Source organism: Lacihabitans sp. CS3-21, from assembly GCF_024343675.1.
GTDB lineage: Bacteria > Bacteroidota > Bacteroidia > Cytophagales > Spirosomataceae > Leadbetterella.
This window is the reverse complement of sequence record NZ_RJUD01000013.1, coordinates 1-57,671: the sequence shown is the minus strand read 5'-3', so window position 1 is coordinate 57,671 and position 57,671 is coordinate 1. Positions and strand designations below refer to the sequence as shown.

Annotated in this window: 56 protein-coding genes (1 of these 56 running past the window's edge); 25 read left to right on the top strand and 31 right to left on the bottom strand. The window is 36.1% G+C overall.

Annotated features, from left to right (window positions below):
- Window positions 1-4, top strand: partial view of a hypothetical protein gene (locus EGI24_RS09850; protein WP_255048208.1) — the 3' end only. The gene continues 614 nt to the left of window position 1, outside the view; 4 of the gene's 618 nt are visible here — the last part of the coding sequence; the start codon falls outside the window, past its left edge; the stop codon is at window positions 2-4.
- Window positions 5-31: 27 nt separating this feature from the next.
- On the opposite strand, the gene EGI24_RS09845 is transcribed toward EGI24_RS09850, so the two are convergent.
- From EGI24_RS09845 to EGI24_RS09820, 6 genes are all read right to left on the bottom strand, one after another.
- The gene (locus EGI24_RS09845; protein ID WP_255048206.1) at window positions 32-1,042 is read right to left on the bottom strand and encodes an SAM-dependent methyltransferase; all 1,011 of its coding nucleotides are present in this window, start codon (window positions 1,040-1,042) and stop codon (window positions 32-34) included.
- A 426-nt stretch (window positions 1,043-1,468) separates the two neighbouring features.
- Complete coding sequence (locus EGI24_RS09840; protein ID WP_255048205.1) at window positions 1,469-3,070, bottom strand: M1 family metallopeptidase; 1,602 nt, start codon at window positions 3,068-3,070, stop codon at window positions 1,469-1,471.
- A gap of 69 nt (window positions 3,071-3,139) precedes the next feature.
- Window positions 3,140-4,360 carry a sugar MFS transporter gene (locus EGI24_RS09835; protein WP_255048204.1) on the bottom strand — a complete coding sequence of 407 codons (1,221 nt, stop codon included), beginning with the start codon at window positions 4,358-4,360 and terminating at the stop codon, window positions 3,140-3,142.
- Window positions 4,361-4,558: 198 nt separating this feature from the next.
- Window positions 4,559-4,975: an OsmC family peroxiredoxin gene (locus EGI24_RS09830; RefSeq protein ID WP_255048203.1), complete on the bottom strand. Its 417-nt coding sequence runs from the start codon at window positions 4,973-4,975 to the stop codon at window positions 4,559-4,561.
- Window positions 4,976-5,048: 73 nt separating this feature from the next.
- Window positions 5,049-5,636, bottom strand: coding sequence for a Crp/Fnr family transcriptional regulator (locus EGI24_RS09825; protein WP_255048202.1), 588 nt, complete (start codon window positions 5,634-5,636; stop codon window positions 5,049-5,051).
- A 171-nt stretch (window positions 5,637-5,807) separates the two neighbouring features.
- Window positions 5,808-6,647 carry a phytanoyl-CoA dioxygenase family protein gene (locus EGI24_RS09820; protein ID WP_255048201.1) on the bottom strand — a complete coding sequence of 280 codons (840 nt, stop codon included), beginning with the start codon at window positions 6,645-6,647 and terminating at the stop codon, window positions 5,808-5,810.
- A 252-nt stretch (window positions 6,648-6,899) separates the two neighbouring features.
- Here EGI24_RS09820 and EGI24_RS09815 point away from each other — a divergent pair, with 252 nt between their 5' ends.
- The 4 genes from EGI24_RS09815 to EGI24_RS09800 all read left to right on the top strand — a co-directional run bounded on the left by EGI24_RS09815 (window position 6,900) and on the right by EGI24_RS09800 (window position 12,778).
- Window positions 6,900-8,873: an FAD-dependent oxidoreductase gene (locus tag EGI24_RS09815; RefSeq protein WP_255048200.1), complete on the top strand. Its 1,974-nt coding sequence runs from the start codon at window positions 6,900-6,902 to the stop codon at window positions 8,871-8,873.
- 120 nt (window positions 8,874-8,993) lie between these two features.
- Window positions 8,994-10,166 (top strand): PQQ-dependent sugar dehydrogenase, encoded by a 1,173-nt coding sequence (locus tag EGI24_RS09810; protein WP_255048235.1) that lies wholly within the window; start codon window positions 8,994-8,996, stop codon window positions 10,164-10,166.
- A gap of 126 nt (window positions 10,167-10,292) precedes the next feature.
- The gene (locus EGI24_RS09805) at window positions 10,293-11,639 is read left to right on the top strand and encodes a sorbosone dehydrogenase family protein (RefSeq protein ID WP_255048199.1); all 1,347 of its coding nucleotides are present in this window, start codon (window positions 10,293-10,295) and stop codon (window positions 11,637-11,639) included.
- 269 nt (window positions 11,640-11,908) lie between these two features.
- Window positions 11,909-12,778, top strand: coding sequence for a sugar phosphate isomerase/epimerase (locus EGI24_RS09800; protein WP_255048198.1), 870 nt, complete (start codon window positions 11,909-11,911; stop codon window positions 12,776-12,778).
- Between the two features lie 1,069 nt (window positions 12,779-13,847).
- Here the strand turns inward: EGI24_RS09800 and EGI24_RS09795 are convergent.
- The 7 genes from EGI24_RS09795 to pyrR all read right to left on the bottom strand — a co-directional run bounded on the left by EGI24_RS09795 (window position 13,848) and on the right by pyrR (window position 24,877).
- The gene (locus EGI24_RS09795) at window positions 13,848-14,618 is read right to left on the bottom strand and encodes a CHRD domain-containing protein (RefSeq protein ID WP_255048197.1); all 771 of its coding nucleotides are present in this window, start codon (window positions 14,616-14,618) and stop codon (window positions 13,848-13,850) included.
- Between the two features lie 519 nt (window positions 14,619-15,137).
- Entirely contained in the window at window positions 15,138-16,970 is a 1,833-nt protein-coding gene (locus tag EGI24_RS09790; RefSeq protein WP_255048196.1) for a lipopolysaccharide assembly protein LapB, read from the bottom strand.
- A gap of 263 nt (window positions 16,971-17,233) precedes the next feature.
- Window positions 17,234-19,858, bottom strand: a complete 2,625-nt coding sequence (clpB, locus tag EGI24_RS09785; RefSeq protein ID WP_255048195.1) for an ATP-dependent chaperone ClpB — start codon at window positions 19,856-19,858, stop codon at window positions 17,234-17,236.
- A gap of 355 nt (window positions 19,859-20,213) precedes the next feature.
- Entirely contained in the window at window positions 20,214-21,317 is a 1,104-nt protein-coding gene (locus tag EGI24_RS09780; protein ID WP_255048194.1) for a DUF4249 domain-containing protein, read from the bottom strand.
- Window positions 21,317-23,728, bottom strand: a complete 2,412-nt coding sequence (locus EGI24_RS09775) for a TonB-dependent receptor (protein ID WP_255048193.1) — start codon at window positions 23,726-23,728, stop codon at window positions 21,317-21,319. Before EGI24_RS09775 ends, EGI24_RS09780 begins: the two co-directional genes overlap by 1 nt.
- Window positions 23,729-23,734: 6 nt before the next feature.
- A complete protein-coding gene (gene aat, locus EGI24_RS09770; RefSeq protein WP_255048192.1) occupies window positions 23,735-24,328 on the bottom strand; it encodes a leucyl/phenylalanyl-tRNA--protein transferase in 594 nt (197 codons plus the stop codon).
- 9 nt (window positions 24,329-24,337) lie between these two features.
- A complete protein-coding gene (gene pyrR / locus EGI24_RS09765) occupies window positions 24,338-24,877 on the bottom strand; it encodes a bifunctional pyr operon transcriptional regulator/uracil phosphoribosyltransferase PyrR (protein ID WP_255048191.1) in 540 nt (179 codons plus the stop codon).
- Between the two features lie 68 nt (window positions 24,878-24,945).
- On the opposite strand from pyrR, the gene pth reads away from it, so the two are divergent.
- Window positions 24,946-25,506 carry an aminoacyl-tRNA hydrolase gene (gene pth / locus EGI24_RS09760; RefSeq protein ID WP_255048190.1) on the top strand — a complete coding sequence of 187 codons (561 nt, stop codon included), beginning with the start codon at window positions 24,946-24,948 and terminating at the stop codon, window positions 25,504-25,506.
- 240 nt (window positions 25,507-25,746) lie between these two features.
- Window positions 25,747-26,202: a hypothetical protein gene (locus EGI24_RS09755; RefSeq protein WP_255048189.1), complete on the top strand. Its 456-nt coding sequence runs from the start codon at window positions 25,747-25,749 to the stop codon at window positions 26,200-26,202.
- A 284-nt stretch (window positions 26,203-26,486) separates the two neighbouring features.
- Here the strand turns inward: EGI24_RS09755 and EGI24_RS09750 are convergent, their stop codons facing one another.
- The 9 genes from EGI24_RS09750 to nusB form a co-directional block, all read right to left on the bottom strand.
- Window positions 26,487-27,569, bottom strand: coding sequence for a cytochrome-c peroxidase (locus EGI24_RS09750; protein ID WP_255048188.1), 1,083 nt, complete (start codon window positions 27,567-27,569; stop codon window positions 26,487-26,489).
- 213 nt (window positions 27,570-27,782) lie between these two features.
- On the bottom strand, window positions 27,783-29,258 hold the full coding sequence (locus EGI24_RS09745; RefSeq protein WP_255048187.1) for a glycine--tRNA ligase: 1,476 nt from the start codon (window positions 29,256-29,258) through the stop codon (window positions 27,783-27,785).
- Between the two features lie 239 nt (window positions 29,259-29,497).
- On the bottom strand, window positions 29,498-29,716 hold the full coding sequence (locus tag EGI24_RS09740; RefSeq protein ID WP_255048186.1) for a hypothetical protein: 219 nt from the start codon (window positions 29,714-29,716) through the stop codon (window positions 29,498-29,500).
- Window positions 29,716-30,615 (bottom strand): LD-carboxypeptidase, encoded by a 900-nt coding sequence (locus EGI24_RS09735; RefSeq protein WP_255048185.1) that lies wholly within the window; start codon window positions 30,613-30,615, stop codon window positions 29,716-29,718. The genes EGI24_RS09740 and EGI24_RS09735 overlap by 1 nt, the downstream gene beginning before the upstream one ends.
- A gap of 2 nt (window positions 30,616-30,617) precedes the next feature.
- Window positions 30,618-30,920 carry a DUF721 domain-containing protein gene (locus EGI24_RS09730; RefSeq protein ID WP_255048184.1) on the bottom strand — a complete coding sequence of 101 codons (303 nt, stop codon included), beginning with the start codon at window positions 30,918-30,920 and terminating at the stop codon, window positions 30,618-30,620.
- Window positions 30,920-31,192: a preprotein translocase subunit YajC gene (gene yajC, locus EGI24_RS09725; RefSeq protein WP_255038432.1), complete on the bottom strand. Its 273-nt coding sequence runs from the start codon at window positions 31,190-31,192 to the stop codon at window positions 30,920-30,922. The genes EGI24_RS09730 and yajC overlap by 1 nt, the downstream gene beginning before the upstream one ends.
- Complete coding sequence (locus tag EGI24_RS09720) at window positions 31,192-31,620, bottom strand: DUF1573 domain-containing protein (RefSeq protein WP_255048183.1); 429 nt, start codon at window positions 31,618-31,620, stop codon at window positions 31,192-31,194. Before EGI24_RS09720 ends, yajC begins: the two co-directional genes overlap by 1 nt.
- Window positions 31,620-31,940 carry a YtxH domain-containing protein gene (locus tag EGI24_RS09715; RefSeq protein WP_255038434.1) on the bottom strand — a complete coding sequence of 107 codons (321 nt, stop codon included), beginning with the start codon at window positions 31,938-31,940 and terminating at the stop codon, window positions 31,620-31,622. The genes EGI24_RS09720 and EGI24_RS09715 overlap by 1 nt, the downstream gene beginning before the upstream one ends.
- A gap of 58 nt (window positions 31,941-31,998) precedes the next feature.
- Window positions 31,999-33,087 (bottom strand): transcription antitermination factor NusB, encoded by a 1,089-nt coding sequence (gene nusB / locus EGI24_RS09710; RefSeq protein ID WP_255048182.1) that lies wholly within the window; start codon window positions 33,085-33,087, stop codon window positions 31,999-32,001.
- Window positions 33,088-33,267: 180 nt separating this feature from the next.
- Between nusB and EGI24_RS09705 the strand changes: the two genes are divergently transcribed.
- From EGI24_RS09705 to EGI24_RS09655, 11 genes are all read left to right on the top strand, one after another.
- A complete protein-coding gene (locus EGI24_RS09705) occupies window positions 33,268-34,743 on the top strand; it encodes a S41 family peptidase (protein ID WP_255048181.1) in 1,476 nt (491 codons plus the stop codon).
- A gap of 112 nt (window positions 34,744-34,855) precedes the next feature.
- A complete protein-coding gene (locus EGI24_RS09700; RefSeq protein ID WP_255048180.1) occupies window positions 34,856-35,518 on the top strand; it encodes a heme exporter protein CcmB in 663 nt (220 codons plus the stop codon).
- A 4-nt stretch (window positions 35,519-35,522) separates the two neighbouring features.
- Entirely contained in the window at window positions 35,523-36,188 is a 666-nt protein-coding gene (gene ccsA / locus EGI24_RS09695) for a cytochrome c biogenesis protein CcsA (RefSeq protein ID WP_255048179.1), read from the top strand.
- Entirely contained in the window at window positions 36,185-36,352 is a 168-nt protein-coding gene (locus EGI24_RS09690) for a CcmD family protein (protein ID WP_255048178.1), read from the top strand. Before ccsA ends, EGI24_RS09690 begins: the two co-directional genes overlap by 4 nt.
- A gap of 40 nt (window positions 36,353-36,392) precedes the next feature.
- A complete protein-coding gene (locus EGI24_RS09685) occupies window positions 36,393-36,818 on the top strand; it encodes a cytochrome c maturation protein CcmE (RefSeq protein ID WP_255048177.1) in 426 nt (141 codons plus the stop codon).
- Window positions 36,815-37,978, top strand: a complete 1,164-nt coding sequence (locus EGI24_RS09680) for a chorismate-binding protein (protein WP_255048176.1) — start codon at window positions 36,815-36,817, stop codon at window positions 37,976-37,978. Before EGI24_RS09685 ends, EGI24_RS09680 begins: the two co-directional genes overlap by 4 nt.
- Window positions 37,979-38,236: 258 nt before the next feature.
- The gene (gene rpoN, locus EGI24_RS09675) at window positions 38,237-39,727 is read left to right on the top strand and encodes an RNA polymerase factor sigma-54 (protein ID WP_255048175.1); all 1,491 of its coding nucleotides are present in this window, start codon (window positions 38,237-38,239) and stop codon (window positions 39,725-39,727) included.
- A gap of 154 nt (window positions 39,728-39,881) precedes the next feature.
- Window positions 39,882-40,508: a hypothetical protein gene (locus EGI24_RS09670; protein WP_255048174.1), complete on the top strand. Its 627-nt coding sequence runs from the start codon at window positions 39,882-39,884 to the stop codon at window positions 40,506-40,508.
- Between the two features lie 4 nt (window positions 40,509-40,512).
- On the top strand, window positions 40,513-41,427 hold the full coding sequence (gene hemC, locus EGI24_RS09665) for a hydroxymethylbilane synthase (protein WP_255048173.1): 915 nt from the start codon (window positions 40,513-40,515) through the stop codon (window positions 41,425-41,427).
- A 5-nt stretch (window positions 41,428-41,432) separates the two neighbouring features.
- A complete protein-coding gene (locus EGI24_RS09660; protein WP_255048172.1) occupies window positions 41,433-42,134 on the top strand; it encodes a peptidylprolyl isomerase in 702 nt (233 codons plus the stop codon).
- A 79-nt stretch (window positions 42,135-42,213) separates the two neighbouring features.
- The gene (locus tag EGI24_RS09655) at window positions 42,214-43,116 is read left to right on the top strand and encodes an SDR family oxidoreductase (protein WP_255048171.1); all 903 of its coding nucleotides are present in this window, start codon (window positions 42,214-42,216) and stop codon (window positions 43,114-43,116) included.
- Here the strand turns inward: EGI24_RS09655 and EGI24_RS09650 are convergent, their stop codons facing one another.
- The gene (locus tag EGI24_RS09650) at window positions 43,117-44,364 is read right to left on the bottom strand and encodes an MFS transporter (protein ID WP_255048170.1); all 1,248 of its coding nucleotides are present in this window, start codon (window positions 44,362-44,364) and stop codon (window positions 43,117-43,119) included.
- Between the two features lie 134 nt (window positions 44,365-44,498).
- On the opposite strand from EGI24_RS09650, the gene EGI24_RS09645 reads away from it, so the two are divergent.
- Window positions 44,499-45,215, top strand: a complete 717-nt coding sequence (locus EGI24_RS09645) for a head GIN domain-containing protein (protein WP_255048169.1) — start codon at window positions 44,499-44,501, stop codon at window positions 45,213-45,215.
- A 127-nt stretch (window positions 45,216-45,342) separates the two neighbouring features.
- Here EGI24_RS09645 and EGI24_RS09640 read toward each other — a convergent pair whose 3' ends face one another.
- A complete protein-coding gene (locus EGI24_RS09640; RefSeq protein ID WP_255048168.1) occupies window positions 45,343-45,732 on the bottom strand; it encodes a helix-turn-helix domain-containing protein in 390 nt (129 codons plus the stop codon).
- Between the two features lie 96 nt (window positions 45,733-45,828).
- Here EGI24_RS09640 and EGI24_RS09635 point away from each other — a divergent pair, with 96 nt between their 5' ends.
- Complete coding sequence (locus EGI24_RS09635) at window positions 45,829-46,095, top strand: hypothetical protein (RefSeq protein WP_255048167.1); 267 nt, start codon at window positions 45,829-45,831, stop codon at window positions 46,093-46,095.
- A gap of 34 nt (window positions 46,096-46,129) precedes the next feature.
- On the opposite strand, the gene EGI24_RS09630 is transcribed toward EGI24_RS09635, so the two are convergent.
- From EGI24_RS09630 to panD, 4 genes are all read right to left on the bottom strand, one after another.
- On the bottom strand, window positions 46,130-48,259 hold the full coding sequence (locus tag EGI24_RS09630; RefSeq protein ID WP_255048166.1) for a xanthine dehydrogenase family protein molybdopterin-binding subunit: 2,130 nt from the start codon (window positions 48,257-48,259) through the stop codon (window positions 46,130-46,132).
- A complete protein-coding gene (locus EGI24_RS09625; RefSeq protein ID WP_255048165.1) occupies window positions 48,256-48,720 on the bottom strand; it encodes a (2Fe-2S)-binding protein in 465 nt (154 codons plus the stop codon). The genes EGI24_RS09630 and EGI24_RS09625 overlap by 4 nt, the downstream gene beginning before the upstream one ends.
- Before the next feature lie 66 nt (window positions 48,721-48,786).
- Window positions 48,787-49,779 carry a lysylphosphatidylglycerol synthase transmembrane domain-containing protein gene (locus EGI24_RS09620; protein WP_255048164.1) on the bottom strand — a complete coding sequence of 331 codons (993 nt, stop codon included), beginning with the start codon at window positions 49,777-49,779 and terminating at the stop codon, window positions 48,787-48,789.
- Window positions 49,779-50,129 carry an aspartate 1-decarboxylase gene (panD, locus tag EGI24_RS09615; protein ID WP_255038454.1) on the bottom strand — a complete coding sequence of 117 codons (351 nt, stop codon included), beginning with the start codon at window positions 50,127-50,129 and terminating at the stop codon, window positions 49,779-49,781. The genes EGI24_RS09620 and panD overlap by 1 nt, the downstream gene beginning before the upstream one ends.
- Before the next feature lie 271 nt (window positions 50,130-50,400).
- Here panD and EGI24_RS09610 point away from each other — a divergent pair, with 271 nt between their 5' ends.
- From EGI24_RS09610 to EGI24_RS09600, 3 genes are all read left to right on the top strand, one after another.
- The gene (locus EGI24_RS09610; RefSeq protein WP_255048163.1) at window positions 50,401-51,483 is read left to right on the top strand and encodes an aminotransferase class V-fold PLP-dependent enzyme; all 1,083 of its coding nucleotides are present in this window, start codon (window positions 50,401-50,403) and stop codon (window positions 51,481-51,483) included.
- 77 nt (window positions 51,484-51,560) lie between these two features.
- A complete protein-coding gene (locus EGI24_RS09605; RefSeq protein ID WP_255038456.1) occupies window positions 51,561-51,806 on the top strand; it encodes a type B 50S ribosomal protein L31 in 246 nt (81 codons plus the stop codon).
- Window positions 51,807-51,880: 74 nt separating this feature from the next.
- Window positions 51,881-52,669 (top strand): glycoside hydrolase family 25 protein, encoded by a 789-nt coding sequence (locus tag EGI24_RS09600; protein ID WP_255048162.1) that lies wholly within the window; start codon window positions 51,881-51,883, stop codon window positions 52,667-52,669.
- Here the strand turns inward: EGI24_RS09600 and EGI24_RS09595 are convergent.
- The 3 genes from EGI24_RS09595 to rsgA form a co-directional block, all read right to left on the bottom strand.
- The gene (locus EGI24_RS09595) at window positions 52,662-53,528 is read right to left on the bottom strand and encodes a DMT family transporter (RefSeq protein WP_255048161.1); all 867 of its coding nucleotides are present in this window, start codon (window positions 53,526-53,528) and stop codon (window positions 52,662-52,664) included. The genes EGI24_RS09600 and EGI24_RS09595 overlap by 8 nt on opposite strands.
- Before the next feature lie 63 nt (window positions 53,529-53,591).
- Window positions 53,592-54,332, bottom strand: coding sequence for a GNAT family N-acetyltransferase (locus EGI24_RS09590; RefSeq protein ID WP_409035475.1), 741 nt, complete (start codon window positions 54,330-54,332; stop codon window positions 53,592-53,594).
- A gap of 283 nt (window positions 54,333-54,615) precedes the next feature.
- The gene (gene rsgA, locus EGI24_RS09585; RefSeq protein WP_255048159.1) at window positions 54,616-55,542 is read right to left on the bottom strand and encodes a ribosome small subunit-dependent GTPase A; all 927 of its coding nucleotides are present in this window, start codon (window positions 55,540-55,542) and stop codon (window positions 54,616-54,618) included.
- Between the two features lie 532 nt (window positions 55,543-56,074).
- Between rsgA and EGI24_RS09580 the strand changes: the two genes are divergently transcribed.
- Together EGI24_RS09580 and EGI24_RS09575 are read left to right on the top strand one after the other, a co-directional pair.
- Window positions 56,075-56,851 (top strand): enoyl-CoA hydratase/isomerase family protein, encoded by a 777-nt coding sequence (locus tag EGI24_RS09580; RefSeq protein ID WP_255048158.1) that lies wholly within the window; start codon window positions 56,075-56,077, stop codon window positions 56,849-56,851.
- Window positions 56,852-57,025: 174 nt separating this feature from the next.
- Window positions 57,026-57,671: glutamate--tRNA ligase family protein (locus EGI24_RS09575; protein ID WP_255048157.1), on the top strand; the 646-nt coding region annotated here is incomplete at its 3' end.

The window sequence follows — 57,671 nt, the reverse complement described above, 5'->3', positions numbered from 1 at the left end:
GTGATTATAAAAATAAGTAAATAGCAGAAGTTTAATCTCCTAAAAGCTTTTCTAAATAGTGAAAATTTATTCCAAATCTTGACTTTAAGGCTTTTACTTCGTTTAACTTTTCGATTCGCTTATGCTCATCTAGTCCTCTGAAAACCGCTGAAATCATCAGGTTTTTTGGTGTATGTTCTGAATTTATAAATTCAAAAACCTTGGTCTGATAACCATAAGCCTCTAAAATCAAAGCCCTTATAAGATCCGTTAAACTCTCGGCTAGGCGTTCTTCTAAAATTCCAAACTTCGTGAGCAGATTCAGTTCATCTTGCGGCTTAATTTGTTTCCGAATCTGTTTATGACAGCATGGAGCTACCATTATTATCTGAGCGTTCGCCTTTATGCCTTTAAAAATGGCCTCATCTGTGGCGGTATCACACGCGTGTAGAGCTATCAAAACATTACTGCTATTCATTTCAGCATTTTCGATAGTCCCCTGAACGAAACTAAGACCCTCAAAACCAGCAGTTTTTGATAAATTATTACACAAATCCACCATGTCTTGTCGATATTCTATGCCTTTCACTTTGGCCTTTTTTCCAAGAATCCTCGTCAGGTAATCGTACATAGCAAAAGTCAAATAACCTTTACCAGAACCCATGTCCACCACCTCAAAATTGTCAGAAATATTTGAGGATAAAATGCTTTGAGAAAAAAATTCTAGGTATTTATTGATTTGAACAAACTTGTCTTGCTTATCGGTCTTTAGTTTTCCTTCGGCTGTAAACACCCCAAGAAGTCTTAAAAACGGAGCATCCTCAACAATTCTTTTCTTAATTTTGTTGTGAACCTCTTCTACTTTCCTCTCGGATCCAAGTTCTTTTTTAATCAATTTCGACTTTCCTCTTTTATCAAAAACCAGATGATGTGAGGCATTTTGCAAGAACAAATCAGCTTGCAAAAACTGTACACCAATCAAGCTACCAATCAACTCTTTAGCTTCAAAAAAATCATAATTCTTGGTAATATCTTTGGTTGGATATCTGAAAACAAAAGACAATTTTCGTTCATTTTTAGAAACAAATTGCTTTATGTAAATAGCTTTTATTTCACCATCAATAATATTTTCAGAAATAATATTATTTTTAAAACTAATTGTTATTTTTGAAATTACATTATTTTCAAAACTTTCTGAAAATATAGATAAAAATTGAATTAAATTCTTCTCCAAAGGGAATTGCTTTATTTTACTGTAAAAATACAGGAAATATACAAGGTAAAAAAGTAGAAGGAATCATTCTAGTTTGTGTCTTCGACACTCCTCAGACAACTGAACGAAACTTCTCAGACTCGAAACCTGTCACTAAGAGAAGTGAAATAAGTTGGTCACTGAGCGAAATCGAAGTGAAATTCTTAATATGGTCTTAGACGCTACTCAGAAAACAGTATTTAACAATGAAAAGGAATATATTGGCTGAGCGAAGCCCTATTCCACATAAAAATTCCTATCAACTTTTAGGCTTTTTCCTTTCATCTTTTTCCAATCTGTAGTTGGTGAAATAAACTGTTCTGTTCCGTCTAAATTAACTTTAATGGGCATATCAAAACCAGGTACCACATTTTCCCATCTATATGAAATAAGACCTTTTGAAGATTTTTGAACAAACTTTGGCACTTTCGTATTTCGAAGATACTGATCAAAAACTTTAGAAAAATTAATTCCAGCCTTAGCAGATATATAACCTTCCACTTGTTCTGTACTTACGGTTTGATGATAGAAATCTTTGTTCAAACCCCTCAAAATCTGTCTAAATTTTTCATCATCGTTGATGACATGGCGGATAGTGTGGAGCATGTTGCCTCCTTTATAGTACATGTCGCCTGACCCACGCTGATTGATATTATATTTGCCAATAATCGGACTGTCGTTGGTAATATTGGCTCTTGTGCCTATTACATAATCTTGTCCGGCACTTATGCCATAATGATATTCAGTAAATAGTGTTTCAGAGTAATTTGTAAAGCTCTCGTGAATCCACATATCAGCTATATCTTTGTAAGTGATGTTATTGGCAAACCATTCATGACCACTTTCATGAATAATGATAAAGTCCCACTTACTTCCCCAACCAGTTCCTGACAAATCTCGTCCTAAATAGCCGTTTTTATATTTATTCCCATAAGTTATACTGCTTTGGTGTTCCATTCCCAAATATGGAACCTCCACGAGTTTATAGCCATCTTCATAGAAAGGATATGGCCCAAACCAATGTTCAAAAGCTTGAAGCATTCTTATAGCATCTTTAAATTGTACTTTGGCTTTTTCTAAATTGTATGGCAAAACGAAATAATCACAACTCAAATCACCTTTTTCACCCTTATAGGTTTCCCCAAAATGCACATAATTACCAATATTGAGATTTACTCCATAATTGTTAATTGGATTTTTAACTTCCCAAGTTGTAGTTCTGCTGCCTTTGTCATCTATACACATTTTTGACATTCTGCCATTAGAGACATCCTGCAAACTATCAGGAACCGTAACAGTCATTCTCAAACTATCTGGCTCATCATACATGTGGTCTTTGCAAGGCCAAAACACACTCGCCCCCAAACCTTGGCATGAAGTTGCTACGAAGTGGTTACCTTGTTCGTCTTTATCCCATGAAAAACCACCGTCCCAAGGAGCACGTTTGGCTACCAAAGGTTTACCTTCGAAAGAGATATTAATTGAATTAATATCTCCAACCTTCTGCTTATCAATAAGTTTTATAAAATAAGCATTCTCGCCTTTTTTGGTATAGCTAAGTCTATTTCCGTTTTGCTCGATATATGTAATCTTCATCGGAAACTGCAAATCAATTTGTAGGCTTTGATTTTCAGCAAGAACTTGATAACGAACAATATTAAGTCCTTTAATGAACCTTTGGTCGGGGTTTACATCAAATGTCAAATCATAATGTTTTAAATCCCACCATTTCCGTTCCGGCGTAATGCTACCCCTTAAAGAATCTTCAAAAGTGATACTTTTTTGTGCAAATCCCTGAAATCCAAACAACAATAGAACAATCCAGTATTTTTTTAACATAAAACTCAATTTAAAATCAATAGCTTTTTATAAAAATAGATAAAAAAGATTGATTTGCGGTGGCTTGTATTACCAATTTTTCTTTTTGTAGCCTAAAGTGGCATAATACAACAAAAATAAATAAAGAGGCACCAAAAGCCAATAAGCCAGTTGAGTACTGTACAAATCCGACATTTTGCCATAAACCAAAGGTAACAAAGCTCCTCCAGCTATCATCATGATCAACAAAGCAGAACCTAATTTGGTGAATTTACCTAAACCATCCAAAGCCAATGGCCAAATGGCCGGCCACATGATAGCATTGGCCAAACCCAGGAGTGCAATACAAAAAACAGTAGTGAAACCACTCGTAAACAAAGCAACCAGTGTAACAATAAGTCCGAAAATGGAAGAATATTTAAGCCAATTTTGTTGTGATACGAATTTCGGAATCAAAAATATTCCTGCCACATAACCCAACATCATAAACCAAAGCGTATATGTACCAAAATCCTTTGCTTCTGCCTCTGGAAAACCTAATGAAATGCCATAGGTAATGATGGTATCGCCCGTAATAACCTCCAAACCCACATAGGCAAACAAAGCCCCCAAACCCAAAATCAAATTTGGGAAAGCAAAAATACTGGTCTTATCTGAAGCTCCTTGGCTTACACCTTCTTGCTCTTCTGACACTTCAGGAAGGCCTTTTGAAAACAAAATAACCACAGCCAAAACTATTAAAACACCAGTAAGTATGATATATGGGAGCACTACTTTATCCAATTGTTCAGCGGTAGATACAGCACCTGAAACTGCAGAACTGCCAGCAAGCAACAAGCCACCGAAAACCTTTTGACTAATAATACCTGCTGTTTTGTTGGCGATTCCCATCAAACTGATTCGTTGAGCAGCACTTTCTCTAGGCCCCAAAATGGTCAAATACGGATTAGAGGCTGTTTGTAAAAGTGTTAAGCCGATACCAATCGTGAATAATCCTCCAAGAAATAAAGGATAAGATTCCATTTTGGCGGCTGGAACGAACAATATTGTACCAATAGCCATTATGAATAAACCTAGTGACATTCCTTTCTTAAAACCAACTATTTTAAGCACGGACGATGATGGGATGGCCATGACCGTGTAACTTATAAAAAACGCAAATGTTACCAGATATGAGCTAGAATTATCTAATCCGAAGGCGTTTTTAAAGAAAGCTATGAGTGTACCATTTACCCAGGTAACAAAACCAAACACAAAAAACAAAAGCCCGATAATAATCAATGGACCTATATAGGATTTATTTTCTTTCATAATGATTAGAGTTTTTAAAATTTTTTAAAAATAGCTACATTTTTTTGGAATATGAAAAAACAATCAGAAAAAATGGATTTAATTGTTGAAAACTCAAATATCTAGGATATCGTGACGACTTATCTACGTTTTAACTAAAAGTAAACAAAGAAAGTGCTGAAAAATCAGCACTTTCTTGAAAACTAGAATTAAAGGCATTTACACCAAAGCGGCAGTCAAAATAATTTCTGCATTTAATAATCTTGAAATAGGGCATTTTGCTTTAGCAGACAATGCAATTTCTTGGAATTTCTCCTCACCTAGGTTTGGAATAGAAGCTGTTAAGTTCAATTCAATACTGACGATGGTTCCGTCTAGAAAATTAACACTTGCAGCAGTATCTATGTTATCGGCTGTGAAACCAGCTTCGTTTAGTAAAAAACTCAATTGCATAGAAAAACAACCTGCATGAGCTGCACCGATTAATTCCTCAGGATTGGTACCCACACCGTCTGCAAAACGAGTTTTAAATGACAATTGTGCATTATCTAATGTTGTACTTTGGGTAGAAACCGTACCCACGCCTTCCATACCTGTACCTTTCCAATTTGCTGAGGCCTTTCTTGTAAATTTCATTTGTTTTATTTTTTATTTGATACAAAAGTCAACTTAAAAACATTAGGAAACTTTAACCTATGTTAAAATCGAACTATTTGCCCGCTATTTTTTTCCTAATTCTACTCAAAGACGGACCTTGAATTCCTAAGTAAGAGGAAATATGATACAAAGGAATCTCATTTATCAATTGCGGATGTTGTGTTTGGAAGTTAAGGTAACGTTGTTCAGCTGACTGAAATAACAAACTCTCCGTTCGATCAAAAGCGATGTTTGATGCTTGTTCGGCCAATATTCTGCCAAAATGCTCCCACTCATGTGAAGTTCTGTAGAGTTGGCTTAGTTGCTCATAATTGATATAAATGACCTTTGAATCTACCATGGCTTGGGTATAATAGTGACAAGGCATTTGATTGATAAAGCTTGCAAAAGAAACGACAATTTGATTGGCAGAATAAAAGAATAGATTTTTTTCTTCACCAGATTCATCATCAAAATGAAAAGTCCTAAAAACTCCTTCAAGAACAAAACCCAATTGTTTGCATACCTGATTAATGCTATTGTAAGACTCCCCTTTTTTATAATCTCTACTTTGCCAAAAAGACGCTGACAGCCTAAATGCATCTGTACTCATTGTCGAGAAATTCTTTAAAGCATTTTCAACTATGAGCAAATCAGACATAAATAAGAAAAGGATTAAACTATAAATTTATTAAACATTTTTAAAAGACTTAAGTACTCTTGATTCCCAGTGCCCTTACCTACTGCGAATTAATCTCTTATTTAGACAAACATCAAAAAAAAGCCTGCATTTTTTTGATAAAATGCAGGCTTCATTATTCAAAATACAAAATTAAGCCTTAAATAATCGAAATTCTAAGGCCACTCTCGTTAAGTCTTCTTCTTCGTTTATAGCCAAACCATGAATGAGGTGTGAAGAGAAAAACAATACTTGGCCATCTTTTACATCTGCTCGCTCAAGTGTGTGACTTCCGCCCCACTCTTTGATCATTCTTACTCTGTACTTATTGCCCTCTACTACACCACCATCAAATGTACGAACAATCTCAGACTCATTGATTAAATGACTCTCAGGCACCATCGGTAATGAGGAATTCTTCGTTACACCGGCTATTGGAATCCATAGGTTAACAAAAGGCGGTATGTAATTATTTTTATCAACCTCTTCGTAAATATCCTTGTGAGGCGGATTGTAATCGTTTGATTTTGGTCGATTGATTCTTACGATAATATGAAGCTTTTCGTTGAATTTAGGATCAACATCCGTAAGTGCAAAACCCAAAAGCTTTTCAAATTTCGGTAACATTTCCTCAATTGGAAAGTTAAAATCGGCAGAAAAAAGGTCACGAGTGCGGGAAACAACTTTGAAATGATCCTCATTGGTTTTGACAAAATGATGGTATTTTTCTAACACAAAACCCTCAGAATCAATACCCAAAACCTCCGTTAAAATATTCTTTACGCTGGCTGTGAGTCCAGCTTTTAGATTGTCGAATTCTTCTGAAGATAAAAAATCAAGTGATGCATAACCTTTAGCATACCAAGGCTGATTAAAAACGATATCTGTATTTACATTCGAAAGGATTACATCTTTACCTGTACCAAACTCTGGACAGCCGTCTATGGAAACGGCATAGGTGTTACCGTTTATTGCAAAATTAGTGGTGGGCATTGGGGTTCTCTTTTTTTTTGGCAAAAATAAAAAAAAAACTAAAATTACGAAAATGTCAATAAACTATTTTTAAACTTCTACCAGTAGCGATGAAAATAAAAATTGAGCGTCCCACTACAAAATTGAGATAGTTAAAATAGATTTCGGCTTGGATTTGAAAAAAACATTCCATCAGATATAACCACCCAAAATAGGTTGTAACTTTAAATCCCTAACATATGCTGTTTTTTCTATTAATCAACACCTTAAAATATGAACTTTAAAGTCGCTTTAATTTTAGTTTGGGGTATCCAAGTTGGGTTTAGCCAAAAAACCATAACCTATGATATATGCGTTTATGGAGCCACATCAGCCGGCATTATTGCAGCCTATACTGCCAAAATGCAAGGTAAATCTGTCATTCTACTAGAGCCCAGTAATCACATTGGAGGGCTTACAACTGGTGGCCTTGGTCAAACTGACATAGGCAACAAATATGCTATAACTGGCTTATCAAGAGACTTTTACCGGAAAATTGGACAACATTATGGCAAATTTGAGCAATGGACTTTTGAGCCGAGTGCAGCCTCTGATATATTTAATTCTTACCTCAAAAAAGCAGACATAAAGGTTTTTACGAAAAAGCAATTGATCAATGTCATTAAATCAAAAAGTAAGATCAGACAAATAGAGCTTTTAGACGAAAACAAGCAAAGGATGTTGGTCACTGCCAAGTATTTTTTAGACTGTACCTATGAAGGGGATCTTATGGCTATGGCTGGAGTAACCTTTACTGTTGGTAGAGAAGACAACAAACAATATGGGGAAACATGGAACGGGGTGCAAATGTTAGACAAACATCAGTTTCCAGATGGGATTGATCCCTTTAAGACTTTAGGAGATTCTACAAGCGGACTTTTATGGGGCATAAGCTCAGAAAAACTGGCACCCAAAGGCACCGGTGACCAAAAAGTACAGGCATACAACTTCAGAATGTGCCTTACAGACAGCGTTGAAAACATGGTGCCGATTGAGGCTCCTGACGATTTTGACCCAAGCCATTATGAATTATTATTGAGGTATATAGATAAGAAACAGCCAATTGAACTCAACTGGGCACTCATGCACCTACAGCCAATGCCCAATCGCAAGCTAGACATAAATAATTCAGGACCTTTTTCCTCTAATTTAATTGGTGGCAATTATAACTATCCAAACGCAAACTATGATGAGAGAAAAATAATCCAAAAAAAACATGAGGACCATATCAAAGGATTTTTCTACTTTCTCGGCAATGACCCTAGAGTTCCAGCACATTTGCGAGCTGAAATGAAAAAATGGGGATATCCAAAAGATGAATATTTGAACAACAATCATTTTTCTCCACAAATGTATGTGAGAGAGGCCCGCAGAATGATCAGTGAAGTCGTGATGACCGAGAAGCATTGTGTGGGAACCCAAACAGTAACTGATGGAATTGGTTTAGCAGCATACACGATGGATTCACACAATACGCAAAGAATAGTAGTAAAAGACGCTAGCGGAAAGTATCAAGTAAAAAACGAAGGTGATGTGCAGATGGGTTTAGGTGGGCTTGACCCTTACCCAATTTCTTTCAGAGCCCTCCTTCCTAGAAAATCGGAATGCACCAACCTACTCGTTCCGGTTTGTTTGTCGGCCTCACATATTGCATTTGGCTCTATTCGAATGGAACCCGTGTTCATGGTTTTGGCTCAGTCAGCCGCCACTGCGGCTGTTTTGGCGATTGATTCCAAGAAGGGCCTGCATGAAGTGGATGTCACCAAACTTCAAGAAATACTAAAAAGTAATCCCTTAGCTGATGGCTCGTTACCCGAAATATTGATTGACAACAGTTATGATGGTCAATTTTCGGTTTTGGGCGAACATATAATCATGAAAAAACAATACGGTAGATATGGAAAAGATTATGTGAAAATTAATTCAAATGGACAAGCGACGTTTTCTACTATTGTATCAAACGCTGGTAAATATAACCTTCAAGTTTACTTTCCGAAAAGTGAAAAGAATTCTAAAAACGTAAAAATTATTGTAAAAATCGGTAATCAAATCATCGAAAAACAGTTTGAAATTGACGCCAATGAAAACGATTGGTATAACTGCGGCGAAATTGAAATAGCAAGCGGCGAAAAAGTAAGTGTGACCTTGTCCAGTCTTTCCGATGCTGGATTTATAGCCGATGCAATTCTTTTTGTACCAATCAAATGAAGAATTTAAACTATTAAAATGATTCTGACGTTTTCTCTAAAACCAAAATAATCAACCATGAATCGTTTATTTATTTTCCCTTTACTGAGCTTGGGTTTATTTTCATTGAATTGCTCTGGAATGCCTAAAACAGAGCCAAATTTAGTTTCAAAAACAGACACTACTATTGCTCCAGTAGAAACCAGAGAGGCAAATTCTCCTCAATACAAGTCCGCGTTTGTTGGGCAAACCAGAACAAACGGTGTTAAAACCACTACCAAATACTCTTTTAAAGTATTGACAGAAAAACTAAATTCACCTTGGGGTTTAACTTCGCTTCCTGATGGTCGATTGCTCATCACTGAAAAAAGTGGTAACCTTAGAATAGTGAAGACCACTGGCGAAATGAGTGATAAAATCACAGGACTTCCAACAGTAGATACAGATGGCCAAGGCGGATTGCTAGGTATTACGCTGGATCCCGCTTTTGCACAAAACCGTATGGTTTATTGGGCATTTTCTGAACCTGTTAGTGGTGGAAACCACACTTCAGTGGCCAAAGGTAGATTAAGCGACGACGAACGCAAAATAGAAAATGCGGTGGTTATTTACAGAGCTACACCAGCCCACAAAGGAAATCTTCATTATGGTGGCAGAGTACTTTTTGACAAAAATGGGTATTTATTTGTAAGTACAGGCGAACGTTCTGATCGCAGCACACGACCACAAGCACAACAGCTCAACTCTGGACTGGGCAAAATAATCAGAATAACTACAGATGGAAAACCCGCACCAGGAAATGCTTTAGCCTCTACAGGAGGAGCAAGACCTGAATTGTATTCTTATGGCCACAGAAATGTACAAGGACTTACCATAAACCCGGTGGATGGTGAGTTGTGGTCGAATGAATTTGGGCCAAGAGGAGGAGATGAAATTAACCACGTAATCCCAGGAAAAAACTACGGCTGGCCAACTATTACGTATGGAATTGAGTATGGTGGCGGAAAAGTTGGTGATGGAATTCAGCAAAAAGAAGGATTAGAACAGCCAGTTTACTATTGGGACCCTTCGGTTTCACCTTCAGGTATGACATTTTATTCAGGTTCACAAATACCAGAATGGCAAAATAATCTATTTGTAGGCTGTCTAAGCGGTATGCATATTAATAGATTGGTAATTAAAGAGAATAAAGTAATAGGCGAAGAAAGGCTATTAACTGAAGAATATCAACGTTTTAGAGATGTTCATCAAGGAAAAGATGGCTCGTTGTATGCAATAACTGACCAAGGGCGTTTATATAAAATTGGAAAGTAACATTTCTTTTTTTTCAAAAGGGTTCAAAATGTAAATTTTGAACCCTTTTTTTTTACAAAATTCAGCCCCAACAAGCATAATTTACGTATTTATTTAAATTTTGTTTAATCAAAAATTTATAAGCCCATGAAAACTAGAATTTTACTAATTATTTTCATTCTTTTTGGGTTAAAAGTTTATGCTCAAGTAAATCTAAGGCTAAGTTTATTTGCAAAAAATTTTGGTAGCGTGATGGACATCAAACACGCAGGCGATAATAGGTTTTTTGTGGTTGAACAAAATGGAAAAATAAAGATATTACACAAAAATGGGACGACAAATCTTTTGCCATTTATAGATATTTCGAACAAGGTTAGAAATAGTGGTGAACAGGGTCTATTGGGAATGGCATTTCATCCATCCTATAAGCAAAATGGCTTTTTTTATGTAAATTATATTAACCTAGATCAAAATACGGTAGTAGCTCGATACCAAGTATCAGCAGCTGATTCTTCTCTCGCAAATCCTCTGTCTGAAACCATACTTTTAACTATAAATCAGCCTTTCTCCAATCACAACGGCGGAGATTTAAACTTTGGCCCGGATGGTTATTTATATATAAGTTCGGGGGATGGAGGCAGTGGAGGCGACCCACAAAATAATTCTCAAAACACGACCAATCTTTTAGGGAAAATCCTTCGAATAGATGTAAACAATACGAGTCCTGGACTAAATTATGCCATCCCAAGCGGAAATCCATTTGCTGACGGAGCAGGAGGCAATTCAGATGAAATTTGGTCTTATGGCCTTCGAAATCCATGGCGTTTTAGTTTTGACAAACAAACTGGCGACATGTGGATAGCTGATGTCGGACAAAATGCTTACGAAGAAATTGACTTTGAGCCAACCAATTCCTTAGGTGGCACAAACTACGGTTGGCGGTGCTATGAGGGAACGCATACCTACAACAGCAACAATTGTGATGGGGGAATATACACACCACCTGTTTATGAATATGCACACGACCAAGGTTGCTCAATAACAGGCGGTTATGTTTACAGAGGAAATAAATACCCTCCGCTGACGGGTAGATATCTTTATGTTGATTTTTGTTCGGGAAAGCTTTGGTCATTAAAAAAGACGGGGAATGATTGGATAAGTGAACTTCTTTATCAGAATTCTAATCGAAATTTTACAACATTTGGAGAAGATAAAGCTGGAGAATTGTATATGGGAACACTTAACGGTGAAATTTACAATATTTGCGAAACTTCTTGGGCTACCACCCAATCTAACTTAACGATAAGCGATCATCCAATTTTGGGTGGAAATTACCAAGCTGGTAACAGTTTACATGCGGTGGGAAAGGTAGTTTTACCCAATCGCGTAAATTTCTACGCCTTTGGTTTTATCCTATTAGAGCCAGGCTTTAAGGCAGAAATCGGATCTGTTTTTTCTGCCATTACGAGTGCTTGTCTTCATGACAATAACTGATTAATTGAAAAGACCTTTAATTTTTTCTTTCTGAAGAATAACTATCTCTGATTCTGTAGATTTATTTAAAAAATTGAATAAGTTTTAGAGCTCATTTAATTCAATTTTACAGAGGATTGGCCTTTGATTTTCAAAAAACCTACAATTCTACAGAGTCATCGAGTAAAACTGCTAATACGTCAAAAAAATCTATCTTTATTAATATTATTCTGTAATTTGCAATCAAAAATATAGTACATCTCTAAGGGATTAATCTTTAATTATTTATCATGAAAAGCAGTTTTCTTTCTAAGATTTTGGTGGTAGTATTGTTGCTTTCTGCCAGTTCAAGCTTGTTTGCTCAAAAAAAATGGGGCGGTATGACCCTTTACACCGTAAGAAACGAAATGGGCAAAGACCCTAAAGCAACCTTAAAAGCAGTAGCTGATTTAGGTTACAAATACATAGAAGCAGTAGAATATAAAGATGGCAAATTCTATGGAATGTTGCCTGATGAGTTTAAGTCATATACCAAAAGCCTTGGCTTAAAGCCAATAAGTATACATATGGGAGCCATGACTACAAGTAATGCTGATAAACTTATTTCCGATGTAAAAGCAGCTGGTTTTAAGTATTTTGTAGCTCCTGTACCTCCGATGGGCATGTTTAAATTTGACCCAAAAAGTAGGTCATTGACGATGACAGATGATGTGGAGAGACTTACCAGTGTTTTGGACACCATTTCTCGTAAAGCACATGCTGCTGGGCTGAAATTTTTATATCATAATCATGCTTTTGAGTTTGAGAAAAACAGCAAAGGAATTATTCCAATGGAATATATGCTAGAGCATTTGGACCCTAAATATGTAAATTTCCAAATGGACTTATATTGGGTTACCAAAGCTGGAGTTGATCCTGTTGAATTGTTCAAGAAATATCCAAAACGTTTCAAAATATGGCATGTTAAAGACATGGACGATCAGGGCCGATTTGCACCAGTGGGTAAAGGCAAGATAGATTTTGCTCGTATACTTAAAAATGCTAAACTTTCAGGAATGAAATATTACATAGTAGAACAAGACCAAGTTTTTGACGGAATGGATCCTATGGAAGCCATCAGATTGAGTAGAGAGGGGTTGATAAAATTTGGATTTAATTAATTCTGATATCAGTAAAAAGAAAAGCAGTGTTCTTTTAGGAACACTGCTTTTTTTATGATAACAATTTTTGTCTTAGGAAAAATCAAATTTTTAGGCCTATAATTTGTTCCTATTCTTTCTTTTAAACACTGAAAGATAAAAATATGTGGGATTTTAATTAATTTTATACCTCCTCTAAGTATCAACAATACTAACTACCCATTGAAAAAAGCATTTGCGTTTATTTACTTTCTTCTGATAGTATTAGATTTCGTGTTTTGTTCACTTGATTTAAAATGGTATTTTCTTATTGCCAAGAACGCCATTCCACTATTTTTGATATATTCACTGGTTTATTTTAGGAAATATTCACTGAACAAAAATGATTACCTTCTATTAATGGCCCTAATTTTATTATCTTTAGGCCTTAACTTTAGTTTTTTTTTTCACACACAAGAATTTTACTTGCCTGGCATAACCATCATTTATTTTTTTGAAATTCAAATACAATTGTACTTAGTACTAAAGAAACTCAAGCGAATTGAAACAAAAAAAACAAAGACATTTACCAAAATCTTTCTGATATTCACATTAGGCCTTTTCTTTATCATTGTGTTTTTTCCACTATTTTCTTTCCCATTACAAATACTATTTTTTGTAAGAGTTTTTCAATACGCCTATTTTATTTCTTTGGTTTTTGGAAACAAAAAAATACACCCTCAGATATCTTTAAGCCTTTGGTTCATCATCCTATCCAACGTTGCCTTATTGGCTGATTTGGTGATATTTAAGTATAATTTTGAATACATGATCATCATGTTCTTTTTTTACTTGTCAAAATACCTTTTTTTGAATGGTTATTTGAATATTAACAAAATGAACCGAAAAGAAACAAATATTGAGCAACAACAATATTCAACGTTTTGAACACTAAGAATTCACCTAGGATAGGCATAAATCCTTTCAATTCCGTATAACACTTGGTCATTACTTAACAAATTGAAATTTTTATTATTAATGAACTTCATGGTAAAAGTTCATTAATATAAACTGGGATGATTTTTAGTATTCTGCCTTACTTCAAATGAAATCAGTGTGCTATAAGTTGGCCTCTAATTTCGCCACCTGGAGCTCTAGCTGTATGAATATTTACATACATTTTTCCAGCTTTCAAATCCGTCTCTTGTTCAACAGTAAGGGCAGGAGATGTGTAAGAAAAGCCTGAGCTGAAAGATGTACCAAGGTCAAAAACAACTGGACCGCTTTCGTTTTCTCCACCTTTATGAATATGCCAAGCAGTTGGGGTTATATCTGAATAATTGACCTTTACCGTAATTATCTTTGTGTTAGGATTGTAAGAACCTTCTATTGAGCCTGTTGCCTTAGAGGCTGCAAAAGGTATTTGACCTCTAATTTCTCCAGCAGGTACTTTGGCACTATGAATATTCACGTAATAGAGGCCCGCCAACAAATCCGTTTCTTGAGCATCTGTAAGGGCAGCAGGGGATTTATAAACAAAAGGTGTTTTAAATTCAGCAGTTGAAAAGGCAAAAACAACACCACCAGAAACACCAACAGCTGCTTTATGGATGTGCCAATTTGAAGGTGTAATGTCTTTGTAAGTGACTGAAAGGTCAATTATTTTTGTCGTTTTATTATAAGTTCCAGCAGCAGTCCCGCTTGCAGTTGAGGAATTGGCTGGAGCTTCGTTGGCCCCACTTAGCGTTGTAGAAGTAAAAAGTAAGTTGGGATTGGCCACCAAAGTACCCATAACCATCATGTCGGCAGGTACCTCTTCCTCCTTTTGACAAGACATAGCCACAAAAAGCGTGAAAGCTGAAAGAATAAAGATTTTTTTCATTTTTAAAAAATTAAAGTTTAGGTAATTGCAGAAATACGAGATTGGATAGAAAAAGGTTGTATGTTTGAATGATGACGATTATTGTAGAAAGCCATCTTTTAAAACCGGTTGCTCAGTATTCTAAAACTTTATCCTATGTTACATATAAATGTAATAGCATAATTACAAACCCAAAACATAAAAGATAAAAAATGCCATTTCTGCCAAATTAAGTAAAATAGATTAATGTGCGAGTTGTTGCTTGAAGAGAAAAATTGTAGGAAAGGAATGATAGAGTCCAAATTACAGTTAAAAATTATTTCTTTGATGCCTAAATTAACAAATAGTAAATTAAAACTATTTGCAAGAAATTAAGTTGAAAATCTTTTTTTTAATTAAAATCCGAAATTCAGCAGAGTAAAGGAAAGTATTCTTATTACAGCAGGAGACTTTGAGGTTAAGTAAAATTAGAAATTAATCATGTTTTTAAAGCAATGTAATTTTGATAAAATACATTAATGACCCTTATCATCAAATTTCCTATTTAAAAGGTAAAGTTGAAATACTTATTTCTGCATTTGAGTTACCTTGATTATTTAATGAATAGTAGAATGTGGCCGCCCACTCCTCTGCCTTTTCCACTTTTGGACCAATGGTAATAGTTTTAATCAAAGGGGCCAAAGGGACTGATTCAATAAAAACTTTAATGGGATTCTTTGATGGTCGAATATTTTCACTATTAATTTCCAACATTATATCAAAGTTAATTGTACTGTTAACAACCAAACGAACCTCATTTTCATATTTATAAATCGTACTTTTGAATAAGAAATTAATTTGATTTAATAGTTCTTCTATTTCTAAATCTTCACTTTCCACAATTTCTTTGCTTAAAGATAGAGCCTCCATTTCATTCCTTAATTCAGACATAATTTGATTTAACTCTTTTTTTGATTCAGCAGTCGACTCTGCAAAGTCAAAATCATCTTCATCAACATAACAGACTGAATAAAACTCAATACCCTCATTAGCACCTATTTTCGAATTTGATTCAAAATCATTCGACTTAATTATATTTTTTTGCCTAATTAATTCATCAATACATCTCTTAAATTCGACAACATTTATTCTTATTGAACAACCCTTCGCTTCTTGAGCCTCTTCTTTCCCATACATTCTCCATAGTGGTAAATCATTATCATTCGTTTCATTAACAAAACTCCCAATAAATGGTTTTTTGCCAAATGTATCAGAATGCTTATTTCCCTTTTTTTGACTTTGAGTCTTTCGGTTCAAATAAGCAAACAAAACCTGCCCTTCGGAAGAATCATTTAAGAAACTTCCTTCTGATAATCTGAATGGCTTTTTATGCAAAACTAGAAATTGTAACACACTAAGGCTTGTGTAATGACTTACGCTCTTACCTCTAAAAACCAAAATATCCCTTATTTGAATTATTAAACTATTAATTCTCTCATATACCTCATTTGAAATTATTTTTTTTACTTCGGCTATTTTGGAATTGATTTGTTTTATGAGGGTTAAATCTTTAATTTCAACAATCTCTAGTGCATTTTCAAATTTCAACGATGCCTCTTTATACTCCTTCATGCCCATTAAAGCAATTCCTAAATTATAAAATGGAGCAGCAACCTTATTATTTACCTTCAAGGCATTATTAAAATACTCTTTTGCATTTTCATATTCCTTCTTTTCCAAGCAGATATTACCTAACCCAATAAAAGAATAGAAATTATTTTCGTCATATTTCAAAGCATTTATGTAATAATCCTTTGCATTTTCAAAGTCAAACAAATTAAAATAAACATTGCCAATTCCGCTTAAAACATTTGGATTATTAGGTTGAATATTTTTTGCCTTAAAAAAATACTCCTTCGCTTTTTCATATTTCCCTTGTACTCCATAAACATTCGCTAAAGCGTGAAGTGACAAAAAATTATCTTCATCTAAATCATTCGCTCTTAACCAGCAATCCTCTGCCTGAACATAATTATGTTGTTTCCAATAGAAAAGCCCCAATCCATTAAGTGAATGGATATCAGTAGGTTTTAGGTTTAATGCTCCTTCAAAGAAAAATTTCGATTTATCAAATTTCTCTTTCCTCAAATAAATGTCACCTAAATAACCAAAAAACAACGAATTTTCGGGATATTTTAGATTCGCATTTAAAGCTAATTTCTCTGCTTCATCAAATCTTTCTAGTTTAATAAGAGTTTCAATTTTCTTAGAATATAATTCGTCATCAGAAAATTTTTCTAAAATATCATCTGTCAAGAGTTTCACTATTCCATCTAAATCAGGCTTAAATTCTAACCGTTCTATCTCTGATATTAACCTAGATTTTTCTTCCATAACTTGTTCTCAATAATTTTATATATATCATACTTTTTTAATCGGTATCATTAATCTTTATTAAAAATTCAAAGTTAACATTTCATAATAGTATTCGATTCAAAACTATAGTTTATCTAAGATTAATTATAGATAAAAACAAAAACACCCCCAGCCCAATGAGCTAAGGGTGTCCAATCTAATTCACTAAACCCTATAAAAAACTATTAAAATCTTACCGAAATTACCCAAATCTCAACACGCACCACTCGGAACTATTTCGTTTAGGCAATATTAATCTCCGGCAAATTCTCGAATTTGTAATGATTTTCATCGTCCACATCGAGCACAATGATGGCTTCTTTATTGATAGTGCCTCCGAGAATCATTTTTGAAAGTTCATTCATGATGTTTCTCTGAATTACTCTTTTGAGTGGCCTTGCTCCAAAAACTGGATCATAACCTTCTTCTCCGAGCTTATCTAAAGCGGCCTCTGTGGCTTCTATCAAGATACCTTGCTCTTGCAAACGGGCTTTGATGGCATCAAACTGTATGGCCACAATCTTCCTGATTTCGTTTCTTCCCAATGGATCGAACAATACTATTTCGTCGATACGGTTCAAAAACTCAGGTCTAACGCTGGCTTTTAGCAATTCCATCACTTGGTCTTTGGCTTCGTCTTTGAAGTATTTCTCCCAAGCATCTGGAGCACCTTTTAATGCTTCCATGTATTTTTCTTGGATAAAATGACTACCAATGTTCGAAGTCATGATGATGATGGTATTCTTAAAATTGGCAACACGGCCTTTATTATCGGTCAAGCGTCCATCGTCTAAAACTTGCAAAAGCACATTCCATACATCTGGGTGAGCTTTTTCTATCTCATCCAGCAATATCACGCTGTAAGGTTTGCGTCTAACGGCCTCTGTAAGTTGTCCGCCTTCGTCATAACCCACGTACCCTGGAGGAGCTCCTACCAAACGGCTTACTGTATGTTTTTCTTGGTACTCACTCATGTCGATACGCACCATGGCGTTGTCGTCATTGAAGAGATAATTGGCCAGCGTTTTCGCTAACTCGGTTTTACCAACACCAGTACTTCCCAAAAATAAGAAACTGCCAATCGGTTTTTTAGGATCTTGCATGCCTGCACGTGAACGTCTAACCGCATCTGAAACCAACTCAATGGCTTCTTTTTGTCCGGCGACACGTTTTTCAAGCTCATCCTCGAGATGCAAGAGCTTTTCGCGGTCGCTTTGAAGCATTTTAGAAACCGGTATCCCTGTCCATTTGGCCACCACCATGGCAATATCTTCTGCCGTAACTTCCTCGTTGATAAGGTTGTCTTTATCTATATTTTTAGCCGAAAGTTCTACCAACCGAGTTTCTGCTTCAGGCAATTGCCCATAACGAATCTGAGCTACTTTTCCATAATCGCCTGAGCGTTCAGCTTGGTCTGCGTCGAATTTCAGTTGTTCTATTTTCTCTTTAAGCGTTCTTACTTCGTTTACTTTACCTTTTTCAGAATCCCACTTGGCTTTTAGGCTATTGAAAGTTTCGTTGAGTTCGGCTATTTCTTTGCTCAAGTTATTTTCTTTCTCTTTGTCATTTTCACGCCTAATGGCCTCACGCTCAATCTCCAACTGCATAATACGTCTGCGAAGTTCGTCCATATTTTCAGGCATCGAGTCCATTTCCAAACGCAATTTAGCTGCAGATTCGTCCATCAAATCGATGGCTTTATCTGGCAAAAATCTATCCGAAATATACCTACTCGAAAGCTCCACAGCTGCTATCACAGCATCGTCTTGAATTCTTACTCCATGGTGTACTTCATATTTTTCTTTGATTCCTCTCAGAATAGAAATAGCATCTGCAATATCAGGCTCATCTACCACAACAGCCTGAAAACGTCTTTCTAGAGCCTTGTCTTTTTCAATATATTTTTGGTATTCTTTCAGAGTAGTGGCTCCAATTGCGTGCAATTCTCCTCGAGCCAATGCTGGCTTGAGCAAGTTGGCAGCATCCATGGCTCCTTCTCCTCCACTACCTGCACCTATCAAAGTGTGAATCTCGTCTATAAAAAGAATAATTTCTCCTTCAGAATCAGTCACTTCTTTGATAACAGCTTTGAGACGTTCTTCAAACTCACCCTTATATTTGGCACCCGCCACGAGCAAGCCCATGTCGAGCGAAATCACGATTTTTGATTTCAAGTTTTCAGGCACATCGCCTTGTACAATACGTTGTGCGAGACCTTCCACAATGGCTGTTTTACCTACTCCAGGCTCGCCAATCAACATCGGATTGTTTTTGGTACGCCTAGACAAAATCTGTAAAACCCTCCTAATCTCCTCATCTCGCCCTATCACTGGGTCAATTTTGCCTTGCTCCGCCAAATCATTCAAATTTTTGCTGTATCGAGAAAGGGCTTGGTACTTGTTTTCTGCGTTTTGATCTTTCACTGGATTGTTTTTTCCTCTAAGTTCTATGATAGCTTTTTTTATGTCTGTTTCTTTAATGCCTTCAGATTTGAGCAAATTAGCCGTTTGGTCATTTCCACCCAAAATGCCTAAAAACAACAACTCCACACTTATAAATTCGTCACCGAATTCCTTTATATAAGTCTGGGCCTTGGTCATGGCTTTGTTTAAATCATTCCCCAAAAATGGCTGATTCCCTCCCGAAACTCTTGGATAAGCCTCCACGATGGGGTCTAGCTTTTTCAAAAAACCTTCTGGACTAATGCCGTATTTTTTTAGAAGAAACGAACTCGTATTGGGTTCTTCTTCCAGGATGGCTTTAAGCAGATGACCAGTTTCCACAGCTTGCTGAGAAAACCCTTGAGCTATTTGAGCAGCCTGCTGAATTAGCTCTTGCGATTTAATTGTGTATTGATTGAAATTCATTTTTTTAAGATTTTAGCAATTAGCTTTAAGCTTTAAAATAAAATGTAATATCATTCAATCGTCAAATTTGGTGCGAGATTATTTTTTCGGAAAAAATGACTTGAAAATTAGATTTTTGAGTGAACTAAAATGCCAGAATGGCTGATTTACAATAAATAAGGAGCAGAAGATGTGCTATTTTGTCTGAATTTGGATAGCATTTTTTAAACAGAGAGATTCACAGAGTTTTCTCACATTTCGCTCATGAGTTTCACGGAGTTTTTCGCTTAGCTCATTAGATTGTTCGCTTCATAAACCAAGTTTACACTTTGAGTTCTATGTGACTATGTGTTTTAATCTAGCCAAAAGAAATTTCTCAAAACATGAATCCAGCAGGTCTGACCTTTGTCCTATTAAAACTTTCTTGGCAAGGAAAACATTGTTCAGTTTTATTCCAGCCCAAGCTGTAGGGTTCTACAATTATTGGCTTAGGAGTTGAGCGATTTCTTTCGACATTTATCTGATGCTCATAAACATCTGATACATAAAATATCCCCAAGACCTCCTCTGAAGGATCACTTGCATTTTTCATGTTTCCTCTGATAGATTTCGGAGTGGCGTCAAAAAGTCCACCGCTATTTTTCGATTGTTCCTTTATGGCATTCCAAAACTTGTAGGCATCCTCGGTCAAAGAGTATTGATTGACAACCAAATAATAGGGCGTATTGTTGTCAAAAGGCACAGTGGCTACATGCTGACGAATGATACTGTTGCCGTTAATAAGTCTATCATTGGCCAACTGAAAGGCATCATCGTTCTTCACTTTTTCATAGCATGGCTCACAACATTTGTCCACAAAAGATTGTGTAACTGCACCACCTTGACCATAAATATACCATTCTCGGCAATAATTGATTTGTTTTACATGATAGGTATCCCACTTGTAAAAATCCTTCGAAGTAGGTGAATCTTTTGTATCGATAGAAACCAAAAACTCCCCTACTACCTTAGATGGACGTCCCAGTTCTCTAAATTCTATATTTACTTTGTCGATTTTTGTAACGGGTACAGGAGACTCAAGACTGGACTCATACTTTCTACCGTCTAAAACCTCCACTGTCAGTTTGTATTTTCGACCCAACTCCGCCTTAATTTTATTCACCGACCTATAATTGTACCCTTCTCTGGTTTTAATCTGGTTGTTGGGTTCTATTTCATCATAAAACTCAAAAACTTTGCCTTGGTCATCCGTGATTTTCACTTTTGCCCTAGTTACCAAATTCTTAAAATTATTGCCCTCAGAGTTATAAGGAGCATCATAAGTTAAGTAAACATACTGATAATCGAGCTTTGTAGTAAACTGTGCCTCCACTACTAACCTGAGTTTATCACTAGTGAGTTTAGGGTCATAAAGGTCAACGCAGGCAACCAAAAGAACCGACAAACACAAAAAACCGATATTTTTATTGAATATTTTCATTAAAATTTGAAGTTATAAGTCACTGATGGAATCATGGTTCCTAAAACCGAAAGCTTGTAAATATCTACTTTTGAATAAAACTGATTATAAGGATTTTTAGACCTGAAAAAGACCGAATAGGCATTTTTACGGGCCATCACATTATAAAGAGACACGTTCCACGAACCACGATAGCCCGTGGTGCGATAAGGATGCGACTCAATATTCATGGCCAAATCCAGTCTTAAATAATTGGGTATTTGCGATTGGTTACGACTGTTATAATAAGGTAAAACCGAGCCACTCGTATAAAATTTTGAAGCTGGATAAGTGATGGCCCTACCCGAACTAAAGTTCAAATTGCTAGAAAACGAAACCTTTCTGCTCACTTGGCAAGACCCAATGGCATTAAAACTATGCGGTCTATTAAAAATCGGAGGAAAATACTCTCCATTGTTAATCGTTTCTTCTTCAGTTGGGCCAGCTACTTTTATTCTGGTTTGAGAGTAAGTATAACTTAGCCACCCTGTGAAAGTCCCCAAATTCTTCTTTAAAAAAAACTCAGCACCATATGCATAGCCATCGCCTTGTAAAATGGCAGTTTCGGGGAATTTATTCAACAGAAGCGTTTCTCCGTCTTTATACTCTACGACATCATATAGTTTTTTATAAAATACCTCTACCGAAGCTTCTGAAGACTTTTCTTTGAAGTTTTTGAAATAGCCCATAGAAAACTGGTCAGCCATTTGGGGTTTTATGTAGGTATCACTGAGTTTCCATCTATCTGTGGGCAATGCGGCGGTGGTTCCAGACAATAATTGTATAAACTGCTTCATGCGATTCGCACTAAATTTAAGGCTTGAGGAGGCCGAAATATTGTAGTTTAGCGAAAGCCTTGGTTCAAAACTCCCATAGCTTTGCACCACTTTACCCTTGTCATAGGCCACCGAATCCACGAGATTTATCTGAGATATTGGTTTACCAGGTTCATAATTATAAACCGTTGCAGCACCCAAAGCTTGATAAGAAACATATCGGACACCAACGCCTAAATTTACTTTCTTCGAAATCTCTATCTTATCGTTTATAAAAATAGCAGTTTCAATACCACTTTCTGGATTAAGTTTTATTAAGTTTTTGTTAGAAGTTGGTAAGGTAGGCTCCATCAAACCTGGCTGTATATCGTATCTGTTAAACTGAAAACCAAAATCTATCTCGTTTTTGGGATTGAGATTATAGGTGGCTATGCCTTTTACGCTTTTGTAAACGATGTTATAATTCAAATTAAATGCCGTTAAAGAATCAGAATTGATTATGTCAGCATCATAATTAGAATAGACTCCCACCAAACGAGTAGAGAATTTTTGGCCAAAATAATGTGACCAAGAAGCTGTAGCATTGGTGGTTCTCCAGTCATAAAGTGCATCTCCATTTTCGTCAATGGCCGAAATGGAATCTTTGGCAAGCTTAAACTGGTCTTTTCCTTGAAATGCCGAAAGTGAAATTCTGTCTTTGGTGGTGGGTCTATATTCCAATTTCGCTGTTAGGTCATAGAAATTTGCCTTGCTACCTGCCAACCTTTTGATTTTTATCACCTGCATTAGTTGATCAATATAAGAAATCCTACCCGCCACATACATGCTCATTTTGTCTTTTATAATGGGCGTTTCTATCAATAATCTACTACTGATGGTTCCTACCCCACCATTGATAGACAACTTCGTGGCATTGGCATCTTTGAGGTTTACATTCAAAACCGAAGAAATTCTTCCTCCAAACTGTGCTGGAATACCTCCTCTATAAAAGTTAAAATCTCTGAAAGCATCTGGATTAAACACCGAAAAGAAGCCCATCAAATGACTCGAATTGAAAATCGGGGCTTCGTCTAAAAGTATGAGGTTTTGATCAATATTACCGCCTCTTACATTAAAACCTGAGGCTCCCTCACCTACACTCGTTACACCTGGAAGTGTGTAAAGGCTTTTAATAATGTCTATTTCTCCTAGCAATGAGGGCAGTTTTTTGAGTGTCCGGCTACTCAAAGTAGTCATTCCAGTACCCAATCTTTTCACATTTTGCTCTGAACTATTGGCACTAATTCTTACTTCCTCCAGCTCATTTACTTTTTCGTCCAACAGAAAATCCATCACAGCGTCTCTTCTGATATCTATTTTTTGATATTTCTTGAAATAAGATTGGTGAGAAATGTCCAAAAGATAACTTCCCACTGGAATGGTCATTTCGTAATAGCCGCTAGAATCGGTGGACGTTCCAATACCATTTTCGGTAATGATAAGGTTTACACCAAAAATGGGTTGCTTGCTTTCATTTTGTTTAATCGTTCCTTTGATTTTTACTTTTTTCTGAGAAAAACTCACAAAAGGATGTAGAATAAGAAAAATCAAACACAGGGTCTTTAGAGCTGAATTCATAAATTCTCAATCAATAAATTTATTCTTTGTTGATATACTGTCTGTTAAAATCTTCATAAACTGTGGTTTCGGAATCTCAATGGCTCCAAAACGCTTTACGTTGTCGTTTATAAATTGTGTGTCTAAAAGTTTGAATTTTCTTTGTTTAAGGTTTTCCAATAAATAATGAAAGGCTACTTTAGAGGCGTTGGGCACTTTATGAAACATAGACTCTCCAAAAAAAGCTGAACCCACCGATACACCATAAAGTCCACCTACCAAAATCTCCTCCTGATAAACCTCCACAGAATGAGCAAAACCCAATTTATGTAAATTACAGTAAGAATCAATGATATCTTGCGAAATCCAAGTTTCGTCGCCTTCAAATCTTGGTAAAGCACAATTTTTCATAACTTCTTTAAAATTCTTATTGAAAGCCACCTCAAAAATCTTTTGGTTGAGTGTGGGCCTCAAAGACTTAGAAGGCTTGTAACTGTCTATAGGTATTACCGCTCTTGGGTCTGGAGAATACCAATAAATTTCACCTTCTTGGCTGTCGGCCATTGGAAAAATACCATTGCAATAACCATATAGTAAGTCGTCCGTGGAAATTTTCGTCATACATGCTATTTAGTCAATAAGCCAAATACAATCATCTGAATGTCCTTGTTCTTTCCACTCCACCAATACCCGTTGGGAGTCTAGAGTATTGACTTTTTTTCCAGCAAAATTGGCTTGAATAGGCAGGTCTCTATTATATTTTCTATCGATGAGGCACAGCAGTTCCACCTTTTCTGGTCTTCCAAATGCCTGCATGGCATCTATGGCCGCTCTAACCATACGGCCAGTGGCAAGAACATCATCTATCAGAATAACCTTTTTATTCTCAATAATAAAATTTATTTGGGTCGAGTTAGGCTTAAGAATATTTCCTTTACGCTTGAAATCATCTCTATAAAAAGTTGCATCCAAATAGCCCAAAGGAATATTGATACCAAAATCATCTTTTAGAAATCGGGCAATTCTCTCAGCTAGGAAAATCCCACGCGGTTGTAGTCCAATCAATACCGTATCCTCCAATGGATCATGATTCTCGATGATTTCTTGACAAAGTCGTTTTAAGGTGATATCCAACAATGGCTGATTGAGTATGAGCCGCTTTTTTTGCATTCCAAAAATTAATTATCAACAAAAATATTAGTTATTTTGTAAAAAACACATTTTTCAAAAATAATATAATGAAGTATTTGATAGTGGGATTGGGCAATATCGGACCAGAATATGCATTTACAAGACACAACGCCGGCTTTATGGTTTTAGATAGATTGGCTGCCAAAGAAAATCTCGACTTCAAGATTGACCGTTTAGCCAGTGTTGCAGAATATAAATATAAAAGTAGAACCATCACACTCATAAAACCTACTACTTATATGAACTTAAGCGGCAAGGCTCTGCAATATTGGATGAATCAGCTGAAGGTTCCAATCAAAAACGTAATGGTGTTGGTAGACGACTTGGCATTGCCACTAGGAAAACTACGAATAAAACCCAAAGGCTCAAGTGCAGGACACAATGGACTGAAAAACATAGAGTTAGTTTTGGGAAATGATAATTACCCCCGATTAAAAATAGGAATTGGCTCTGATTTCCCCAAAGGAAGGCAGGTAGATTACGTTTTAGGAAAGTTTTCTGACAACGATATGATCAATTTATTGCCAAAATTAGACAAAGCAATCGAGATGATTTTGAGCTTTTGTACTGTCGGAATTGCCCCTACTATGAACTTTCTGAACGAATAGTTGTACTTTTTCAAGAACTTTCAATTTTACTAGAAATAAAAATATTTCCTATGTTAATTTAATTTAAACAAAATATTATTTCTTCCATAACTCAAGAATACGACATGAAAGTTTAATTAAAATTGTTTTATTCATTTTTTCAATACATTATTTGGTTTAAGATACCATACAAAATTTGGCGGTTAAATTAAAACCCTTCAATTTTGCAGAGTAATTCACGAAAGAAAAATAGACAAAAACATGAAGAAGCAATTTAAAGCGGTTATTTTAGCACTAGTATTTGGAACAGTTTCAGGCAGTGCACAAGTTGGATATGCCAACAACATTTCAGGAGACAGATTAGCGGTAAACAGTGCAGCGGAGTTCTCAACATTTGTTAAATCAAAGGCGAGAAAAGTATCTAGAAAGAACGATGAGGATTTGAAAAAATATTTGGAAGTAGTTAATCTATACCACACTTCGTCCGTAGCGTTCTACAACTTAAACGAAGCTCAAAAGGCTGAGTTTATGGAAGCTTCAGCAACCATAAGTCAAAAACTTAATGGATTAAGCAGAAAAGAAGCGAAAGCTTGGGCTCAGAAAGTACAATTGAACAAATCAGTGTTCGAATTTATCTGGTCTAGCAAAAAATCAATCAATACAGATGCTGAAATGGTAGAACTACCTTCTTCAGTAGTAGCGATTACAAGTTTATAATATTAGATTTTTTTCATAGTTTAATAGGTTAGGGTTGAATATATACTTAGCCCGGTTTCTTTGAAACCGGGCTTAAGTTTTTTTAAAGGCGTTCGATTGACAATTGATTCGATTCTTGGGCTGAGCGTAGTCGAAGCCACTAATTTCTTCGATTTTAGTTTTAACTGTTACAAAGTAATTCTAATTGCATTAAACTGAAAACCAATCTACCAATACCTAATTTACCAATAACTAATTTACCAATAACTAATCTACCAATAACTAATCTACCAATCCACCATCTCTCAAATATTCCCTCCGACTTTTAATCCACTTGGGACTTTCTTGGGAATGGTTTTGTCATATGATTCGTCATTCAGTGTCCCTAAGAACTCTACAATAGCTGATATGTCTTTGAAGTCGACTTTGAGTTTCGCAATTTTTGGATCAATCTGTGAAGCATTTACTTTAGGATTGGCAATGAGATTTCCTGCTAAATCTTCATAAAACTCAAGGACATGTTTCAATGTTTTGAGTTTACCTGAATGCATGTATGGAGCTGTTAGTCGCAAATTCCTTAAACTTGGCGTTCTGAAAGCATATTTATTGTCTTTTCCCATGTCAGAAAAACCTAACTTTTCGTTGTCTGGCACCCCCAAAACATGTAATTGAAAATCAGAAAACATGGGACCGTTGTGGCAAGCGATACATCCTGATTTCCCGAAGGCTTTCATTCCTTCTATTTCGTTGAAAGAAAGAGCAGTTTCATCACCTCTCAAATATTTATCAAACCTAGAATTGTTTGCAACTATCGTTCTTTGATAAGTTGCCAGAGCCTTACCGAGATTTTCAATACTTACACTGTTTTGAGACTCAAAGGCTTTTTCAAATAAAGTATTGTAAGTTTTATTGCCTTTTAATCGTTCAACTATTTTGTCCAAAATAATGTCCTCTGAAATTTCTTTTCCACGCATTTCCTCCATCGTCTTTATGGGTTCCAATGCTTGTTTTTCCAAACTTTCAGCTCTTAGATCCCAAAACATAGGGGCTTTTGAAGGCTCAATTTTTCCGTCTTGCAACAATCCATTAAAGGCAACATTCACTACGGTTTGTGAGTTTCTTTTAACAAACGGAATACTATTTGGAGTTTTGAAAGCTCTTTTACTCCCAAAACCATGGCCATTGACACCAATACTTAACTCTAAATTCTCAGCAAAACCAAACTCTGGATGATGACACGTAGCACATGCAACATCCTTATTTCCAGAAAGAATTGGGTCAAAAAACAGTAATTTTCCCAATTCTGATTTCTCTTTTGTAATGGGATTGTCTTTAGGAAAAGGAATTTCCAAAGGTAAAGCAGCTATTATATCATTACTTTCTTCCACGATTTGTTCTTTCTCATTAGATTTTTTACATCCAAAAGAGAAAAGAAATACCAGACAAATTGAAAGTAAGCTTTTATCCATTCAAAAAAATAGAGAAGTAAAAATAGAAAAAGTTAGTGGATAGTTTTATGTTGGTAATCAGGTTTTGTACATTCAAATCAAAAAAAGCCGACCGAAGTCAGCTTTTTTATTGTATTAAATATCAAACAACTATCAAATCACCTCCAAAATCCTCTCCATAGCTACTTCATAGCCAATTTTTTCTTTCAAGTCTGAAATGGCGATTCTTTCTTGTTCCATGCTGTCACGGTGGCGAATGGTTACGGTGTTATCTTCCATGGTTTGGTAATCTACCGCTATACAATAGGGTGTACCAATCAAATCTTGACGGGTGTAACGCTTACCAATAGCACCACCATCATCATAAATGGTTCTGAAACTTGATTTTAGTGAGTTAGCTATTTCTTGGGCTTTTTCGGCTAGGCCGTCTTTTTTAACCAATGGCAACACAGCAGCCTTAATTGGAGCCAATGCTGGATGAAGCTTCAGATAAGTTCTTTCTTTTTCGCCCGTTTCTTGCGTAAAAGCATTGCAAAAAGTAGCCAAAAATAATCTATCGGCCCCAACCGATGTCTCTACCACGTAAGGAATATAATTTCCAATGGCTTTACCATCTTCACCCAATTCTGGGTCAAAATATTGCTGTTTTTTCTTCGAAAGTTCTTGGTGGTTTTTCAAATCAAAATCAGTTCTAGAGTGAATTCCCTCTATTTCTCTGAAACCGAACGGAAACTGATATTCGATATCTACAGCCGCATTGGCATAATGAGCCAATTTATCATGGTCATGATATTTCAATTTTTCAGCAGGCAAACCTATCGCTTTGTGGAATTTCAAACGTGTTTCTTTCCATGTATTGTACCATTCCATTTCGGTACCAGGTTTGATAAAAAATTGCATTTCCATTTGTTCAAATTCACGCATACGGAAAATAAACTGACGAGCAACTATCTCATTTCTAAAAGCTTTACCGATTTGGGCAATACCAAATGGTACTTTCATTCTACCCGATTTTTGCACATTCAAGAAGTTCACAAAAATACCTTGAGCAGTTTCTGGTCTTAAATAAATGTTACTTGAATCTTCGGCCACCGAACCCACTTGCGTAGAAAACATCAAGTTAAACTGACGAACTTCCGTCCAATTCAAAGTTTTAGAAATTGGGCAAACGATTTTTTCTTCGATAATCAATTCTCTTACTTCATCCAATTTCTCAGCACCAAGCAAAGCTCCCATTTTAGCCAAAAGTGCAGCAGCTTTTTCAGGCTCACCAGCGGCTTCGTATTCCTCTGCTTTGCCTTCCAACAACTGATCGGCACGGTATCTTTTTTTGGAATCTTTGTTATCAATCATCGGGTCGTTAAAACCATCCACATGACCAGAAGCTTTCCAAGTAAGCGGATGCATAAAAATGGCCGCATCAATCCCCACAATATTGTCATGCAGCTGTGTCATGGCTTTCCACCAAACTTGCTTTAAATTATTTTTTAACTCAACACCATTCTGACCGTAGTCGTAAACGGCCTGAAGTCCATCGTATATTTCAGAGGACGGAAACACAAATCCGTACTCTTTGGCGTGGCTGATAATATCTTGTAAAGTAGTAGCTGGGGCAGACGCTTGGCTCATAAAAACTTTTAATAATTATAAATAAAGTACAAATTTAAAAAATTATGCTTTAATGCTTGCATAAAAACTGCAATCAAAACAGTATGAATATGAAAAATTGTAAGTGAGAAGAGGAAATTATGGATAGGTAAGTAATATGGATACGAATCATTTCAAAAAAAGATAACAAACCAATTTACAAATAACAAATCTGCAAATTACCAATCCACCAGTTGCCAATCTACATAAACCTATCCCCACTAATTCTCCGTTTGCCCAATAGCTCCGTCATAAACCGATTTGATATTGGACATTTCTTTAATTAAAAAAGACTGCAATTCTTCGTTGAAAATAACCTTATCAGACTCTTCCAAATCATTATAATAATCTTTCAACTCTTTGTTTATCGCTAGCTTTTCAGCCTCCGAACTGGCGTTCATGGCTCTTACATGATATTTTTTAAAATCAAACTTCCCCATCATTCAAACGATTTAATAATACTTCCAGAAGATTTAACGTCTAAATATAACTCCTCTCCCATTCTTATTGCCAAATTCTTATTTTCATGGCCAAATCCAAAACCAAACGCAACTGGATAGTAGGAATCTGAGGTATGTTCCAGAATAATTTCCTCTATATTCTTACCAAAAGGCTCATCATTATCCTTACAATCAGAGAAATCCCCTACAACCAAACCCGCCAAATATTGAAGTTTACCTGCTCTTTTTAATTGAACAAGCATTCTGTCTAGGTTATAATAATATTCCGAAACATCCTCCAAAAAAAGAATCTTGCCGTCATAATTTATATCCGACTTTGAGCCAATGGAATGTACCATTAGAGCTAAATTGCCTCCAATCGCTTCTCCCTGACCTTCTCCAAGTTTATTTGAAGGCGATGGGTCAAAAGCATACAAATACATTTCTCCAAATAGGGCTGCCCTTAGCGATTCATTGGATGCTTGGTGATAAGTCATAGTTTTAGCCATTACACCATGTAAAGACTGAAAACCCAAGCTATTGACATGCAACAACATAGCAGTCAAATCAGAAAAGCCACAGATCCATTTAGGTGAGACTTTAAACTTATCAAAATTCAAATCATCTATGATTTTAGAGCTACCATAACCTCCACGGGCAGACAAAATAAGTTTTATGGTTGAATCGTCCAGAAAACTTTGAAACTCAGAAGTTCGATTTTCTAAAGTATCCGAAAAATCATGGAATTTACTTCCAACGGTATGACCAATAATGACTTCTAGTCCCCAACTTTGAAGGATTTGTATACCAATTTCTATCGATTCTCGAGCTAGTTTGCTGGCGGGAGCAGTAATTGCAATTTTATCACCTTTTTTGAGATATGGAGGTGCCGTAAGCATATTTAAATAAATACTACGTCATTGATGACTTGTTCACCAATTTCTGTGTTGAGTAGTTGAATAAGCTTGGTTTTAGCCAAAAGGAGCTCTTGGCTTAAAGGAGCGGAGTTCAGTCTTATAAACAAAACTCCGCTTTTGATATATATCTTTTCGGTGCGTTTTGCAATGCTCGCACCCATTATTCTCTCCCAATACGCTACCAAATACGTCTCATTAAACTTCGATTTGAGGTTATAGACTTTCAAGAAAGACTCAAAAGCGTCTTTCATGGGTATTGATTTCGTATTTCGGGCTGAATATGACATTATTTCTTTTTGGCAATAGCCGATTTTTCAAAAGTCAATTTTGCTCCACCACCAGCTGAAATCGTAACCGTAGTTTCGTCTGTTGACATTACTTTGCCATGTAAACCACCCGCTGTAACAACATCGTCACCAGCCTTGAGGGCATCTACCATTTTTTGTTGTTCTTTTTGCTTTTTTTGTTGTGGTCGGATCATGAAAAAATACATCACCACAAACATACCCACCATCATGAGCAAAAATCCCATATTTCCGCCTGCTTGTAAAATCGTCATTATTGTTCGTTTTTATTTACTATTACATCAAAACTAACTACTTCGGATCCATTGACTGCATTAGAAGTAACCGTTACATATTTTTTATTTATTCCTACTTTTCCGGCACTGTTGAATTCAACTTTAATCTCGCCAGTTTTACCAGCACCAATTGGTCTTTCTGGTTTTTCAGCTACCGTGCAGCCACATGTAACATCCACACTAGCAATATTCAATGGCATAGAACCCACGTTCTTAAATTTAAAAACAGTACTTACTATTTCTCCTTCTTTGATTTCGCCAAAATCATGATTGGGATTTTCGAATTCTATCTTAGCAGAATCACTTTGAGATTCTCCACTGGCTGAATCGGTATTAAATGTAAAATTGCATTGCCAAAAGCTCAATGCAATAAATAGAATTAAAATAGTAGCTAAGCCTTTTTTCATTATGCCTTAGATTTTATTTGGTTCATTAAATTTTCTACATCTTCAAGAAGTCTCTCAGCTTTTTGACGTGCCTCGTTAACAACTTTTTGCCCTTCAGCTTTGGCCTCACTACTACCTCCCGACATTTCGGTGGCTACTTCGTCGCCTCTTTCTATCAAATCGGCTATAAATGCCTCTAACTGACCACGGTATTGTGATAATTTAGACGCCAGTTTGTCACGGGTAACTTCGCCTTTGTCTGGTGCATACAATATACCTATCGCTGTACCAGCGGCCAATCCCGCCAAAAATGCTATGAATGATTTAGATGAACTGCTCATGATTGAAAATTTTCTTAAAATTATTCTAAATTTAAAAACTAGACAAACACTTTCAATTTTATTTGTTGTCAAGCATTCCTCTGCCAGTTTTCTTTATTAATCCCCGTGAAGTTAGGTCTTTATTTACCGAATCCAAAATACCATTTATAAATTGTCCACTCTTAGCAGAGCTATAGTTTTTCGAAATCTCAATGATTTCATTGATGGTAACTTTAACCGGTATACTTGGATAGTGCATAAGCTCACAAACAGCCATTTTTAGCAAAACTCTATCTGTTTCAATGATTCTTTCGATTTCCCAGTTTTTGAGAAATGGCACCAAAATACCTAGAATTTCTTTTTCTTCAGTTACCGTTTGCTTGAAAAATGACTTCAAAAAATCTTTGCTTTCTTCCCAAACTTCGTCCAATTTTTCAACCACCACACCTTCGGTTTCAACAAAATCATTGATGGTGTGGAACAACATTGTGCGGAGAATCTCCTTGTCCTCTACCCAAAAAATGCTCATTTTCTCGAAAAACTCTGAACAAACTTCGTGTTTCAGTAATATATTTTTAATGATATATTTCACAATGGCCACGTCATCCTCCGAAGTTCGATTGATAATCCCCTCGTATTCCTGAATGTGTGCATTGCCTTTAAGAGCCTCGTTATAAACTCTATTGATAAAAATACGCTCATTTTCCCAGTTGATAGATCTTTTTAAGGAAATATGTTCTAAATCTTTTGAGTTTCTGAGGGCCAGAATGACTTTATTGGTAGAAAGTTTACCAATTCCATCATATTTGTGACCGATTTCGGAGAGAAGATTTAACAAATAAAGATAGATATCATACACTTTTTCAGCGTCTAATACACTTTGAAGGGCATAAAAATCGTAATCTTTCTTGTTCTTGAGTTTTAGATATTCGCGGGCTTTCCCCAATACGCTCTTAACTTCAGCTGGCAGGGTATCGTCTGAAGGAAAAATACCAGCGTTTACTTCGTCTGAAAAAAGTGACTGTGTAAGTTTCAACAAACCTGTAAGTTTGTTCCTGTCTTGTTTTTCCATTGAATTCAAGTCAGGAGCAAAAGATTCTGCAATGACATCTTGAGCTAGTTGGAAATTTGCACCTTTTGATTTTTCAAAAGCATACAAAGTTTGCATTACCCTGATTCGAATTAGTCGACGATTAAGCATATTGTTTCAAAGAACTTTTCATTTCGGGTACAAAGATAAAAAAAAGATAGCTATTTTTAAGTCTTAATGAGATTTGAAGTTTAAAATCTCAAAAATAAAGCTCAAAACCATTTCATAAACTACTATTTACAAGAGAATTGCGACTTTATGACCTCAAAAAAAAATAAAAATTCTAAATGGGTACTTCCAAAATTATTGGTCTTTTGTGTACTATTATTATTTTCTTCTCTAATTGCATTTGGGCAAAAAACCATAACCAAAGAAGAATTCAAAAAGGATTTAGCCTCAGCAAAAAAGAATATTGAAAAATATCATTTGGGCATATATTATTATGAATCCAAAGAAGAATTTGAGAATAGGTATCTGACCATTATTGAAAATCTTCCCGAAAAACTCAATATTTTGGAAGCCTACAGGCTCACCAATGCGTTTACAGGTGGCATGAAAGATTTACACACCTCTACCCTATTGCCAAAAAACTTCATAGAAAAAAAAGACAGAAAATCCATTCCACTTACCATTCGTAAAGTTGGAGAAAAGTTTTATATACATTTTAATATGTCCTCAGATAGCACGCTGATTAGAGGCTCTGAAGTTATTTCAATAGACGGCGTGTCTGTAAATAAAAACTTTGAAAGCTTTCAAAAACTATGGGGAACAGACAATGGCAATGAAACCAGCAAAAAGTATTATGCCGAACGGCTTTTTGCCAGAAACTACAATTATGTTTACGGAATAAAAGACAGTGTAGACGTAGCCTACAAAAAACCGAACAATGATTCTGTTTTTGTAAAAAAAATAGCTTTTGAAACGCCGAAAGAGGCAACCAAAATACTTAACAAGCGATACAAAAACGTAAGTAGGAAGAATCTCAACTTCAAAATTCTGGATAGTCTAAATCATATTGCTTATTTAGATGTGCTGAGTTTTAAAGAAAAGGGCAATAAATTTGATTTTCCCCAACACCGATTCAAGAAATTGTTAAAAAAACACTTTAAAGCCATCGAAAATAACGAAATCGAGCATCTAATAGTAGACTTTAGATTTAACGGTGGTGGGCTAATCAATAACGTTTCCAGAATCACGAAATATATTGCACCTGAGCCTTTTGAGATCATTGACACGACGTATATAAAAAAGGCTTCTTTTCTGAAAATTTTCCCACCATACTTCATTTTGCCCTATATAGCTGGGAGATTTGTATTCAACAAATTCAATGATGATACCTTTATAAGAGTTGGATCAAAAAGAAAAAAAACCAAACTAGCCAATAAATACCATTACGACAAGAAAATTTATGTTTTGATGGATGGAGGCTCCTATTCTGCTACTACCTTTACCATTGGTTTATGGAAAGACATGAATCGGGCAACTTTCATCGGCATGCAGCCTGGCGGAGCAAACTGGGGTAGTTTTGCGGGGCAGTGGAAAGACATAAAACTCCCAAATTCTAAATTGAAATTGCACATACCCTTAATGAAGATAATTCATGCCCAGCCAAACAAAACCAACAAGACATTTTTTGTGGAACCCGATTATTATGTGGAACAATCTTTTGATGATTTTATTAAACGAAAAGACGCCCAATTGAACTTCACTTTAGATTTGATTAAAAATAAATGAGCAATCTCATGTACTTCGACTTATCATTTGATTAATTTTGTCCTGCTTTAGGTTTCGAAGAAAACAATGAAGAGAAACCCTGCTCGATGCAATCATAATTCAAAACCATAAAATGCAGGAAATCAAAAACCTCATCATCAAAGACATCATACTCGAATGGCGGCAAAAGTACGCTTTCAACGGTATGGTTTTGTATGTGGTTTCTACAGTTTTTATGTGTTACATTAGTTTTAAACTAAAAACCAACAGCATCGAACCTATCACTTGGAATACCCTTTTTTGGATAATTATTCTGTTTTCAGCAGTCAACTCTATCACAAAAAGTTTTATTCAAGAAAAAGCTGGAAGACAACTATATTATTATCAGATTGCCAAACCCAGCTCTATAATTATGGCCAAAATCATTTACAATTTTCTATTAATGGTTTTCTTGGGCTTTTTAGGCTTTTTGATTTACTCCATTTTTATGGGAAACAAAGCCGAAAATCTAGGTTTATATCTATTATCATTGACTTTGGGTGCATTGGGATTTAGTGCTAGTTTGACGCTCATTGCGGGTATTGCCTCAAAATCAGATAATACCTCGGGACTTATGGCTGTGCTAAGTTTCCCAATTTTACTACCTATGCTGAGTATGCTTATAAAACTCTCCAAAAATGCCATGGATGGGTTGGCATTAAGTGCTAGCTATGATGAAATATTGGTCATTTCAGGAATTGATTTAATAGTTATTGCGTTAAGTTATATGTTGTTTCCGTTTCTTTGGAAAAGTTAAAAATATGAGAAAAATCTGGTGGAAATTTTTGGCAGCGGGCCTCTTACTTTATACCGCAATCTTTGGACTAATTGGTGAAGTGCCAAGGCAACCTATATTAAATGAGACCATAAGAAATGTCTATTTTCATGTACCGATGTGGTTCGGTATGATGGCCTTGATGATTTCCTCTTTGGTTTATTCTATCAAATATTTGAGAAACGGACAAGTCCAAGACGATGTGTACGCCGTAGAATTTGCCAACGTGGCCATTGTTTTTGGAGTTTTGGGTTTTATAACTGGCTCTATTTGGGGAAATTACACTTGGGGAGACCCACTACCAAAAGACCCCAAAATCATAGCCGTTGAGGTTGGCTTACTTATTTACTCGGCTTACTTTGTACTACGAGGCTCATTTGAAGACGAACAAAAGAAAGCTAGACTTTCGGCAGTTTACAACATATTTGCCTTTGCATCATTTATGCCTTTGGTGTGGATATTGCCTCGCCTTACAGACTCTTTACATCCTGGCAATGGTGGAAATCCAGCATTTGGAAAATACGATATGGACAGTAATATGCGTATGGTATTTTACCCAGCTATTCTCGCTTGGATTTTGGTGGGTGTTTGGATATCGTCGCTTAGAATTAGAATAAAATTATTGAATAACCATTTACAAGACAACCTATGAGTTTATTGAATTTGCAAGATGTAGAAATGGCGGATGCCTTCAGAGCAGACGGTAAAATATATGTGGTAGTAGCTGTTGTATCCATAGTAGTTCTAGGTTTAATAGCCTACCTATTCAGTATCGACAGGAAAGTTAGTAAACTAGAAAAAGAAATTAAGAAATAGTTTTGGAGACGAAAAACTTCATAAACTAAATATAACAAAAATGAAAAAAACACATATCATTGCATTGGTGGTCATAGCTATTGCAATCACAATGATAATTTCAACCATAGGTGATGCCAGTACCTATGCCTCTTTCAAAGAAGCCAAAGAAATGGCCGAAAATGGTGATAAGGGATCTATCCACGTGGTGGGTGAATTGATAAAAGGAGCTGATGGCAAACCATTGGGAATGAAATATGAACCATCGGTAGACCCCAATCATTTTGAATTTATGATGCGTGACTCTTTAAACAATGAAGAGTTGGTAGTGTTTAAACAACCAAAGCCGCAGGATATGGATAAGTCTGAAAAAGTGGTAGTGGTAGGTCACATGGACTTGAATACCAAACAATTTGAGGCTGAACAAATTCTATTAAAGTGTCCATCGAAATACAACAACGGCGAATTGAAAGTCGAAAGTGAATGATTGCCACCAAATCAAGTATAAATATTGATCTTTTTCTAGAGAACTGTATAGAGCAAAAATTTCCTTTTGCCCTATACAAAATGCCCAATACTTCGCAAGTCAAGCTGATAGTTAGTTTTGATAAATCTGAAAACAGAAAAAGGATTGACTTTGACGAATGTGGCTCGGGGTTTGTCATGGCTCCATACGACAAAGAAAACGAACTCCCTTACTTTTACAAAAACGACTTCGAAGTAGATATTAAAGACTTTTCAGATATTGAAGTGCCAGAATATTTGAAGGATAAATTTGAATTATCAAAATATATTCTTAGTGAAAACTTCTCATTGAAAGGCAAAAATGATTCATGTGATAGGCAATCGCACAAAAAGAAAGTGGAGGCTGTAATAGTTTGCATACAGAATGGAGAAGCCAAAAAAGTAGTTCTTTCTAGAAAGAAACATTTGGGAGAAATTGCTGAAAATAACCTTTTAAAAGGTTTCCAAAACCTTTCAAAATCCAATCCTAGCGGATTTGTATCTTTGGTAAATGTACCTTGGAAAAATCAAATATGGCTCGGGGCATCTCCTGAAATATTGGTTTCTCAAGACGAAAATGGCATGTTTAAAACGGTGTCTTTAGCTGGTACGCAATCCGCCATCGACAAAAATGGTAACGAAATCAGGCCATTAGATGCTCTTTGGTCGCACAAGGAAATAGAAGAACAAGCCTTCGTAGGACGTTATATAATAAATTGTCTTAAGAAAATCAGAGTTAGAGAATTTTTAGAAGAAGGCCCCAAAACTGTAAAAGCAGGCAACTTACTCCACTTAAACACCAGCTACAGCATAGATACCAAAGAAATAAATTTCAGCAATTTAAGTTCTGTGATGTTAGATCTTCTCCATCCTACGCCTGCCGTTTGTGGAATGCCCAAAGAGGCTGCTGAGAGCATCATTGAGAAAATAGAGGAATACGACAGAGAATTTTATAGCGGCTATCTGGGTCCAGTAAACATTGATAACAACAGTCATTTGTTTGTAAATATCCGCACCCTGAAAATCGAAAACCAGCAAGTTTATGCCTTCGCTGGAGGTGGAATTACCGAAGATTCTGATCCAGAAAAGGAATGGAATGAAACAGAAATTAAACTACAGACTATTTTAAGATCCTTCTCTTAAAGAATAAAGTTTCTCATCTTTTGGATTTTTTTTATTGATTTTTATTCAAATTAATTATGGTTTCTCCAAAAATAAAGAATAAAACTAAGCACCTACAAATCAATCATTTAAAATAATATTATTATATATTATCCAAATAAATTTGATAATATAATAGAAATACGATAGTTTTATAAAAGAGAAAATATTTTTTTGGCATGATTAATGTAATACCCTAAAAAATATTCCTAATAGATCATTTGAGAAAACTCTAATAAAATGCAGAAACTAGCTCTAAGTCAATCACTCCAACAGAGGCTTTCCCCTCAACAAATACAATTCATCAAATTGCTTCAGATTCCAACGGCTGAATTAAACCAAAGGATTGAAGAAGAGTTAGAAATCAATCCTGCTCTCGAGGAAGGAATGGAAATTCAAGAAAGAAACCAAGATGACGATATCTATGGTGATAATTCAGGTTCCTCTGATGATGAATTTAACAACGACTATAATGAATATGACAGTTTAGATACCTATAATTTAAACGAACTCAATGTAAAAGAGTATATCAATCAAGATGAATACTCAGGTTATAAAATGGCCAGTGATGGTTGGGGAGAGGAAGAAAAAGATACAATGCCAGTTGTGGCCATCGATTCGCTATCAGAATCTCTTTTGCAGCAATTGGGCTTTTTAAGACTCAATGAGCGTGAAACTCAAATTGGGCAGCAGCTTATAGGATCTATCGAAGACGATGGATATTTGAGAAGACCCATTAGATCGATATGCAATGATTTAGCTTTTGGTCAGAATATTTATTGTTCGGAAGATGAAGTAATCACAATTCTGAAAAAAATACAAAAATTCGAACCAGCTGGAATCGGAGCCAGAGATTTACAAGAATGTCTGATTCTTCAATTAGAAAAAAACAGAAACTCACTAGAAAACAATATTGCCCTTACTATTCTAGAGGATCATTTTGAAGAATTTACAAAAAAACATTTTGACAAAATTCAGAGAAAATTAAGCATTGAAGACGAGACTTTAAAGAAATCGCTAGGTCTGATTACACGATTGAACCCGAAACCAGGCAATATGGGCTCTTCGGAAAACAACGTGGCTTATTTGATGGCCGACTTTATAGTTTCTTCAGTTAACGGAAAACTAGAAATTGTCTTGAATTCGAAAAATGCTCCTCAGTTGAGAGTGAGCAGGTCGTTTTCAGAAATGCTCGATACCTACGACAAAAGCGACAAACAAAATCGCCACATCAAAGAAACGGTGAGCTTTGTAAAACAAAAACTCGATGCAGCAAAATGGTTTATAGATGCCATCAAACAAAGACAACAAACCCTTTTGAAAACCATGGAAGCCATTGTGGTTTATCAACAAGAGTTTTTCAATGAAGGCGACGAAAATAAACTTAAACCAATGATTCTAAAGGACATAGCTGAAAGAATCGACATGGATATTTCAACAGTATCTAGGGTTGCCAACAGCAAATCTGTGCAAACCGACTTTGGTATTTACCCATTGAAATATTTCTTCTCAGAAGGTATTGCTACCGATAACGGAGAGGAAGCATCGAGCAGAGAAGTGAAAAATATTTTGAAAGAACTGATAGAAAGCGAACCAAAACATTCGCCACTTTCTGACGACAAACTGGAAAAACTTCTTAAAAAACGTGGTTATAACATTGCTCGTAGAACTGTTGCCAAATACAGAGAGCAATTGGCCATCCCAGTGGCTAGATTAAGAAAAGAAATGTAAGAAATTTATTAATATTTCATATAAAAAAGAAGAATCCTATTCAGAACGAGTAGGATTTTTTGTTATTCGCAAACAGAATTTTACCGTAGCTTAGCATTTAAAACCTTATATTTGTGATGTTTTTCTATATATAAAACCAATTGCTGAAAACAAAGTGCAGTTAAAAGTATCAAAATTCCTTTCCTATGTTTTGCACCCAGTATTTATGCCTACTTACTTGGTTTTGATACTCAAAGTGTTTGCACCTCTATCTCTATTTTATAGCTTTTTTACCTTAAAAAGCTTCGCAGTATTTATTTCAATCATTTTTCTTTATACAGCCGTATTTCCCATTTTATTGGTTTTTTGGCTAAATAATACCAAATCTGTTTCGGACATAGAAATGTCGAATACCAAAGAAAGACCCAAGGTTTACCTCATCACGTCGGGTTTCTTCATTTCGCTTTCATATTTTTTTTACTCTAAAGGCGGTTTGTTGGAACCCACCGCTTTCCTGATTGCTATTATGGTAGTCAATATTTTGGGTTTGGCACTTTTTTCCATAAAAGAAAAAATCAGTGCCCATGCCTCAGCCCTGGCATGCATCTTAGCAGTGAATTTTACCGTATATATCAAATTCGTCGAACAAAACCTTTATCTACCTATTCTAGGATTAGTACTGTTACTAGGAATTCTTTCTTCATCTAGGTTAATTTTGGGAGCACATACCCTCAAACAAATAGCTCTAGGTATAGTTTGGGGCCTTTTTACAGGTGTTTTAGGGACGATTTATCTTTTATAAATTTATGAAAATCAAAATTGGAACAAGAGGAAGCCTCTTGGCACTTTGGCAGGCCGATTACATTCAATCTAAGTTAGAATCAGCAAGTATAGACACAGAAATTGTAATTATAGAAACCAAAGGTGACAAAATATTAGACAGGGCTTTGTCAAAAATTGGAAGTAAAGGTGTTTTTACGGAAGAATTGGAGGAGCAACTTCATAGCGGTGCCATAGACATTGCCGTTCACAGTGCCAAAGACTTACAGTCTGAGTTAGATGAATCTCTTTCAATTATTGCTTTTACGGAAAGAGAAAAAATAAATGACGTTTTGGTGAGCCACAAAGAAATTAACATTACCAAAGAGTTAGTAGTAGGCACTTCCTCCACCAGAAGAGTTGCCATGTTGAAAGCCTATTTTCCGCATTTTAAGATTGTGGATATGAGAGGAAATCTCCAAACTCGTATCAAAAAAATGGAAGACGGTGCTTGTGATGCCATTTTATTGGCCTTTGCAGGGGTAAACCGCATGAAATACAATGACATGATACGCCATGAGTTTGACAATGAACAATTTGTCCCGCCAGTAGGTCAAGGAACGGTTGCGGTAGAAATCTCGAACAAATTAGATGGGAATAAGGCATCAAGAATAAGAGAAATCTGTAACGATCCTGAAACTGAGCAATGTCTTTTGGCAGAGCGAGCGTATTTAAGAGAACTCAAAGGTGGCTGCTCCATTCCAGTATTTGGGAACGGTATTTTAGTCGAAAATAAAGTACATTTTACGGCTGGAATTATCTCTTTGGATGGTCAAAAAATAATAAAAGTTAAAGAAATACAAAAAAACGAGACTCCTGAAGAGCTTGGCACAAAATTGGCAATTAGAATACTATCCGAAGGTGGAAAAGAAATTTTAGAATCAATTAAAGCCCAATTGTAAGTATAATGAAGAAATGTTTTTTAATTCTCGTTGTTTTTATGGCTTTCCTACAAGCCAATGCCCAAAGGAAGGACTATCTTTTGACACTAACAACCTCAAAAGGAGTAGCCCACATGGTGCTCTATGATGAAACGCCATTGCACAAAGCCAATTTTTTAAAGCTAGTAAAAGAGCATTATTATGATAGTCTTCTTTTCCATAGAGTTATAGAAAAGTTCATGATTCAAGGTGGCGACCCCAACTCAAAAAATGCCAAAGCTGGAGCAAGACTGGGTTCTGGTGGTGGTAATTTGGAGAAAATCCCATTTGAATTTACTCCACTAAGAGTTCATAAAAAAGGAGCTTTGGCGGCCGCTAGCAACGGAAATCCAGAAAAAATGTCAAACCCCGTTCAATTTTATATCGTACAAGGAAGAAAGTTATCGGATGAAGAAGTATCTAAAGTAGAAAAAACGAACGACATAAAATACACCAATAAGCAACGTGCTGATTATCTAAGTGTGGGAGGCTACCCTTCTTTAGATAATAAATACACGGTTTTTGGTGAAGTTGTTGATAACTTCAAGCTGATTGATGAGATAGCAGCGGTTCAAAAAGACGAATTTAACCGACCTGTAGAAGACGTGAAGATGGTCATCACTGCTAAAAAAACACGTAAGAAAAAAATCACCAGAGTTTACGGTTACAAATACGAAAAAAAGAAGTAATTTTTTAGGTAAAAAATAAAATTTTAAGCCCTATTTTGCATTAAAAATGGGGCTTTCTTTTGTCAAGCTAATTAAATAAATGAAAAAAATTCTTGTTACTGGCTCGAATGGGCTTTTGGGTCAAAAATTAATTGAAAAATTATCAAAAACCGAAAATATTGAGGTAATTGCTACTGCAAGAGGTGAAAACCGTTTACCATTTAGCGAGAACTATCGATTTATTAGCCTTGACATTACAAAAAAAGAAGAGGTCGATTCGGTTTTTGATACTGAAAAACCAGACGTAGTTATTCATACTGCGGCTATGACCAACGTAGACCAATGCGAAACAGAAAAAGATGCTTGCTGGGATTTGAATGTAAAGGCAGTTGAATATCTTTTAGCGTCCTCCAAAAAACACAATTCGTTTTTTGTTCACCTTTCTACCGACTTTATTTTTGATGGCAAAGAAGGCCCTTATGACGAACAAGCTGAAGCAAACCCACTAAGCTTTTATGGCTGGAGCAAATACGCAGCTGAAAAATTGGTCATAAATTCTGACGTAAAATGGGCCATTGCCCGCACAGTTTTGGTTTATGGAATCGCCCACGATATGAGCCGTACCAATATCATTCTTTGGGTAAAAAATTCGCTAGAACAAGGCAAAAGCATAAATGTAGTTAACGACCAATGGAGAACACCCACGCTGGCAGAAGACTTAGCTGATGGATGTATACTCATTGCTCAAAAAGAAGCTGAAGGCATATTTAACATATCAGGAAAAGACCTCTTGAACCCTTTCCAAATGGCGATTATGACGGCCGATTATTTTAATTTAGACAAGTCCCTCATCACTGAAGTTGACGGAACTAAATTCACTCAACCAGCCAAACGCCCAGCCAAAACGGGTTTTATTTTGGATAAACCTATCGAAGTTCTAGGGTTCAATCCAAAGACTTTCCAAGAAGGAATTGCTTTTGTGGCTGAACAGATAGGGAAATAATTACTTCCCTTCCTTTATCAATTTTACCCCAAACAATTCTTTGGATTGGGTGTAAATGTAGGTCACAATAACCAAAGTCATAGCTCCGCCGAAAATAACAGACGGTACGGTTCCTAAAAGTTTTGCGGCAAGGCCAGACTCAAAGGCTCCTAGTTCGTTAGACGTACTTACAAAAACACCATTGACTGCACTTACACGTCCACGCATGTGATCAGGTGGAAGAATTTGTAAAATGGTGGATCGCACTACCACACTTATGCTGTCAAAAGCACCTGTAAAAAACAAAGCAAAACAAGAGAGATAAAAATTAGTGGAAACCGCAAAAACCAAGGTGGCTATTCCGAAACCTGCAACCGCTAATAACATGTTTCTCCAGGCTTTATTGGTTGGTGGGAAGTAAGCAGTTCCTAACATCACCAAAACCGCCCCGACTGCCGGTGCTGCCCTCAAAAAACCTAATCCTTCTGCTCCCACATGCAAAATATCTTTAGCAAAAACTGGTAACATGGCTATTACACCTCCAAAAAGCACCGAAAACATGTCTAAAACTATGCTGTACCACATAATTTTGTTTTTTCTTACAAATCCGTAACCTTCTCTTAGGCTGTCCATCAAATTGGCCTTGGTTTGGTTTTTTATTTCTTTTTTTGAAATTTGAGCGGCAAGTAAAACCGTTAAAATTAAAAATGCCAAAACTACCCAAAGTGAACTTATAAATCCTACGAAGGCATACAAAAAACCGCCCAAAACTGGCCCAGCAATGCGACCGATTTGCCAAAACTGTGCACTCCAAGAGGCAGAATTTGAATAATGTTCTTCCTTTACCAAAAAAGGCTTAAGCGAAGACCATGAAGGGCTATAAAAACCTCTGGCAACCCCAAATATGAAAACCGAAACATAAATAACCCAAGGCTGATGCTCTTTGTCCAAACTCAAAAGTGAGTTTTCAGAAAGTCCAAAAATTAAAAGGATGGTGACCAAACAAACTACAAAAAAACTCCATAAATAGATTTTCTTTCTATCAAATTTATCTGCCACATACCCCCCAAATAAGGCCAAGGAAATAAACGGAACTGCCTCCGCCAATCCTACCAATCCGAGCGAAAATGGGTCGTGTGTTAACTCATAAAGATAATAAGAGAGAACTATTTCTTGCATCAAAATGGCCAATGTGAAGAACAACTGTGCGGAAACAAAATAGCGAAAATCGGAATATCGAAGGGCAGCGTAAGGGTCTGTTTTTGACATAAATTAAATTTAATCTTTCAAGCAACTTCATGTAGATAAAACTCATCTTTAACATGTCGTTAATAAATAAACTTGATAACAGACAAAATAATTCTATCAGCAACAAAGTTTAATAGACTTAAAATCTAATAAAAATGAAATATCTACTCTTTTCCCTTACCCTTTTAGTATTTACAAGTTGCGACAAAATTCTTTATGAAAACGGCGTGCCTCCTCGTGGCTATGACACCAAAGACTTTGCTTTGAGTTCCTTTGACAGAATCGAACTCAACAATGCTTTTTTTGTAACTATCGTAAAATCAACAGAATCAAAAGTATCTGCCAAAGGTTCAGGTGATGACATTGACGACTTGGAAGTTACGGTTACCAACGGCAAATTGGACATCAGATATGATAAAAGAATTAGAATAAAACAACTCAAAAGATACAAAATGGAGTTGGTGGTTTATACACCCAACATAACTGAAATAGATGCAAAATCTGCCTCAGATACAGAAATTTCTGGCTTTAGCACTATCAACAGCTTTATTGCAAGCGTTTCGGGTGCTTCTACACTTCGACTGAATAATACTGTAAAATCTCTGACAGCTGACATCAGCGGAGCATCTAAAATAATCTTGCCTTTAAAAGTTGAAAATATAGATGCTGAAATTTCTGGAGCATCTACGCTGGATGGTTTTGATGCCAATAGCACCGAAGTATTTCTCGAATTATCTGGAGCCAGCAAAGCAGAAGTTAGTGCTTCTAAAACCCTTAGCGTAAAAGCCAGTGGTGCCAGCAAAGTTTTCTACAAAGGTGAACCAAAAATCACCGAAGATTTATCGGGTGGTAGTAAGGTGAGTAAGGAGTAAGGAATCTCATTTAATTGGTAAAAAAAAGGGCTTTTGCCCTTTTTTTGTTTAACACAATCTTACCAAAAACATTATCTATGTAGAAATTAACAAATTATTAAATGGATAAATAGCCTTGTTACATTACCTACAAGATCCTATTCAGTCCTCCATCCACATCACAATAACTTTTTTTGTCAGAATCCATATGTTGCTTTCCCCATTGGTACATGCTATCAATAATTGGTAATATACTAGAGCCATAGGGCGTAATTTTGTATTCAACTCTTGGAGGAATTTCGGCATATATTATTCTTTCAATTATTCCATCAGACTCTAATTCTCTTAGTTGATTCGTCAATGTTTGCTTACTTATTTCAGTGATATTTTTCAATAACAAACTGTACCTATTTCGGTCTGTTCGAATCATGTGAATAATACTTGGTTTCCATTTTCCACCAATAATATTCATGCAATATACCACGGGGCAATTTCCTGGTGTAAAGTCTTTGGTCTTCCTAATAGTAGAATTTTCCATTGGTCTAAAATTTTAGCCTATACACAATAATATTATCAATACAGATATAATAGACAAAGGTAATACTTTTGCAGAATTAAAATTAAATTGAAAAAAATGAAAAGAATTACCGTTTTAATAACAATGCATTTTGACAATTCGAAAGGAAATTTTGAAGAATTAAGACAAAAAGAAATGGCTCATATGAAAAGTTGGAAAGAAGAAGATATTTTGGAGAATTTCTACATTAAAGCAGAAAAAGATGGAGCAAAACTTATCTTCAAAAATATAGAGTTGGAGCAAGTAGTAAAGAATATTGAAAGCCTTCCATTATTTCCTTACATGGAAAAAGTGGAATATCTAAATTTTGATAAAATATTCTAAATCAATAATAAAAAAAGGGCTTTCGCCCTTTTTTTTATAATATCTCCGCCACTTTCTCGTCTTCCTGTGCAAAGGGCTGTTTGTATAATCGCTTGCCTGTTGCTTTGAAGATTGCATTGGCCAAAGCCCCGCCCGTAGGTGGCAATGCTGGCTCGCCAAGACCTGTTGGGTCTATACCATTATCCACAAAATAGGCATCAATTTCTGGCACTTCGTTGAATCTTATCAATCTGTATTGGTCAAAATTCGTTTGTTTTGGTGCACCATTTTCGAAGTTTAGATTTCCGTACATCGCATGTCCAAGTCCATCTACAATGGCCCCATATATTTGATTTCTAGCCCCACTTTGGTTGATTACAATTCCGCAGTCAGTTACCGCAAAAACTTTCTTGAGCGTTGGTTTACCTTTTTTCATTTCTACCTCGGCTATCTGTGCCACATAGGAATTGTGAGAGAAATAAACACTAAAACCTTGGTGCAATCCTTTCTTGGCACTCCCCCACTTCGCTCTTTCTGCTACGGTGGTGATTACTTTTTCAAATCTCAAAGGCTCATAAGTTATTTTTCCTACAGGTTTTTCAATCGCTTTTTTTAGCAATTCCAAACGCAATTTTACTGGGTCTTTTCCTGCAGCAAAAGCTATCTCATCAATAAAAGCTTGCTCGGCATAAGCCAAGAAGTTGGTTATTGGAGCTCTCCAAGGACCTGTAGTGATATCCGACTTATAATCAGCTGATTCTACCAACACATTGTCTATCGCACCAACAGGAAAATTGTCTTGTCTGGTGGAATTTCCGGCATTCAATCCAACGCCTTTCAATGCAAATCCGGTCACATTACCGGCCTTGTCTATCGATGCTTTGAATTTATATCTCACGGCCGGACGATAAATTCCACCGCTCATGTCGTCTTCACGTGTCCACATGAGTTTTACTGGTGCTTTTATCAAAGATGAAACCTCTGCAGCTTCAAGAGCATAGTCGTTGTTCAGTCTTCTACCAAATCCGCCACCCATTTTGGTAAGCTCCACTGTGATATTTTCAACAGGAATATTTAACAGTTTAGCCACTTGATTTTGAGCAGATTGTGGCGTTTGTGTTGGCCCTACCAATTTTACGGAATCCTTTTTCACATCGGCAAAAAAGTTCATTGGTTCCATAGGACTATGAGACAAAAACGGACATTGATACTCTGCTTCGATGATTTTATGGGCCTCAGCAAAAGCCTTTTCTACATCCCCATCTTTTCTTCTCAGCTCAAAAGGCCCGTTTTTCATCATGTCTGTAAAGATTTGGTTGTGCTTTGTATCGCTTTCCAATTCTTTCGTGTTGGTCCAATTGATGGTCAGCACTTTTCGTGCTTTCATAATCGGCCAATTCGACTTTCCAATAATGGCCACTTTATCTTTAAACGAAATCACATCTATCACTCCATCAATTTTCTTTGCTTCGGTAGCATCAAAACTCTTTAATGTTTGACCAAATCCTTGGGGTCTAACTATTTGAGCATAAAGCATTCCAGCTTGTTTGTAGTCCATACCATACTTCGCCTTTCCTGTAAGTACAGTTTTATTATCAACACTTTTTATGGTTTGTCCTATGAGCTTAAATTCCTTGTTGGACTTAAGTGGAATTTCTTTTGGTATTTCCACCGAAACGGCATCATTTACCAAATCGCCATAACTGAGTTTATCACCCTTGGCGTTGATTACAAAGCCTTTATCTGTTTTCAGTGTAGTTGCAGACACATTCCATTTTTTTGCTGCCGCAGCTATAAGTGCATATCTACCAGTAGCTCCCGCTTTTCTTAACCTTTCCCAAGAATGTTTTATGGCCCCGCTACCACCGGTGAGCTGTCTTTCAAAACGCTTGATATCTAAATCGGCTTGTTTTACTACGACTTTCTCCCAATCCACGTCCAATTCTTCAGCTACGATCATAGCAAAAGCGGTTTTTATGCCCTGGCCAATTTCTGGGTTAGGAGAAAAAATCGTGATAACATTGCTGCTGTCGATTGTTAAAAAAGCATTGCTCAACAATTCGTCTTTCAAGTTATCCAAACTGATAATTTCAGCAGTAGAATTGCCTAAACTGTTAAACCCAATCACCAAACCTCCTGAAGTCAGAAGCATGTTTTTCAAAAAGTCTCTTCTGTTATTTTTCATCTTTTTTGAAGTTTAGCAGCAAGTTTAACGGCCTCATTGATACGGTGATACGTGCCACATCTACAAATATGAGCAGACATAGCCATAGAGATTTCTTCCTCATCGGGATTAGGATTCTCCTTCAAAAGAGCAGCAGCGGTCATCATCTGACCCGATTGACAAAAGCCACATTGTGGTACATCTAAAGTGTCCCAAGCTTGTTGAACAGGATGGTCTCCATTTTCTGACAAGCCTTCAATGGTCGTTATTTCTTTTCCGATTGCCAAAGTGACTGGCGTAACGCAAGAGCGAGTAGGCATGCCATCTATATGGACGGTGCAAGCCCCACATTGAGCCATTCCACAGCCATATTTAGTACCAGTAAGATCGAGCGTGTCTCGAAGCACCCAAAGTAGCGGTGTATCTTCCGACACATCTACTTTTAGTTTTTTTCCGTTTATGCTAAGTGAATATTCTGACATTTAATGGTTGATTTTGTACGTCTAAATTACAAAATATTAACCAGAAAAGTCAAATAAGGTTTTAAATTAAGAAATATTGGCCTTTTTAGTAGACAAAAAGCTCATTATGAAGGCTATAAGACCGAAAATTAGAATGAAAAGTATGCCGGTCATGGTGTGCAAAAATGTAGCAAGACTAATTCCGTCTTGATTTGAAAGCCCATAAAGAGCCACAATTTTACCCACCAAAAGGTGATAACTTCCAATTCCACCAATAGTTGGTATGGCCATACCTATTGACCCCATTACCAAAATCGTCAAGACTGCAAGAAAACTCAATGAATCTCCAAGCGAAACGGCTTTGCATAGCAAGTAGGTGGAAACATAGTACATCGACCAAATAAAAAAAGTATGCATAAAAAACTGAGCGGATTTTTCGATTTTAAGAACGCTCAGCAAGCCGCTACGAAGCCCTGCCGTAAAGTCAAAGACTTTTTTTATAAGCCCTATCTTTAAAAACTTATCTTTGTTTTGTTGAAAAATAACCAATCCCAAAACCCCCAAAAGTACCACACCTCCTATAAACAACAATAAATTGGATGGATTTTGATTGCCAAATAAATCGACAAAAAGCGACTTAATTCTACCAAATTCTAGTAATAGATTAATCAAAACCAAAACACCCAAAATCAAAACATCTATAATTCTTTCGGCTATTACTGCTCCAAAAGACTTGTCAAAAGGCACGTTTTCACTTTTTTGCAAACTTGCTGACCGAGCCAACTCTCCGGCTCTTGGAAATACCAAATTGGTCAGGTAACCTATCAAAACAGCTATGGAAGTATTTTTTAAAGATGGTTTATAACCCATTGGCTCAAGCATGATATTCCATCTTGCGGCACGGCTTATGTGAGCCAACAAAGCCAAAATGGCAGCAAAAAGCACCAAAACATAGTTGGCGTCCTTAAAACTTTGTAGGGTTACCAGAATATCAATATCCTTAAAAACCCAGTTGAGCAGTGCTAAGCCTAGGCCAATTGGTAAAACGTATTTTAGTGCTTTCTTCAAACCGTTTATCATTAAGATACTACGCGATTGTTTTCGTCAGGAAAAACGACAGTTGGTTTATGTGCAGCTGCCTCTTCTTGGGTCATCCATGCATAGGAAATGATGATGATGATATCACCAGGTTGTGCTTTTCTGGCTGCAGCACCGTTCAAACAAATAATACCTGTATTTCTTTTACCTTTAATGGCATAGGTTTCAATTCGTTCGCCATTGTTGTTGTTGACAATCTGAACTTTTTCATTCTCCATAATGCCGGCCGCTTCCAAAAGTGCCTCGTCTATGGTTATGCTTCCTACGTAATTGAGTTCCGCTTGCGTAACTTTTACCCTGTGAATTTTTGATTTGAATATGTTAACTAACATCCAACCTATTTTTTTTGCAAAAATACAACCATAATAATGAAATAACAATAAGTCAAAAAACGAGAATGGTACTTAAACGCAAAAAACTCAAAGAAAATCGATTCCAATTAAATTTTGCTCCATCGGATGACCATTCCAACTATTTCCAACCCTCCTCAAACCTATTCTGATAGTTTTTTTGATGCTTGACCTACCTATTTTACAAAATTTATTTTCGTCAGAATGTCTAATGATATTTTTGGTCTAAATTTGCAGTTCAATAAAAATACGTATGTCTAGACCTCAAGTTTACTTTACAGCTGGCCCAGCTGAATTATATCCAAAGTTTGAAGCATATTTGCAGGAGTTTGTGGATTTGCAAATCGGTTCGATTTCGCACAGAAGTGGTCAATTCAAAAAAATCTATCAACATACCGATGAACAACTTAGGATATTAATGAATATTCCTACCGAAAATGCCATCATGTTTACAGGCTCAGCTTCTGAAATTTGGGAAAAATTAGTACTCAGCACAGTAGAACACGAGTCTTTTCATTTGGTAAATGGCTCATTTTCAGCAAAGTTCCACCAATATGCTCAAATGCTTCAAAAACACGCCACGTGTTTTGAAAAACCTTTGGGTCAAGGTTTTTCTTATGGAGAAATTGTGGTTCCTGAGTTTGCAGAGTTGATTTGTACTACCCAAAACGAGACTTCCACAGGCGTGCAAATGCGTGAGGCAGACATTCATAAACTCAAACGAAGCAATAACGACAAATTGATTGCAGTGGACATGGTTTCGTCTGCACCGATTCCAAATCTGGATTTTTCGGTTGTAGATACTGCGTTTTTTTCGGTTCAAAAAAGTTTCGGAATGCCCGCCGGATTGGGCGTTTGGATAGCCAATGAAAGATGCCTTGAAAAAGCTAAACAACTCAAGACCAAAGGAATAAACATAGGAGCTCACCATGACTTACCCACCCTTTGGAAATTTGCCAAAGAATACCAAAACCCAGCAACACCGAACGTAATGGGGATTTTTATTCTTGGTAAAATAGCTGAGGACATGAATAAAATAGGTATAGAAAAAATCAGAAAAGAAACGGACGAAAAAGCCAAAAAGCTTTATAAATATTTTGAAAACAAAGCTGGATACAGTTTATCTGTGAGTGAAAGCGAGCAAAGATCGAGAACTGTGGCGGTTATAAACACCGAAAAGCCTTCTTCTGAAATCATTAATTATTTGAAAGGAAAGAATATGATAATTGGCTCAGGCTATGGACCGGGCAAGGATTCTCAAATTAGAATCTCAAATTTCATTGCTAATAGTGCCGAACAAATAGATAATTTATTAAAAGAAGTTGAAAAGTTTTAGAAAATATTGGTTTTCAAAATAAAAACTCCTAATTTTGCAGCCCAATCGAGGAATAATTAGATTTAATCAATAGAGAAATGAAAAAAGATATTCATCCAAATTATAGAGAAGTAGTATTCTGGGACTTGACTTCAGACGAAAAATTCTTGAGCCGTTCATGTGTAGACACTAAGGAAACAATCGTTTTCGAAGATGGCAAAGAGTATCCAGTTTGTAAAGTCGAGGTTAGCTCGAAGTCTCACCCTTTCTATACAGGTAAAAACGTATTGTTAGATACTACAGGACGTGTTGATAAATTCAACAAACGTTACGGCAAAAAATAATTCGTTCAAAAACCTTCTAAAAAGCCTTTTCGAAAATTCGAAAAGGCTTTTTTATTGAGAAAACTCCTATTCCATTGGCAAAAAGATACAATAAAGCCAAATATAAACTTAAGCCTCAAACAAAGAAATGGCTAAAATTGCTGCTCATTGTATTGAGCCCAATTTTGCTTTATGTTTGTTACTACGCTTACAAGGAATTCAAGGCAGGTTTGATAAAATACAAAGCATTCGGCATTTATATTCCTGATCATTATGAAGTGCATGGTATCGATGTATCCCGATATCAACAGATTATCAACTGGAAGTCGGTTAAAGACATGAATATTGAAGGTGTGAGCATAGACTTTGCTTTTCTAAAAGCCACACAAGGTACTCAAACCATTGATTTACAATATTTTCAGAACAGAATCAGGGCAAGAAAAGCAGATGTTCCTGTTGGAGCTTACCACTTTTTTGTAGCCAGTAAGGACCCCGTTCAGCAAGCCGACATTTTTAGTAAAGTGGTTCAAATCAAAAGAGGTGATCTGCCACCGGTGGTGGATATCGAGAAGGAATATCATCAATCTAGTGTCAAAATCAGAAAAAACCTAAAAACTTGGTTGAGGTTAATAGAAAGAAGATATAAGGTAAAACCAATTATTTACACCAACGTAGATTTTTACAAAAATCATTTGGAAGGTTATTTTGAAAGTTACCCCGTTTGGATAGCTCATTACACCAAACTTCGTGAACCAAATATTAACAAAGCTTGGACTTTTTGGCAGCTAAGTGAAGAAGCGACCGTAAATGGCATAAAAGGAAAGGTAGATTTCAATGTATTTAATGGCTCAAAAGAAGAATTTGAAGAACTCAAAATCAAATAGTTACACTTGAATTTCTTTTCAAAAATAAAGGTTGAATAAAAACAGAAAGTAACACTAAAATACCTCCCAAATAAAACTGTGTTGACATCCGCTCACTTTCTCCAAAAATAAAAAAAGCCAACACAACTCCATAAACAGGTTCTAAATTCAGACTTAGGTTAACTGTAAAAACTGATATCTTCTTCATAATTTTTATCATTTGTGCGTGTGGGATAACCGTACAAACCAAGGCCAAGACCAACAACCAAACCCAGTCTTGCTGTGTCATTGCCAAATCTTTCTTTTCGAAAAAGGCCAAATAAACCACCAAACAAACCAAAAATGCCGAACCCAGCTCATAAAAACTAATGAGTTGACTATCAAACCTGTGCGTGAGCTTTGAATTAAAAATCGTGAAAGCCGCACATAAAAATGCTCCTAGAAGTCCAATTAGAATTCCAGAAAGATAATGAGTCTCGAAACTAAACATGATGGCCACGCCAACCACCGCCAACAAACCCAGTAGTATTTCTTTAAAATCTATCTGCTTTTTACCCAAAACTGGCTCTAATAAACTCGTAAAGAATGAGGTGGTAGAAAAAGTAACCAAACTGATGGCTACCGTAGAAACCTTAGCAGAGCCAAAAAAACATAACCAATGTAAACCCAAAAGCAAGCCTACAAAAAGCAACAGTCCGAATTCTCTTAGACTAACCTTTAGATTAACTTTTCTCAAAAACAAAATCAGAAACAAGGCTACTGCGGCCACTAATGTTCTATAAAAAACCACCGCAATTGTACTGGCTTCTATGAGTTTGCCAAGAATCCCAGTAAAACTCAATAGCAAAACCAAAACATGTAATTTTAGATAATCCCTCATAATTCCTAAAAAAGAAAAACCCACCAACTGGCGGGTTTTATTCTATACGTCCTTTAATATTTTTTACTGCTCTATGAGTTCCGCTGATTTCACTCGACTGGGCTGAGCTTTTTTTTTACTTTTTTCCTCTCTTCTAAGCAAAATTCTTTGTTTTAAACTCATCCACTTTTCATAAAGGCTTGATTCCGTAATAAAATCCCAAAACTCAGGTTTTTTCCCTTCTGTTATTACTGTTCTTACTTCATCTGCATCGTATTTCATACCTGTACACAAACAATGTGCTCTATTGGTACGATTTAAAATATCAAAATTCACGCAGCTTGAACAGCCCTTCCAAAATTCATCGTCTTTAGGCAACTCAGAAAAAGGAACAGGCAAATAACCCAACTCCGAATTGATTTTCATTACAGCCAAACTGGTTGTAAGTCCAATGATTTTCGCATCTGGATATTTTGTTCTCGAAAGATTAAATGCTTTTGCCTTGATGGAAGTTGCAATTCCACTTTTCCTGTGATTTGGATGAACAATCAGACCCGAATTGGCCACAAATTTACCGTGTTCCCAAGTTTCTACATAACAAAAACCTACCCACTCACCATCTAAAGTGGTGGCTATTACGGCTTTGTCCTCCATCATTTTTAGACGGATATACTCGGGCGAACGCTTAGCTATACCTGTTCCACGGGCTTTTGCACTAAGTTCCATTTCAGAACATATCTGTTCTGCGTAGTTGAGGTGATTTTGGTCGGCTACCTGAACTATATAATTGCCAATAATACTTTTTTCTATTGTACTCATCGTCATTTGACAGGGTTAAACCCTTAATAGGAGACGGTGTATCCGCGATTGTTAAAGATGAAAAATAAGATAAAGAATAAGGGCGATTCGCTTATAAGCAAAATGCCTCATGCTTGGGTCCTTGCGGACCGCATTCGTCGGAAGGGTGATATGGGAAGGTTAATCTTTACCATTCTTTGTTTTAGTCGATACAAATATAGAATGAATTCTAATCTTACAATAATTATTAATCTTATTTTTTTGTCAATAAATTGTTAAGATTCTCTATCAATTCAGCGACTGAGCATTATTAACGCCTATTATCGTCATTTTCGAACATACTCAAATAGCTCATATAGCGACTTTCAGATATTTCTCCAGCCTCCACAGCATCTTTTACGGCACACTTAGGCTCGTTGATATGTAGGCAGTTATGAAATTTACATTGACCGAGTAAATCTCTGAATTCAGGAAAATAATGAGCGAGTTCTTGATTATCAATGTCCACCAAACCTAGCTCTTTAATACCTGGAGAGTCAATAATGAAAGTTTTGTTGGGCAACTCAAACATCTCTGCAAAAGTAGTAGTATGTACACCTTTGCTAGAAAAATCAGAAATTTCGTTAGTAGCCAAATCCAAATCTGGATCTAAAATATTGATGAGGGTAGATTTTCCCACACCAGAATGTCCAGAAATCAAAGAAATTTTGTTGGCCAATTTTGCAAGAAATTCGTCTATGCCTTTTTTAGTCAGCGTTGAAGTGGAAACACAGTCATAACCCAAGTGCGTGTACAAGTCCATCAATGCATCCTGAAAAATGACGCCTTTTTTGTTCAAAAGGTCAAATTTATTAAATACAATTAGAACTGGAATTCTAAAAGTCTCGGCCGTAACCAAAAATCTATCAATAAAACCCAAAGAAGTTTTAGGACTAGCCAAAGTTACAATTAAAACCAACTGATCAATATTCGAAGCCAAAAGATGACCATGTGCTGTTTTGTGTACAGACTTCCTGACAATGTAGTTTTTGCGTGGGAGAATCTCCTTTATGATACCAATATTTTCGTCCTCTAAATCAAAAACTACTTTGTCACCTACCGAAAGTGGGTTGGTAACTTTCAAATCTTTGATTTTAAACTTCCCTTTCAAGCGACATGAAAACTGGGCATTTTGTTCATCTCGCACCTCATACCAACTGCCCGTCGACCTAAAAACTGTACCTATTTTGTTTTCCAAATTATATGGTTTAAATACAAACAAAACTAACTTAAATTTTTCTTAATATAAAATATAAACCTTTTAATAAAAAAATTATACTATTTTGATAGTTTGGTTTAATATTTGAAGAAATAACCATGTTGAAGCTTATCAAAAGAAAATTGACCTTAAAATAAGATTTTAAGGAAATTTTAAGTACTTGCTAAAACAATTTTTGGAGAAATTACGTTATTTGTTCAATTAAACACAAAAATATTATGAAAAAGGGAGTATTATTCGGATTAGCGGCTTTAGCTGTTGGGGTAGTGGTTTTAACTTTAGGTAAAAAAGACAAACCGTCAAACTATTCAAGACCATACGTAAACAAATGATTGAAGAGCAAAAAATTCAAACATGTTGTAAGCTTTTGTGCTAAATTAAATTTAGCAGATAGGACCCTATTGCCTTTATAATTCCAAAAACCAACACAATTTCATCAATACCCTGCCTTAATTTTTGATTTCAGAATAAATTAACGAAATTTGATTTTCATCATTAAATAAAAAATCAAATGTTTGACACGCTCCTCTATGAAGTGAAGGACGGTAAGTGCTATATTACCCTCAATCGCCCCGAAGTTTTTAATGCACTCAATAACAAGCTATTAACAGAGCTAAATAAGGCTATAACCCATTGTCAAAACGATGAATCCATTAGAGTAGTCATCCTTTCTGGTGGAAGTGGCAAAGCTTTTTGTTCTGGGGCAGATTTAAAATCTGGAATAACAGACTCGAACCTTGGCAATGTTCTAAAGGCTACTTATAACCCACTAATTACGGGTATGAAGGCTTTGAAAAAGCCCATAATATGTAAACTAAACGGAATGGCTGCTGGTGCTGGAATGTCACTTGCTTTGGCATGTGATGTGATAATTGCAGACAAAGACACCTATTTGACAGAACTTTTCGTTGGAATAGGCTTACTACCTGATGCGGGTTCTATGTATTTTTTACCTAGATTAATAGGAACCTTGAAGACCTTTGAACTTTGTAGTACTGGTAGGAAAGTATTTATGGAAGAGGCTCTTCAGCTTGGCTTGGTAAACAAAATTGTTGATTCAGCGTTTTTAACTGAGGAAGTGGAAAAAATGGCAGATTTTTATGCCAAATCAGCCACAAAAAGTATTGGCTTGATGAAAAATATCTTAAATAAATCGTTTGAAAATGACCTTGAAGGTGTCCTTAACCTTGAAGCAGAAGGCCAAACCCAATGTGGTTATAGCCATGATTTTGCAGAGGGTGTAATGGCCTTTTTACAAAAAAGAGAAGCCAGTTTTCAGGGGAAATGATACAAATGTATGTATTAGAAAATTATTAATTTATTTTAGAGATATTCAGATTAATTATAAAATCAATATATTTTTTAGGATTAAATCAAGTTGCCTTTGCAAAACACCAAACTCAAAATACAATATTAGAAGTGCTTTTTATAAATTAGCTTTTTGGTACAACAAACATCGAGTATGTCAGAAACAATTAAAGAACGTAGTTTGAATTTCGTTGAAGAAATCGTCGAAGCTGATCTAAAATCAGGAAAACATAATGGCAGGTTGCTTACACGTTTCCCACCTGAACCTAATGGCTATTTACACATTGGCCATGCTAAATCCATTTGTTTAAATTTCGGACTAGCTCAAAAATATGGTGGTGGCACTAATCTTCGTTTTGACGACACCAATCCAGTAACCGAAGACACAGAATATGTAGATTCTATCAAAAATGATTTGAGGTGGTTAGGTTTTAACTGGACCAACGAAATGTATGCTTCTGACTATTTTGACCAACTCTTTAAATATGCAAAAAAACTCATTACCAAAGGCTTAGCCTATGTAGATGACAGCTCTGCTGAGGAAATGGCCACTCAAAAAGGATCCCCGAACGCTCCGGGAGATGAAAGTCCATACAGAAACAGAACGGTAGAAGAAAATTTGAGCCTGTTTGATGGAATGGCCAATGGCGATTTTGCTGAAGGAAGTAGAGTATTAAGAGCAAAAATAGACATGACATCTAGCAATATGCTCATGCGTGACCCTATTATTTATAGAATTAAGTTTGCGGAACACCACCGTACTGGCAACAAATGGTGTATTTATCCCATGTATGACTTTG

Excerpts from the sequence above, each read along its gene's own strand:
- EGI24_RS09840 (WP_255048205.1), bottom strand. The coding sequence starts at position 3,070 with ATGTTAAAAAAATACTGGATTGTTCTATTGTTGTTTGGATTTCAGGGA.
- EGI24_RS09835 (WP_255048204.1), bottom strand. The coding sequence starts at position 4,360 with ATGAAAGAAAATAAATCCTATATAGGTCCATTGATTATTATCGGGCTT.
- EGI24_RS09830 (WP_255048203.1), bottom strand. The coding sequence starts at position 4,975 with ATGAAATTTACAAGAAAGGCCTCAGCAAATTGGAAAGGTACAGGTATG.
- EGI24_RS09825 (WP_255048202.1), bottom strand. The coding sequence starts at position 5,636 with ATGTCTGATTTGCTCATAGTTGAAAATGCTTTAAAGAATTTCTCGACA.
- EGI24_RS09820 (WP_255048201.1), bottom strand. The coding sequence starts at position 6,647 with ATGCCCACCACTAATTTTGCAATAAACGGTAACACCTATGCCGTTTCC.
- EGI24_RS09815 (WP_255048200.1), top strand. The coding sequence starts at position 6,900 with ATGAACTTTAAAGTCGCTTTAATTTTAGTTTGGGGTATCCAAGTTGGG.
- EGI24_RS09810 (WP_255048235.1), top strand. The coding sequence starts at position 8,994 with ATGCCTAAAACAGAGCCAAATTTAGTTTCAAAAACAGACACTACTATT.
- EGI24_RS09805 (WP_255048199.1), top strand. The coding sequence starts at position 10,293 with ATGAAAACTAGAATTTTACTAATTATTTTCATTCTTTTTGGGTTAAAA.
- EGI24_RS09800 (WP_255048198.1), top strand. The coding sequence starts at position 11,909 with ATGAAAAGCAGTTTTCTTTCTAAGATTTTGGTGGTAGTATTGTTGCTT.
- EGI24_RS09795 (WP_255048197.1), bottom strand. The coding sequence starts at position 14,618 with ATGAAAAAAATCTTTATTCTTTCAGCTTTCACGCTTTTTGTGGCTATG.
- EGI24_RS09790 (WP_255048196.1), bottom strand. The coding sequence starts at position 16,970 with ATGGAAGAAAAATCTAGGTTAATATCAGAGATAGAACGGTTAGAATTT.
- clpB (WP_255048195.1), bottom strand. The coding sequence starts at position 19,858 with ATGAATTTCAATCAATACACAATTAAATCGCAAGAGCTAATTCAGCAG.
- EGI24_RS09780 (WP_255048194.1), bottom strand. The coding sequence starts at position 21,317 with ATGAAAATATTCAATAAAAATATCGGTTTTTTGTGTTTGTCGGTTCTT.
- EGI24_RS09775 (WP_255048193.1), bottom strand. The coding sequence starts at position 23,728 with ATGAATTCAGCTCTAAAGACCCTGTGTTTGATTTTTCTTATTCTACAT.
- aat (WP_255048192.1), bottom strand. The coding sequence starts at position 24,328 with ATGACGAAAATTTCCACGGACGACTTACTATATGGTTATTGCAATGGT.
- pyrR (WP_255048191.1), bottom strand. The coding sequence starts at position 24,877 with ATGCAAAAAAAGCGGCTCATACTCAATCAGCCATTGTTGGATATCACC.
- pth (WP_255048190.1), top strand. The coding sequence starts at position 24,946 with ATGAAGTATTTGATAGTGGGATTGGGCAATATCGGACCAGAATATGCA.
- EGI24_RS09755 (WP_255048189.1), top strand. The coding sequence starts at position 25,747 with ATGAAGAAGCAATTTAAAGCGGTTATTTTAGCACTAGTATTTGGAACA.
- EGI24_RS09745 (WP_255048187.1), bottom strand. The coding sequence starts at position 29,258 with ATGAGCCAAGCGTCTGCCCCAGCTACTACTTTACAAGATATTATCAGC.
- EGI24_RS09740 (WP_255048186.1), bottom strand. The coding sequence starts at position 29,716 with ATGGGGAAGTTTGATTTTAAAAAATATCATGTAAGAGCCATGAACGCC.
- EGI24_RS09735 (WP_255048185.1), bottom strand. The coding sequence starts at position 30,615 with ATGCTTACGGCACCTCCATATCTCAAAAAAGGTGATAAAATTGCAATT.
- EGI24_RS09730 (WP_255048184.1), bottom strand. The coding sequence starts at position 30,920 with ATGTCATATTCAGCCCGAAATACGAAATCAATACCCATGAAAGACGCT.
- yajC (WP_255038432.1), bottom strand. The coding sequence starts at position 31,192 with ATGACGATTTTACAAGCAGGCGGAAATATGGGATTTTTGCTCATGATG.
- EGI24_RS09720 (WP_255048183.1), bottom strand. The coding sequence starts at position 31,620 with ATGAAAAAAGGCTTAGCTACTATTTTAATTCTATTTATTGCATTGAGC.
- EGI24_RS09715 (WP_255038434.1), bottom strand. The coding sequence starts at position 31,940 with ATGAGCAGTTCATCTAAATCATTCATAGCATTTTTGGCGGGATTGGCC.
- nusB (WP_255048182.1), bottom strand. The coding sequence starts at position 33,087 with ATGCAAACTTTGTATGCTTTTGAAAAATCAAAAGGTGCAAATTTCCAA.
- EGI24_RS09705 (WP_255048181.1), top strand. The coding sequence starts at position 33,268 with ATGACCTCAAAAAAAAATAAAAATTCTAAATGGGTACTTCCAAAATTA.
- EGI24_RS09700 (WP_255048180.1), top strand. The coding sequence starts at position 34,856 with ATGCAGGAAATCAAAAACCTCATCATCAAAGACATCATACTCGAATGG.
- ccsA (WP_255048179.1), top strand. The coding sequence starts at position 35,523 with ATGAGAAAAATCTGGTGGAAATTTTTGGCAGCGGGCCTCTTACTTTAT.
- EGI24_RS09690 (WP_255048178.1), top strand. The coding sequence starts at position 36,185 with ATGAGTTTATTGAATTTGCAAGATGTAGAAATGGCGGATGCCTTCAGA.
- EGI24_RS09685 (WP_255048177.1), top strand. The coding sequence starts at position 36,393 with ATGAAAAAAACACATATCATTGCATTGGTGGTCATAGCTATTGCAATC.
- EGI24_RS09680 (WP_255048176.1), top strand. The coding sequence starts at position 36,815 with ATGATTGCCACCAAATCAAGTATAAATATTGATCTTTTTCTAGAGAAC.
- rpoN (WP_255048175.1), top strand. The coding sequence starts at position 38,237 with ATGCAGAAACTAGCTCTAAGTCAATCACTCCAACAGAGGCTTTCCCCT.
- hemC (WP_255048173.1), top strand. The coding sequence starts at position 40,513 with ATGAAAATCAAAATTGGAACAAGAGGAAGCCTCTTGGCACTTTGGCAG.
- EGI24_RS09660 (WP_255048172.1), top strand. The coding sequence starts at position 41,433 with ATGAAGAAATGTTTTTTAATTCTCGTTGTTTTTATGGCTTTCCTACAA.
- EGI24_RS09655 (WP_255048171.1), top strand. The coding sequence starts at position 42,214 with ATGAAAAAAATTCTTGTTACTGGCTCGAATGGGCTTTTGGGTCAAAAA.
- EGI24_RS09650 (WP_255048170.1), bottom strand. The coding sequence starts at position 44,364 with ATGTCAAAAACAGACCCTTACGCTGCCCTTCGATATTCCGATTTTCGC.
- EGI24_RS09645 (WP_255048169.1), top strand. The coding sequence starts at position 44,499 with ATGAAATATCTACTCTTTTCCCTTACCCTTTTAGTATTTACAAGTTGC.
- EGI24_RS09640 (WP_255048168.1), bottom strand. The coding sequence starts at position 45,732 with ATGGAAAATTCTACTATTAGGAAGACCAAAGACTTTACACCAGGAAAT.
- EGI24_RS09635 (WP_255048167.1), top strand. The coding sequence starts at position 45,829 with ATGAAAAGAATTACCGTTTTAATAACAATGCATTTTGACAATTCGAAA.
- EGI24_RS09630 (WP_255048166.1), bottom strand. The coding sequence starts at position 48,259 with ATGAAAAATAACAGAAGAGACTTTTTGAAAAACATGCTTCTGACTTCA.
- EGI24_RS09625 (WP_255048165.1), bottom strand. The coding sequence starts at position 48,720 with ATGTCAGAATATTCACTTAGCATAAACGGAAAAAAACTAAAAGTAGAT.
- EGI24_RS09620 (WP_255048164.1), bottom strand. The coding sequence starts at position 49,779 with ATGATAAACGGTTTGAAGAAAGCACTAAAATACGTTTTACCAATTGGC.
- panD (WP_255038454.1), bottom strand. The coding sequence starts at position 50,129 with ATGTTAGTTAACATATTCAAATCAAAAATTCACAGGGTAAAAGTTACG.
- EGI24_RS09610 (WP_255048163.1), top strand. The coding sequence starts at position 50,401 with ATGTCTAGACCTCAAGTTTACTTTACAGCTGGCCCAGCTGAATTATAT.
- EGI24_RS09605 (WP_255038456.1), top strand. The coding sequence starts at position 51,561 with ATGAAAAAAGATATTCATCCAAATTATAGAGAAGTAGTATTCTGGGAC.
- EGI24_RS09595 (WP_255048161.1), bottom strand. The coding sequence starts at position 53,528 with ATGAGGGATTATCTAAAATTACATGTTTTGGTTTTGCTATTGAGTTTT.
- EGI24_RS09590 (WP_409035475.1), bottom strand. The coding sequence starts at position 54,332 with ATGACGATGAGTACAATAGAAAAAAGTATTATTGGCAATTATATAGTT.
- EGI24_RS09580 (WP_255048158.1), top strand. The coding sequence starts at position 56,075 with ATGTTTGACACGCTCCTCTATGAAGTGAAGGACGGTAAGTGCTATATT.